The sequence below is a fragment of the Bacillus sp. JFL15 genome, from assembly GCF_001184225.1.
Classification (GTDB): domain Bacteria; phylum Bacillota; class Bacilli; order Bacillales; family Bacillaceae; genus Bacillus; species Bacillus siamensis.
Genome location: NZ_KQ236689.1, coordinates 2,392,988 through 2,450,195 on the forward strand (window position 1 = coordinate 2,392,988; position 57,208 = coordinate 2,450,195).

General features: G+C 47.3%; 57 protein-coding genes and 2 pseudogenes (1 of these 59 only partly in view). 47 read left to right on the forward strand and 12 right to left on the reverse strand.

What is annotated here, in order from left to right:
- Positions 1-165: 165 nt before the first annotated feature.
- The 21 genes and pseudogenes from AD710_RS19855 to cyoE all read left to right on the forward strand — a co-directional run bounded on the left by AD710_RS19855 (position 166) and on the right by cyoE (position 23,956).
- Positions 166-297 (forward strand): class III lanthipeptide, encoded by a 132-nt coding sequence (locus tag AD710_RS19855; protein ID WP_197083937.1) that lies wholly within the window; start codon positions 166-168, stop codon positions 295-297.
- 141 nt (positions 298-438) lie between these two features.
- Positions 439-570 (forward strand): class III lanthipeptide, encoded by a 132-nt coding sequence (locus AD710_RS19860; protein ID WP_197083937.1) that lies wholly within the window; start codon positions 439-441, stop codon positions 568-570.
- Positions 571-809: 239 nt separating this feature from the next.
- Complete coding sequence (locus tag AD710_RS20360; RefSeq protein WP_197083938.1) at positions 810-953, forward strand: class III lanthipeptide; 144 nt, start codon at positions 810-812, stop codon at positions 951-953.
- Between the two features lie 62 nt (positions 954-1,015).
- Positions 1,016-1,300: a YfzA family protein gene (locus AD710_RS11915; RefSeq protein ID WP_049628111.1), complete on the forward strand. Its 285-nt coding sequence runs from the start codon at positions 1,016-1,018 to the stop codon at positions 1,298-1,300.
- 962 nt (positions 1,301-2,262) lie between these two features.
- Positions 2,263-3,246, forward strand: coding sequence for a tRNA dihydrouridine synthase (locus tag AD710_RS11925; RefSeq protein WP_029575235.1), 984 nt, complete (start codon positions 2,263-2,265; stop codon positions 3,244-3,246).
- Between the two features lie 184 nt (positions 3,247-3,430).
- Positions 3,431-3,883: a DUF6884 domain-containing protein gene (locus tag AD710_RS11930; RefSeq protein WP_049628113.1), complete on the forward strand. Its 453-nt coding sequence runs from the start codon at positions 3,431-3,433 to the stop codon at positions 3,881-3,883.
- 272 nt (positions 3,884-4,155) lie between these two features.
- Positions 4,156-5,176: pseudogene (locus AD710_RS11935) on the forward strand (thiamine pyrophosphate-dependent dehydrogenase E1 component subunit alpha).
- Positions 5,161-6,189 carry an alpha-ketoacid dehydrogenase subunit beta gene (locus AD710_RS11940; protein WP_016936747.1) on the forward strand — a complete coding sequence of 343 codons (1,029 nt, stop codon included), beginning with the start codon at positions 5,161-5,163 and terminating at the stop codon, positions 6,187-6,189. The pseudogene AD710_RS11935 and the gene AD710_RS11940 overlap by 16 nt, the downstream one beginning before the upstream one ends.
- A gap of 14 nt (positions 6,190-6,203) precedes the next feature.
- Positions 6,204-7,397: a dihydrolipoamide acetyltransferase family protein gene (locus AD710_RS11945; protein WP_049628114.1), complete on the forward strand. Its 1,194-nt coding sequence runs from the start codon at positions 6,204-6,206 to the stop codon at positions 7,395-7,397.
- A 14-nt stretch (positions 7,398-7,411) separates the two neighbouring features.
- A complete protein-coding gene (gene lpdA / locus AD710_RS11950; protein WP_049628115.1) occupies positions 7,412-8,791 on the forward strand; it encodes a dihydrolipoyl dehydrogenase in 1,380 nt (459 codons plus the stop codon).
- A gap of 107 nt (positions 8,792-8,898) precedes the next feature.
- Complete coding sequence (locus tag AD710_RS11955; RefSeq protein ID WP_049628116.1) at positions 8,899-10,707, forward strand: sigma-54-dependent Fis family transcriptional regulator; 1,809 nt, start codon at positions 8,899-8,901, stop codon at positions 10,705-10,707.
- A 65-nt stretch (positions 10,708-10,772) separates the two neighbouring features.
- A complete protein-coding gene (locus AD710_RS11960) occupies positions 10,773-10,955 on the forward strand; it encodes a small acid-soluble spore protein H (RefSeq protein WP_016936743.1) in 183 nt (60 codons plus the stop codon).
- Positions 10,956-11,126: 171 nt separating this feature from the next.
- On the forward strand, positions 11,127-12,476 hold the full coding sequence (gene glvA / locus AD710_RS11965) for a maltose-6'-phosphate glucosidase (RefSeq protein ID WP_049628117.1): 1,350 nt from the start codon (positions 11,127-11,129) through the stop codon (positions 12,474-12,476).
- A gap of 67 nt (positions 12,477-12,543) precedes the next feature.
- Positions 12,544-13,305, forward strand: coding sequence for a MurR/RpiR family transcriptional regulator (locus AD710_RS11970; protein WP_049628118.1), 762 nt, complete (start codon positions 12,544-12,546; stop codon positions 13,303-13,305).
- Between the two features lie 16 nt (positions 13,306-13,321).
- The gene (locus AD710_RS11975; protein ID WP_049628119.1) at positions 13,322-14,908 is read left to right on the forward strand and encodes an alpha-glucoside-specific PTS transporter subunit IIBC; all 1,587 of its coding nucleotides are present in this window, start codon (positions 13,322-13,324) and stop codon (positions 14,906-14,908) included.
- 195 nt (positions 14,909-15,103) lie between these two features.
- Positions 15,104-17,431, forward strand: coding sequence for a peptidase G2 autoproteolytic cleavage domain-containing protein (locus tag AD710_RS11980; protein WP_049628120.1), 2,328 nt, complete (start codon positions 15,104-15,106; stop codon positions 17,429-17,431).
- Positions 17,432-17,727: 296 nt separating this feature from the next.
- The gene (locus AD710_RS11985; RefSeq protein ID WP_049628121.1) at positions 17,728-19,461 is read left to right on the forward strand and encodes an ABC transporter ATP-binding protein; all 1,734 of its coding nucleotides are present in this window, start codon (positions 17,728-17,730) and stop codon (positions 19,459-19,461) included.
- Positions 19,442-21,259: an ABC transporter ATP-binding protein gene (locus tag AD710_RS11990; RefSeq protein ID WP_049628122.1), complete on the forward strand. Its 1,818-nt coding sequence runs from the start codon at positions 19,442-19,444 to the stop codon at positions 21,257-21,259. Before AD710_RS11985 ends, AD710_RS11990 begins: the two co-directional genes overlap by 20 nt.
- A gap of 167 nt (positions 21,260-21,426) precedes the next feature.
- The gene (locus tag AD710_RS11995; RefSeq protein ID WP_003155526.1) at positions 21,427-21,831 is read left to right on the forward strand and encodes a DoxX family oxidoreductase CatD; all 405 of its coding nucleotides are present in this window, start codon (positions 21,427-21,429) and stop codon (positions 21,829-21,831) included.
- 16 nt (positions 21,832-21,847) lie between these two features.
- The gene (locus AD710_RS12000) at positions 21,848-22,705 is read left to right on the forward strand and encodes a catechol 2,3-dioxygenase (protein WP_049628123.1); all 858 of its coding nucleotides are present in this window, start codon (positions 21,848-21,850) and stop codon (positions 22,703-22,705) included.
- A gap of 303 nt (positions 22,706-23,008) precedes the next feature.
- Positions 23,009-23,956, forward strand: a complete 948-nt coding sequence (gene cyoE / locus AD710_RS12005; protein ID WP_049628124.1) for a heme o synthase — start codon at positions 23,009-23,011, stop codon at positions 23,954-23,956.
- 39 nt (positions 23,957-23,995) lie between these two features.
- On the opposite strand, the gene AD710_RS12010 is transcribed toward cyoE, so the two are convergent.
- Positions 23,996-24,547, reverse strand: a complete 552-nt coding sequence (locus AD710_RS12010; protein WP_049628125.1) for a PadR family transcriptional regulator — start codon at positions 24,545-24,547, stop codon at positions 23,996-23,998.
- A gap of 221 nt (positions 24,548-24,768) precedes the next feature.
- Here AD710_RS12010 and AD710_RS12015 point away from each other — a divergent pair, with 221 nt between their 5' ends.
- Both AD710_RS12015 and AD710_RS12020 read left to right on the forward strand, forming a co-directional pair.
- On the forward strand, positions 24,769-25,371 hold the full coding sequence (locus AD710_RS12015) for an NAD(P)H-dependent oxidoreductase (protein WP_049628126.1): 603 nt from the start codon (positions 24,769-24,771) through the stop codon (positions 25,369-25,371).
- Positions 25,362-26,450 (forward strand): acyltransferase family protein, encoded by a 1,089-nt coding sequence (locus AD710_RS12020; protein WP_049628127.1) that lies wholly within the window; start codon positions 25,362-25,364, stop codon positions 26,448-26,450. Before AD710_RS12015 ends, AD710_RS12020 begins: the two co-directional genes overlap by 10 nt.
- Here AD710_RS12020 and AD710_RS20225 read toward each other — a convergent pair.
- Positions 26,410-26,532: a hypothetical protein gene (locus tag AD710_RS20225; protein WP_269430491.1), complete on the reverse strand. Its 123-nt coding sequence runs from the start codon at positions 26,530-26,532 to the stop codon at positions 26,410-26,412. The two genes, AD710_RS12020 and AD710_RS20225, sit on opposite strands and share 41 nt — an antisense overlap.
- A 263-nt stretch (positions 26,533-26,795) precedes the next feature.
- Here AD710_RS20225 and AD710_RS12025 point away from each other — a divergent pair, with 263 nt between their 5' ends.
- Genes AD710_RS12025 through AD710_RS12035 form a run of 3 tightly spaced genes read left to right on the forward strand, consistent with a single transcriptional unit; the run spans position 26,796 to position 30,070 of the window.
- Positions 26,796-29,207 (forward strand): PEP/pyruvate-binding domain-containing protein, encoded by a 2,412-nt coding sequence (locus tag AD710_RS12025; RefSeq protein ID WP_049628128.1) that lies wholly within the window; start codon positions 26,796-26,798, stop codon positions 29,205-29,207.
- A 22-nt stretch (positions 29,208-29,229) separates the two neighbouring features.
- On the forward strand, positions 29,230-29,502 hold the full coding sequence (locus AD710_RS12030; RefSeq protein WP_049628807.1) for a ribonuclease inhibitor Barstar: 273 nt from the start codon (positions 29,230-29,232) through the stop codon (positions 29,500-29,502).
- 25 nt (positions 29,503-29,527) lie between these two features.
- Positions 29,528-30,070 (forward strand): YfiT family bacillithiol transferase, encoded by a 543-nt coding sequence (locus tag AD710_RS12035; protein ID WP_049628129.1) that lies wholly within the window; start codon positions 29,528-29,530, stop codon positions 30,068-30,070.
- On the opposite strand, the gene AD710_RS12040 is transcribed toward AD710_RS12035, so the two are convergent.
- Both AD710_RS12040 and AD710_RS12045 read right to left on the reverse strand, forming a co-directional pair.
- On the reverse strand, positions 30,030-31,622 hold the full coding sequence (locus AD710_RS12040; RefSeq protein WP_049628130.1) for an MFS transporter: 1,593 nt from the start codon (positions 31,620-31,622) through the stop codon (positions 30,030-30,032). The genes AD710_RS12035 and AD710_RS12040 overlap by 41 nt on opposite strands.
- A gap of 106 nt (positions 31,623-31,728) precedes the next feature.
- Positions 31,729-32,211, reverse strand: coding sequence for a MarR family transcriptional regulator (locus AD710_RS12045; protein ID WP_047476548.1), 483 nt, complete (start codon positions 32,209-32,211; stop codon positions 31,729-31,731).
- A gap of 168 nt (positions 32,212-32,379) precedes the next feature.
- Here AD710_RS12045 and mprF point away from each other — a divergent pair, with 168 nt between their 5' ends.
- The 3 genes from mprF (at position 32,380) to AD710_RS12060 (ending at position 36,594) form a co-directional block, all read left to right on the forward strand.
- On the forward strand, positions 32,380-34,950 hold the full coding sequence (gene mprF / locus AD710_RS12050) for a bifunctional lysylphosphatidylglycerol flippase/synthetase MprF (protein WP_016936725.1): 2,571 nt from the start codon (positions 32,380-32,382) through the stop codon (positions 34,948-34,950).
- A 98-nt stretch (positions 34,951-35,048) separates the two neighbouring features.
- Positions 35,049-35,933: a PhzF family phenazine biosynthesis isomerase gene (locus AD710_RS12055; protein ID WP_049628131.1), complete on the forward strand. Its 885-nt coding sequence runs from the start codon at positions 35,049-35,051 to the stop codon at positions 35,931-35,933.
- 76 nt (positions 35,934-36,009) lie between these two features.
- Positions 36,010-36,594, forward strand: coding sequence for a nitroreductase family protein (locus AD710_RS12060; RefSeq protein ID WP_049628132.1), 585 nt, complete (start codon positions 36,010-36,012; stop codon positions 36,592-36,594).
- 38 nt (positions 36,595-36,632) lie between these two features.
- Here AD710_RS12060 and AD710_RS12065 read toward each other — a convergent pair whose 3' ends face one another.
- The 3 genes from AD710_RS12065 to AD710_RS12070 form a co-directional block, all read right to left on the reverse strand.
- Complete coding sequence (locus AD710_RS12065; RefSeq protein WP_016936722.1) at positions 36,633-36,824, reverse strand: YfhD family protein; 192 nt, start codon at positions 36,822-36,824, stop codon at positions 36,633-36,635.
- 69 nt (positions 36,825-36,893) lie between these two features.
- Positions 36,894-37,004: a YfhE family protein gene (locus AD710_RS19200; protein ID WP_003155504.1), complete on the reverse strand. Its 111-nt coding sequence runs from the start codon at positions 37,002-37,004 to the stop codon at positions 36,894-36,896.
- A gap of 57 nt (positions 37,005-37,061) precedes the next feature.
- Positions 37,062-37,961 carry a TIGR01777 family oxidoreductase gene (locus AD710_RS12070; RefSeq protein WP_047476553.1) on the reverse strand — a complete coding sequence of 300 codons (900 nt, stop codon included), beginning with the start codon at positions 37,959-37,961 and terminating at the stop codon, positions 37,062-37,064.
- A gap of 90 nt (positions 37,962-38,051) precedes the next feature.
- Here AD710_RS12070 and recX point away from each other — a divergent pair, with 90 nt between their 5' ends.
- The 4 genes from recX to AD710_RS19590 all read left to right on the forward strand — a co-directional run bounded on the left by recX (position 38,052) and on the right by AD710_RS19590 (position 40,719).
- Entirely contained in the window at positions 38,052-38,843 is a 792-nt protein-coding gene (gene recX, locus AD710_RS12075) for a recombination regulator RecX (protein WP_049628133.1), read from the forward strand.
- 6 nt (positions 38,844-38,849) lie between these two features.
- Complete coding sequence (locus AD710_RS12080; RefSeq protein ID WP_049628134.1) at positions 38,850-39,164, forward strand: YfhH family protein; 315 nt, start codon at positions 38,850-38,852, stop codon at positions 39,162-39,164.
- Positions 39,165-39,305: 141 nt separating this feature from the next.
- The gene (locus tag AD710_RS12085; RefSeq protein WP_076983019.1) at positions 39,306-40,499 is read left to right on the forward strand and encodes an MFS transporter; all 1,194 of its coding nucleotides are present in this window, start codon (positions 39,306-39,308) and stop codon (positions 40,497-40,499) included.
- Positions 40,474-40,719, forward strand: a complete 246-nt coding sequence (locus tag AD710_RS19590; RefSeq protein ID WP_049628135.1) for a hypothetical protein — start codon at positions 40,474-40,476, stop codon at positions 40,717-40,719. The genes AD710_RS12085 and AD710_RS19590 overlap by 26 nt, the downstream gene beginning before the upstream one ends.
- On the opposite strand, the gene AD710_RS19205 is transcribed toward AD710_RS19590, so the two are convergent.
- A complete protein-coding gene (locus AD710_RS19205; RefSeq protein WP_003155495.1) occupies positions 40,673-40,825 on the reverse strand; it encodes a small, acid-soluble spore protein K in 153 nt (50 codons plus the stop codon). The genes AD710_RS19590 and AD710_RS19205 overlap by 47 nt on opposite strands.
- 123 nt (positions 40,826-40,948) lie before the next feature.
- Here AD710_RS19205 and AD710_RS12095 point away from each other — a divergent pair, with 123 nt between their 5' ends.
- The 6 genes from AD710_RS12095 (at position 40,949) to AD710_RS12120 (ending at position 46,976) form a co-directional block, all read left to right on the forward strand.
- On the forward strand, positions 40,949-41,218 hold the full coding sequence (locus tag AD710_RS12095; RefSeq protein ID WP_016936717.1) for a YfhJ family protein: 270 nt from the start codon (positions 40,949-40,951) through the stop codon (positions 41,216-41,218).
- 133 nt (positions 41,219-41,351) lie between these two features.
- Positions 41,352-41,879 (forward strand): SH3 domain-containing protein, encoded by a 528-nt coding sequence (locus AD710_RS12100; protein WP_016936716.1) that lies wholly within the window; start codon positions 41,352-41,354, stop codon positions 41,877-41,879.
- 85 nt (positions 41,880-41,964) lie between these two features.
- Positions 41,965-42,297: an SdpI family protein gene (locus AD710_RS12105; RefSeq protein ID WP_049628136.1), complete on the forward strand. Its 333-nt coding sequence runs from the start codon at positions 41,965-41,967 to the stop codon at positions 42,295-42,297.
- Positions 42,294-43,154, forward strand: a complete 861-nt coding sequence (locus AD710_RS12110) for an alpha/beta fold hydrolase (protein WP_049628137.1) — start codon at positions 42,294-42,296, stop codon at positions 43,152-43,154. Before AD710_RS12105 ends, AD710_RS12110 begins: the two co-directional genes overlap by 4 nt.
- Before the next feature lie 219 nt (positions 43,155-43,373).
- Positions 43,374-44,354, forward strand: coding sequence for a glycosyltransferase family 2 protein (locus tag AD710_RS12115; RefSeq protein WP_049628138.1), 981 nt, complete (start codon positions 43,374-43,376; stop codon positions 44,352-44,354).
- A gap of 36 nt (positions 44,355-44,390) precedes the next feature.
- Complete coding sequence (locus tag AD710_RS12120; protein WP_049628139.1) at positions 44,391-46,976, forward strand: YfhO family protein; 2,586 nt, start codon at positions 44,391-44,393, stop codon at positions 46,974-46,976.
- Here the strand turns inward: AD710_RS12120 and AD710_RS12125 are convergent.
- On the reverse strand, positions 46,973-47,956 hold the full coding sequence (locus AD710_RS12125) for a metal-dependent hydrolase (RefSeq protein ID WP_049628140.1): 984 nt from the start codon (positions 47,954-47,956) through the stop codon (positions 46,973-46,975). The genes AD710_RS12120 and AD710_RS12125 overlap by 4 nt on opposite strands.
- A 225-nt stretch (positions 47,957-48,181) precedes the next feature.
- Here AD710_RS12125 and mutY point away from each other — a divergent pair, with 225 nt between their 5' ends.
- Positions 48,182-49,279, forward strand: coding sequence for an A/G-specific adenine glycosylase (gene mutY / locus AD710_RS12130; protein ID WP_049628141.1), 1,098 nt, complete (start codon positions 48,182-48,184; stop codon positions 49,277-49,279).
- Between the two features lie 6 nt (positions 49,280-49,285).
- Here mutY and AD710_RS12135 read toward each other — a convergent pair whose 3' ends face one another.
- Positions 49,286-49,510 carry a hypothetical protein gene (locus AD710_RS12135; protein ID WP_016936709.1) on the reverse strand — a complete coding sequence of 75 codons (225 nt, stop codon included), beginning with the start codon at positions 49,508-49,510 and terminating at the stop codon, positions 49,286-49,288.
- Between the two features lie 82 nt (positions 49,511-49,592).
- Here AD710_RS12135 and fabL point away from each other — a divergent pair, with 82 nt between their 5' ends.
- From fabL to AD710_RS12160, 5 genes and pseudogenes are all read left to right on the forward strand, one after another.
- Positions 49,593-50,345, forward strand: coding sequence for an enoyl-[acyl-carrier-protein] reductase FabL (gene fabL, locus AD710_RS12140; RefSeq protein ID WP_045925463.1), 753 nt, complete (start codon positions 49,593-49,595; stop codon positions 50,343-50,345).
- An 84-nt stretch (positions 50,346-50,429) separates the two neighbouring features.
- A pseudogene (locus AD710_RS12145) lies at positions 50,430-50,582 on the forward strand (gamma-type small acid-soluble spore protein); the annotation flags it as partial.
- Between the two features lie 160 nt (positions 50,583-50,742).
- Positions 50,743-51,009 (forward strand): YgaB family protein, encoded by a 267-nt coding sequence (locus AD710_RS12150; RefSeq protein ID WP_003155476.1) that lies wholly within the window; start codon positions 50,743-50,745, stop codon positions 51,007-51,009.
- A gap of 135 nt (positions 51,010-51,144) precedes the next feature.
- The gene (gene ntdP / locus AD710_RS12155; RefSeq protein WP_003155475.1) at positions 51,145-51,675 is read left to right on the forward strand and encodes a nucleoside tri-diphosphate phosphatase; all 531 of its coding nucleotides are present in this window, start codon (positions 51,145-51,147) and stop codon (positions 51,673-51,675) included.
- 81 nt (positions 51,676-51,756) lie between these two features.
- The gene (locus tag AD710_RS12160) at positions 51,757-53,499 is read left to right on the forward strand and encodes an ABC transporter ATP-binding protein (protein ID WP_049628142.1); all 1,743 of its coding nucleotides are present in this window, start codon (positions 51,757-51,759) and stop codon (positions 53,497-53,499) included.
- A gap of 76 nt (positions 53,500-53,575) precedes the next feature.
- Here the strand turns inward: AD710_RS12160 and AD710_RS12165 are convergent, their stop codons facing one another.
- The gene (locus AD710_RS12165) at positions 53,576-54,643 is read right to left on the reverse strand and encodes an aromatic acid exporter family protein (protein ID WP_016936706.1); all 1,068 of its coding nucleotides are present in this window, start codon (positions 54,641-54,643) and stop codon (positions 53,576-53,578) included.
- Between the two features lie 209 nt (positions 54,644-54,852).
- On the reverse strand, positions 54,853-56,142 hold the full coding sequence (locus AD710_RS12170; protein WP_049628143.1) for a glutamate-1-semialdehyde 2,1-aminomutase: 1,290 nt from the start codon (positions 56,140-56,142) through the stop codon (positions 54,853-54,855).
- A gap of 156 nt (positions 56,143-56,298) precedes the next feature.
- Between AD710_RS12170 and bcp the strand changes: the two genes are divergently transcribed.
- Entirely contained in the window at positions 56,299-56,772 is a 474-nt protein-coding gene (bcp, locus tag AD710_RS12175; protein WP_016936704.1) for a thioredoxin-dependent thiol peroxidase, read from the forward strand.
- 124 nt (positions 56,773-56,896) lie between these two features.
- Positions 56,897-57,208, forward strand: partial view of a peroxide-responsive transcriptional repressor PerR gene (gene perR, locus AD710_RS12180; protein ID WP_013351502.1) — the 5' portion only. Its footprint extends 126 nt past the window's final position; the window shows 312 of its 438 coding nt (coding positions 1-312); its start codon is at positions 56,897-56,899; its stop codon lies off the right edge, out of view.

A 57,208-nucleotide genomic window follows, 5' to 3' on the forward strand; every position in this document is an offset into this window, starting at 1 on the left:
ATCTACTATTCAACTGCGGATAAAAGACCAAATATAACAAAAAAATTTTCTGCGTACTTCTAGTGCTGAAGTAGAAACAGCTGGGTGGACACTTCTGACAACCCTCATCGGTACATCTACTATTAGCAATAGTTGTAATAAATAATAAAAAGGAGGTGAAATTGAATGAGAGATGTATTGGAACTTCAACAAATGAATGAAGGATCTGACGTAGAAGCTTCAAAAGGCAAAGGCGGCTTACTTACACTGATCACAACGGTAGTTGGCACATCTACTATTAGCAACAACTGCGGATAAAAGACCAAATATAACAAAAAATTTTCTGCGTACTTCTAGTGCTGAAGTAGAAACAGCTGGGTGGACACTTCTTGACAACCCTCATCGATACATCTACTATTAGCAATAGTTGTAATAAATGATAAAAAGGAGTGAAATCGAATGAGAGATGTATTGGAACTTCAACAAATGAATGAAGGATCTGACGTAGAAGCTTCAAAAGGCAAAGGCGGCTTACTTACACTGATCACAACGGTAGTTGGCACATCTACTATTAGCAACAACTGTGGATAAAAGACCAAACACACTAAAAAAGTATGCTTGGTCGTTACACATTATATGAAAGCCTAAACAGGAAAAGGACCCCAATCCTTTTCCTGTTTCTAAAAAAGTTTTCATATAAATTCTTTTCACTATCCCATACTTCTTATTTATTGTCAATGGAAAATGAATGAAGTGGCTTAGTTCTTAATTTATATGTAGGACTAAATTCAAAAATTTAATTTTATTAAATGAAGAATGGAGGAATAATAATGAATAACGTATTAGCATTACAACAATTAAATAATAGTTCCGAGGTGGAACCGCAAATAGGACCAACGATAACAACTATTACAGTAATACCTACAATGGTTATATCCTTAATAAGTAATTATTGCGACAATCATGCTTCATAATATAATGATTTAAGATGGACACTTGGCTAAAAAGTATTGCAGAAAAGGAAACTGATAATTAAATGGATAAAGTAAACAAAAAACGACCGTTTTATAAAAGAAGTTGGTTTCACACGGTTTTGGCATTTTTAGTTTCACAGCTTTATTTTAATTTTGTAGAATTAACGGGATGGGGTCCTAAGTATAGAGAAATGAATGGATTCCCAGCAAATATAGTTGAACTGGATTTCTTTCAAAAATATCTTTCATTCTATGATAATCCATGGTTTAATATTGTCACTGCTTTCTTGGGGGTTTTCACTGTTATACAAATCATCACAGGTATAACAAAGGATATTCGAAATTAAAGCAATAACTTCTGATGCGTTATTTAATTATGAAAGAAACTTTCTTATTAATCTTATGAATGAAGACTGCGGCACTTAGTCAGCAGTCTATTTTATTGGTTTTGGATCAGGATTACCAAATCGAAACCTTATCCAAACATATATGGGTGATTTCTGGAAGCGTCTTATAAAAGTAATTATTAATTTTTTATGCAGATATTTTGTTTATAAGTCATAACTAATCTTTGTCAGGTTGCCATTTGTTGCGTTGGTTATTTCTAAACGATGAGCAAATCCCAAATGAGATTGAAGTTCTTGCAATTTGTTAAGTTCGAGTTTATTTTCCCATCCCATCCTATCCTCATTACTCCATGTGTTTCACAAGCGGTAAGTTAAGGCTTTTTCTTTTTACATTCTCTTCAGTACTCAGATATACCCCCCTCCCCAGCCCCATTTGCTTAATCAAATAATTTCTTGAAATTATGATATTGATATACGGATATGGTGCAGCGTAAAATATTTTATCTTCGATAACAGGACAATTATTTTGCATTGGTAATAGGGAGAACTCATATGATATTCTATTTAGGCTGGAATCCTTTTTATCCAAAAAGTTCATAAGTAAGGCCGCTACGAAAGATGAAGGTCAGCGCTAATATTAATAAACCACAATATAAATAAGGTGCAGTTAATCATCACACTTTTTCTCTTAGAACCTATTAAAGGTTAAGGAGTTTGACTAAGTTGATCCGAAATGAACGGTATGGGGATGACTATAGCGATAGTCTATTACGTTAACTCAATTAATGTGTTCTGCTTCAGTTTGCTTTTTCACTTTTTTACGTGTAAAAAGTGAAATGTTCAAAATTTACTATCGTTTGATAAGAAATGCTTTCGCGTGCTATAAGTGTAAAAGGAAAGCATGGTCAGTTTTTTAATAAATGATGCAGCCGTATTCCCTAATGAAAGGATATGAATTTGTTATGATAGATAATTTCTGGCGTGAATTGCCGCGGCCATTTTTTGTACTGGCGCCAATGGAAGATGTGACGGATGTCGTTTTTCGCCATGTTGTGAGTGAAGCTGGCAGGCCTGATGTGTTTTTCACAGAGTTTACAAACTCAGAAAGCTATTGTCACCCGGATGGGAAGGATAGTGTGCGCGGCCGTTTGACCTTCACAGAGGATGAACAGCCGATGGTAGCCCACATATGGGGAGATAAGCCTGAAAACTTTCGCCAAATGAGTATTGGGATGGCGGAATTAGGGTTTAAAGGGCTGGATATCAATATGGGCTGTCCTGTGCCTAATGTGGCGGGGAACGGAAAAGGAAGCGGCCTGATCTGCCGTCCTGAAGTTGCAGCCGAATTAATACAGGCAGCAAAAGCGGGAGGACTGCCGGTAAGTGTGAAGACCAGACTTGGCTACACGGATGTAGACGAATGGCGCGGCTGGCTGACACACGTATTGAAACAGGATATTGCTAACCTTTCCATTCATCTGCGTACCAGAGCGGAAATGAGCAAAGTAGATGCGCATTGGGAGCTCATCCCGGAAATCAAGAAACTTCGTGACGAGATAGCGCCAGATACCCTTTTGACGATCAACGGGGATATTCCTGACCGGGAAACCGGGTTAAAGCTTGCCGAACAATACGGTGTTGACGGGATTATGATTGGACGAGGCATTTTTACAAATCCATTCGCCTTTGAAAAGGAGCCGAAAGAGCATAGCAGTAAGGAATTGCTTGATCTTTTGAGACTGCACCTGGATCTTCATGATGAATATTCAAAAGAAGAAGCTAGAGCATACAAACCGCTCCCTCGCTTTTTCAAGATTTATCTCCGCGGATTCCGGGGAGCAAGTGAATTAAGAAATCAATGCATGAATACAAAGTCAACAGATGAAGTGCGTGCATTGCTCGATAACTTTGAGAGAAAGTATCTTGATGGGATGGAGCAAGAGTGACATAAACAATTCCTCATCTGGCCCGGATTATGAATTCCGGGTCTTTTTGTGTGCAGCCTTTCCACCGCCTGCACCCTGATTACAGAAAGCAGATCTATGTCCCGTTCCCCTGACGTTTTATCATGCGTAAATCAGCAGATAATGGTACATTGATATGAGAAACTGCATAAAGGGGGAGAGAAAAATGAAACGACTGTGCATTATCCCCTGCGGCAAGAAAAAAATCTGGGACATCAATCCGGATACAGTGCCGGTAAAGGCGGAGGACGCCTATCTCAGCCCGTTTCATCAGGCATGCGAGCGATACGCGAAAGCTTTTTTCGATGAGTGGGTGATTTTGTCGGCAAAACACGGATTCCTTCGTCCGGATGATATGGTTCCCGGAAATTACGATGTCACTTTTGGAACCGGTCATCCGGAGATCATGGCAGCGGAGGAGCTGCAGCGCCAATTTTGTGAAAAAGGCTTTTCTGACACCGTTGAAATTGTCATGCTTGGCGGGAAAAAATACCGAAGCGTCCTAAACGCCGTCATCGGAGAGCATCAGCATGTCAGCTGGCCACTGTCATCGTACAAAGGCATTGGCTACATGCTTCAAGCGCTGAATAAGGCTCTAGAAGAAAAGCATGAACTGTAACAGCCATTCAGACAAGCAGTGCAGAAGTATGAAGCTGTTAAAAGATTTCCGAGGAAATAAATACGTCGATCATTGTCAAAGACCGGGTGATGTCCGGTCTTTTTTGTATGCCTGAAAACGAGACAAATGGATATAGATCGAGACAAAATGAGACACCTGTACCAAACTGTCTCACAGTATAAAATAAAAACATTGATTTTACGGGCTTTAAAAGCTGGCACACTTCTTGCATTTATAAATATGAACCCTAAATAGAAGGAGGCGCACAAAAAATGGAATTGTTAAAACGAGAAGGCTTGTCATTAACTGAGGAGAAAGCGCTGTGGATGTACCAAAAGATGCTGGAAATCAGGGGCTTTGAAGACAAAGTCCATGAACTGTTCGCGCAGGGAGTGCTTCCAGGATTCGTCCATTTGTATGCCGGTGAGGAAGCGGTAGCTGCAGGGGTGTGCGCTCATTTGAATGACGGAGACAGCATTACGAGCACACACAGGGGACATGGCCATTGTATCGCCAAAGGCTGTGATCTGGATGGTATGATGGCGGAAATATTCGGGAAAGCGACCGGACTGTGTAAAGGCAAGGGCGGTTCTATGCACATTGCAGATCTGGATAAAGGCATGCTCGGCGCAAACGGAATTGTAGGCGGAGGATTTACGCTTGCCTGCGGATCAGCGCTGACAGCTAAATATAAAGGGACTAATAATGTAAGCGTTTGCTTCTTTGGAGACGGCGCAAACAACCAAGGTACGTTTCATGAGGGGCTCAATCTAGCGGCTGTATGGAATCTTCCTGTCGTGTTTATCGCAGAAAACAATGGCTACGGAGAAGCGACGCCGTTTTCGTACGCGTCGGCCTGTGATTCTATTGCCGACAGAGCGGCGGCTTACCGGATGCCCGGCGTAACTGTGGACGGAAAAGACGTGCTGGCCGTTTATGAAGCCGCAGAAGAAGCGGTCACGCGGGCGAGAAACGGCGGAGGGCCGTCATTAATTGAATGCATGACTTACAGAAATTACGGCCACTTCGAAGGAGACGCCCAGACGTATAAGCCGAAAGAGGAAAAGACGGATCACTTAGACCGTGATGCAATCAGCGCTTTTAAAGCATATCTGCTTCAGGAAAAGACAGCGGAACAAAAGCTTGCCGATATTGAAAACAATGTGAAACAAGCGGTTGAAAAAGCGGTTTCTTTCAGTGAGAAAAGCCCGTATCCGAGCGAATCTGAGCTTCTGACTGATGTGTATGTGAGCTATTAAAAAAGGGGGAATGTTGAAATGGCAAGAATCGTGAGCATGTCCGATGCAATCAATGAAGCGATGAGACTTGCGATGCAAAGAGATGAAAATGTGCTGTTAATCGGTGAAGATGTGGCCGGAGGCGCGGATGTCGACCATTTGCAGAATGATGAAGCGTGGGGCGGCGTGCTTGGTGTGACGAAGGGGCTTGTTCAGGAATTCGGGAGAAGCAGGGTGCTTGATACGCCGATTTCTGAAGCGGGCTACATGGGAGCGGCCATGGCTGCGGCCTCCACCGGACTCAGACCGATTGCCGAGCTGATGTTCAATGACTTTATCGGAACCTGCTTTGATCAGGTGCTTAATCAGGGGGCAAAATTCCGCTATATGTTCGGCGGGAAAGCCCAGGTGCCGATTACAGTGCGTACGACTTACGGAGCGGGTTTCAGAGCGGCCGCCCAGCATTCTCAAGCCATGTATGCTCTGTTTACAAGCATTCCCGGCCTGAAAACCGTCGTCCCTTCAAATCCGTATGATGCAAAAGGACTTCTTCTGGCTGCGATTGAGGACAATGATCCGGTGTTCTTTTTTGAAGACAAAACGTCCTACAGCATGACAGGCGAGGTGCCTGAAGGATATTATACGATCCCGCTCGGCAAAGCCGATATTAAACGCCAAGGCGGCGATGTGACACTTTTTGCAGTCGGCAAGCAGGTGAATACGGCGCTGGAAGCCGCGGAAGAGCTGTCGAAAAAAGGGATCGAAGCAGAGGTGCTTGACCCCCGCAGTCTGTCCCCGCTTGATGAAGAGGCTATCCTTGCGTCACTTGAAAAAACAAACAGGCTGATCATTATTGATGAAGCCAATCCGCGCTGCAGCATTGCGACAGACATCGCGGCGCTTGCTGCGGATAAAGGCTTTGACCTGCTGGACGCACCGATAAAACGAATCACGGCCCCGCATACGCCTGTTCCGTTTTCACCGGTCTTAGAAGATATTTATCTTCCGGCGCCGGCCCGTATCGTAAATGAGACGCTTGAGCTTTTAGGAGAACCTTTGGCGTATTAAAGGAGGGATAAAGAATGGCTGTAAAAGTAGTGATGCCGAAGCTTGGAATGGCGATGAAGAAAGGTGAAGTATCCGTCTGGAATAAAAAAGTCGGCGACCCGGTTGAAAAGGGAGAAAGCATCGCCAGCATCAACTCTGAAAAAATAGAAATGGACATTGAAGCGCCTGAAAGCGGCACGCTTCTTCATATTAAAGTCAAAGAGGGAGAGGGAGTTCCGCCGGGAACGGCCATCTGTTATATCGGGGAAAACGGCGAAGAAGTGCGGGAAAAAGAGACACCGGCGCCTGAAAATGAAGGGAAACCGCAAGCTGAACCTGAAAATATTCCCGCTCCCAAAGCCGGGCAAAAGCGGAAACACCGCGTGAAAATATCTCCCGTTGCCCGAAAAATGGCCGAGAAAGCCGGATTGAAAGTTGATACGCTGAACGGGACGGGTCCCGGAGGCCGAATTGTAAAAGCTGACGTCATCAAAGCCATGAAGACGGAAGCTGAACCGCAGTCTTCGGTTCAGACGACACAGCCGGAGGGAAAACCGGCTTCAGCGATGAGAAAAGTGATTGCAGACCGAATGCACAAAAGCCTGCAAAACAGCGCCCAGCTGACGCTGACCATGAAAGCCGACATTACAGAGCTGTTGAAATGGCAGCGGCAGCTCGCCGACAGTGCGAAAAAGCGGAGCGGAGTTAAGCTGACGGTCACACATTTCGTATCCCGGGCGGCGGTGCTTGCGCTGAAACAGCATCCTGAACTGAACAGCTCTTATCAAGAGGAGCGGATCATCACCTATCCATATGTCCATCTCGGGATGGCGGTTTCGCTTGAAAACGGCCTTGTCGTGCCGGTGATCCGGGATGCGGAAAAGCTCTCATTCCTTGAGCTTGCGGATCACATCAGCACATCTGCACGGCGGGCGCGGGAAGGCAATGCTTCCGGCGATGACCTTCGCGGATCGACATTTTCTATTACGAATCTCGGGGGTTACGGAGTGGAGCATTTCACCCCGATCCTAAACCCGCCTGAAGCCGGTATTCTTGGGGTGGGCGCAAGCTATGAAACGCCGGTGTTCAAAGGAGATGAGCTTGTCAAAAGCACCATTCTGCCGCTGAGCCTTACTTTTGATCACAGAGTATGTGACGGCGCCCCGGCTGCGGACTTCCTGAAAACGGTCAAAACATTGCTTGAAGAGCCTGCCGGATTGATTTTATAGAGAGAGGTGAAGAAATGAAACTAGCCATTATCGGCGGCGGGCCGGCCGGATATGCAGCAGCCGTGACTGCCGCGCGGAGGGGAGCAGAAGTCGTCCTGATAGACAAAGGACCGCTCGGGGGTACGTGTCTCAATGAAGGGTGCATCCCGACAAAGTCGCTTTTGGAAAGCGCAAATGTGCTTGATAAAATCAGGCACGCAGATACATTCGGCATCGAACTCCCGCAAAACATTACACTCAATTGGGCCCGCATGCAGGGGCGCAAACGGCAAATCGTCAGCCAGCTCGTGCAGGGAATTCAATACTTAATGAAAGCAAATCAGATTAAAGTCATCCGCGGGACTGCTTCATTTCTCACAGATCAGACGCTGCTGATTGAAGAAGAAGAAGGAGCAAAAGACATTCTGGAAGCGGACCGGATATTGATTGCATCCGGATCTGAACCGGCGGAGCTGCCGTTTGCCCCTTTTGACGGCAATTGGGTGATCGACAGCAAAGATGCGCTTTCTTTGCAGCACATTCCTTCTTCTCTTCTCATTGTCGGAGGAGGTGTAATCGGCTGCGAGTTTGCATCTTTATTCAGCCGGTTTAAAACGAAAGTAACGGTGATTGAATCGGCTGACAGGCTGCTCCCGGCAGAAGACGGAGAAATCGCGGCCGCTTTTGAAGACTCTTTAAGAGAGAGCGGGGTTGATATTCAGACGAAAGCCGCCCTACAGCGGATTGACAGAGAAAGGAAAACTGCTGTGTGGACACAAGACGGCAAAGAAATTGAGGCCCGGGCTGATCACATTCTGGTTGCAATCGGCAGAAAACCGCGTTTGCAAAAGCTGAACATGGAGCAGGCAGGCATCCTGTATTCTCCGCGCGGCATTGAAGTCAATGACCATATGCAGACAAATGTGCCGCATATATATGCATGCGGCGACGCGGCCGGAGGAATGCAGCTGGCGCATGCCGCTATTCATGAAGGCATCACCGCCGCTTCGCATGCCACGGGAAAGGACAGCAAAGTCGATATGCGGGCGGTGCCCCGCTGTATTTATACATCGCCGGAAATGGCAGCTGTCGGACTGACGGAAACGCAGGCGAGAGAGAAATACGGAGACGTAAAAATCGGAGAATGCTCATTTTCCGCTAACGGAAAAGCGTTAATTAAACATCAGCACGGCGGCAAAATGAAAATCATTGCCGAACCGGAATTCGGAGAAATCGTCGGCGTGTCAATGATCGGACCGGACGTAACAGAATTGATCGGCCAGGCGGTCATGCTGATGAACGGTGAAATGACGGCGGATATGTCAGAGCACTTGATCGCCGCGCATCCCACTCTTTCGGAAACACTTCAGGAGGCTCTGCTGAATGTCACCGGACTTGCGGTGCATTCCGTGTAGCCGGGATACCCTTTCTCAGACTGAGAAGGGGTATTTTTTATTGAAAGCGCTTTACTTTTCCCCTACAATATATGAAAAGATGGTCTGAACAGGGGGGAGCGGATACGATGAATGTCATTCGGAATGATTTTAAAACCTGGAAGCGCTTTGTGAAAGAAGGCGTGCTTGATGAATCCCGTATTCAGAAGCGGATTGCAGCCTCATGGCACCGCTGCAAAAAAGCCGACGTCAACCCTTATCTGGAAAAGGGGCCGAAGGTAATGCCGGCAGATCATTTAGAAAGGCAGGCCGAGAAGCATGCGTTATTTTTGGCGGCCTCGTCGCCGCATGCAGAAAAAATGAAGACGGCGATGCGGGAAATGGAAATGATGGTTCTCCTGATTGATGCCGACGGCGTTGTCCATTCAGTTAACGGCCACCCGCGCACCATTCATGAAGCGAACCGCATCAATTTCTTAAAAGGCGCCTGCTGGACGGAAACGGCGGTCGGCACGAATGCGATCGGGACGGCCCTTTATACGAATGAACCGGTCATGATACACGGCTCTGAACATTATTCGCTCGCTTCCCATCAGTGGAGCTGTTCCGCCGCTCCGATCCGTTATGAAGACGGGCGGCTGGCCGGTGTCATTGATATTTCCTGCCCTGCCGCCCGCGCTCAGCCATTTATGCTCGGAATTGCTTCCTCCATCGCTTATACGGCGGAACGGGAGCTCGCCTTAAAGATGAAGATGACAGAACTTGATATGATCGGAAAATTTGAGGAACTCACCAAGTCTCATGAACCGATCGTGCTTTGCAATGAGATCAATCGGATTATCGCCGCAAGCCGTCCCGTTCAGCATTTAACCGGGCATATGCTGCGCGAGCTTGAGGAACAGGGCTTTCAGACCAAGCAGGCGAAACGGGAGGAGAACGGCTTCACATGCTTCTATGTAACCAAACGAGAAGAAAAGCCGTCTTTTATATTTCATGGCGCGGCAGGAGAAAGCCCGTCATCCCGACATATGCTGCAGCAGCTGGAGCTTGTCGCCCGAACGGACGCAACCGTCTGTCTGACCGGAGAAACCGGTACGGGAAAGGAGGTTGCCGCCCGGGCGATTCATAACAACAGCTCCCGAAAAAACAGCCCGTTTATCGCAGTGAACTGCGGAGCGGTCCCCGAGAAGCTGATTGAAAGCGAACTGTTCGGCTACACGGAAGGCGCCTTCACCGGAGCCAAACGGAAAGGACAGATCGGCGCATTGCAAAAAGCTGATAAAGGCACACTTTTCCTCGATGAAATCGGAGAAATATCACACTCCATGCAGGTCGCTCTGTTACGCGTGCTGCAGGAACGGAAGGTCACTCCGATCGGCGGGACGAAAGAAATTCCCGTTGACATCAGAATCATCACCGCCGCCCACACTGATCTGAGACAGCTTGTTGAAAGCAAAAAGCTGAGAGAGGATTTATTTTACCGGCTTCACGTCTGTCCGATCCATCTCCCGCCATTAAGAGAACGCACTGAAGACATTCCCGGCCTCTTCTTTGAATTTCAGCGGAACCGCGGCTGGCCGGGAGAGCTTCCTGATGATTTTTTAGACATCTTAAAGAACCGCAAATGGCCGGGGAATATCAGAGAATTGTTTAATGTGTTTGAACGTCTGTCCGTCATGTTCCCGGACGGAAGGCTGTCAGGGCGCCCTCTCCCATCTCTGCTTGAAGCGTCAGGCCTCACAGAAGAGTCTCAGTCTTTTAGCCAAGAAGAAGCGCCCCCTGTTTCCATCCGGGAGCACATTCAGAAAAACATCATCGTAAACGCGCTTGAATCGGCAAAGGGAAATGTCACGCTGGCCGCCAAAATGGCGGGAATTCCGCGGAGCACGTTTTACAAACGCCTCAAAAAATTCAAACTCACCGCCGGACAATTGTAAGAAACAAGCATACTTCTCTTGGCTGCCGGACACGTTATGTGTGAGGCCCAAAGGAGGTTTGAGACGTGAACACACAGCGTGCGAAAGACATTGCTGAATCCGCTGCCATGGCGTATGTGACATATGAAGGCGTCCCCATTTATATTCAGCATGTCAACGAGGACAAGGAAACGGCCAGGATTTTTCCGATCGGAAATCCTCAATTTGAGCAGGAAGTGCAGCTTTCTGATTTACAAGAGCATTTTTGAGACACAGGTCTGCTGATCACAGCAGGCCTTTTTTGTTCCTGTGAGAACTTTCCCGCTTTTTGAGAAAAATAACTAAAAATGATTAAATGATCTAACTCCCATAAACCCGGTACAGAGAAGCCGTTCTCATGATATAAATAAAATGTAAACGTTATCAGAGGAGGGCTTCACATGACAGACAAATCATTCTCAATCGTTATTGCAGGCGGCGGCAGCACATTTACCCCCGGAATTGTATTAATGCTTTTGAATCACCTGGAAGAGTTTCCGATCAGAAAGCTGAAACTTTATGACAATGATAAAGAAAGGCAGGAGCGGATTGCGGGTGCGTGTGAGGTATTCATAAAAGAAAAAGCGCCGGACATTGAATTTTTGGCGACTGATGACCCGGAGACGGCTTTTACGGATGTTGATTTCGTCATGGCGCATATCCGCGTTGGGAAATATGCGATGCGCGCGCTGGATGAACAAATCCCGCTGAAGTACGGTGTCGTCGGGCAGGAAACATGCGGGCCGGGCGGAATTGCATACGGTATGCGGTCTATCGGCGGCGTTCTGGAAATCCTTGATTATATGGAAACGTACTCGCCTGACGCATGGATGCTGAATTACTCCAATCCTGCGGCGATTGTGGCCGAAGCGACACGGCGCCTCAGACCGAATTCAAAAATATTGAACATTTGCGACATGCCGGTCGGAATTGAGGATCGCATGGCGAACATTCTCGGATTATCCTCAAGAAAAGAAATGAAGGTCCGTTATTACGGCTTGAACCACTTTGGCTGGTGGACGTCCATCACGGATCGAGAGGGCAATGATTTAATGCCGAAGCTGAAGGAGCATGTCCGTGAATACGGCTACGTTCCGAAGACGGAGGCTGAACAGACCGAAGCAAGCTGGAATGACACCTTCAAAAAGGCGCGCGACGTTCAGGCGGCCGATCCGGATACGCTTCCGAACACATATCTGCAATATTACTTATTCCCGGATGATATGGTGAAAAAATCAAATCCGAATCATACGAGAGCCAACGAAGTCATGGAAGGGCGCGAAGCTTTCATTTTCAGCCAATGCGATATGATTACGAGCGAGCAGTCATCGGAAAACAGTGAAATTACAATTGACGACCATGCTTCCTATATCGTCGATCTTGCCCGGGCCATCGCTTACAATACCGGCGAGAGAATGCTGTTAATCGTTGAAAATAACGGCGCGATCGCAAACTTTGATCCGTCAGCCATGGTTGAGATTCCTTGTCTCGTAGGTTCAAACGGACCGGAACCGCTCTCCGTCGGGAATATTCCGCAATTTCAAAAAGGCCTGATGGAACAGCAGGTATCTGTCGAAAAACTGACGGCTGAAGCATGGGAAGAGCGGTCCTTTCAAAAGCTGTGGCAGGCGCTGATCCTGTCAAAAACAGTGCCGAATGCCCGTGTGGCAAGACTGATTCTTGAAGATCTGATGGAGGCTAATAAGGATTACTGGCCTGAGCTTGATGTAAGTCCGTCTCATATTTCCTGATGACAATCTTCCCCGTTTTCTTTATCTGTTATTCTATATAATAGAAAGAAAACGGGGGGATTTTGGGATGAGTCTTGAAGAACTGGTTAATCAGCATTACGCGAAATTAAATGACAACGATTTTTATATTTTAAAATATATATTGAACAATAAGCATACGTGCTACCATCTCGGTATCAATGACATGGCGAAAGCCTGCAATGTCTCTCGGTCTTCGATCCTGCGGCTCGCCCAAAAGCTCGGCTTCAGCGGCTACAGTGAATTCCGGGTTTTTCTGAAATGGGAGGATCAGCCTGAAGAAGGCGAGAATATGACGTTTGAAAAGCTGCTGGATGATATTGAAGCCAACGTAAAATACGTAAAGTCAAAAGATATGACGGAGATGTGCCGGCTGATAGATGAAGCAAAACGGATTTTCGTTTACGGATCGGGCACGGCTCAAAGGGTGTGCGCCCGCGAGCTGCAGCGGATGTTTGTATCCCGGCGGAAGTATTTGATTTTAATACAGGACATCACAGAGTTTGATATCATGTGTGATGATTTTACGGTTGATGACGTATTCATCATTATTTCTTTATCCGGGGAAACACCCGAATTAATTCCGCAGGCAAGGACCTTGTCCGCAAAGGGAGTTCCGTTCATTTCAATCACCAATCTGAAAAACAACGTACTGGCGCAGACGACGCCGTATAATCTTTATGCGACCAGCAAGCCGGTAACGTTAAGCGATAAAACGGAAATTGTCGCATTTGCCCCGTTTTTTCTGGTGGGCGAAGCGTTATTCCGTGCATATGTTGATTATAAAGAGCTTGAAAATTTTGATAACTAGCGGGAGGTCACGTGAAATGATGCAAAAAGTCCAGCGCTTCGGCAGCGCGATGTTTGTGCCTGTTTTGTTATTTGCATTTTCCGGTATTATTGTCGGTCTGAGTACGCTCTTTAAAAATAAAACGCTGATGGGGCCGCTGGCTGATCCTGACGGGCTTTGGTATCAATGCTGGTATGTCATTGAACAGGGCGGCTGGACCGTCTTTAATCAAATGCCGCTCCTGTTTGCGATCGGCATTCCTGTCGCTTTAGCAAAAAAAGCGCAGGCGCGGGCTTGTTTGGAAGCGCTTACAGTTTATCTTACATTCAATTACTTTATCAATGCGATTCTGACGGTTTGGGGCGGGGCTTTTCATGTCGATATGAATCAGGAAGCCGGCGGAACGAGCGGGCTGACGATGATCGCCGGGATCAAAACGCTTGATACGAATATTATCGGCGCCATCTTTATTTCATCTATTGTCGTTTACTTGCACAATCGCTATTTTGATAAAAAACTGCCGGATTTCCTGGGGATTTTCCAAGGATCTTCGTACATCGTCATTATTTCTTTTTTCATTATGATACCGATTTCACTTGCGGTGGCCTATGTATGGCCGATGGTTCAGTCCGGAATCGGATCGCTGCAAAGCTTTCTCGTTTCCTCCGGGGCGGTCGGCGTGTGGATTTACACGTTCTTGGAGCGGATTTTAATTCCGACGGGCCTGCATCATTTTATTTACTCACCGTTTGTTTACGGGCCGGCTGTAGCTGAAGGCGGTATCGTCACCTATTGGGCCCAGCATCTCGGAGAATACTCCCAAAGCGTCAAACCGCTGAAAGAATTGTTCCCGCAGGGGGGCTTCGCGCTTCACGGCAACTCGAAAATCTTCGGCATTCCGGGAATCGCGCTCGCCTTTTACGCCACGGCTTCAAAGGAAAAGAAAAAAATAGTCGCCGGCCTTTTGATTCCTGTCACTTTGACGTCCATTGTCGCCGGTATTACGGAGCCGATTGAATTTACATTCCTTTTTATCTCGCCGTTTTTATTTGCGGTTCATGCTTTGCTTGCGGCTTCCATGGCGACCGTCATGTATATGGCCGGCGTCGTCGGAAATATGGGCGGCGGTTTGATTGAAGCGGCGACTTTGAACTGGATCCCGCTGGCGCCAAGCCACGGTTTGACGTATGTATACCAGATCATCATCGGCTTGTGCTTTACCGCCATTTACTTTTTCGTCTTCCGCTTCCTCATTCTCAAATTCAACATCGCCACCCCGGGCAGAGAGAAAGAGGAAGGAAAGGAAACAAAGCTTTATTCGAAAAAGGAGTACAGAGAACGGAAGCAGGCTTCAAAAGAAACAGCGGCGGCAGACGAAACACAACGGGATACAGCCGCTTTGTATATTGAAGCGCTGGGCGGAAAGGACAATATTACGGAGGTCACCAATTGCGCCACCCGTCTCCGCGTCACTGTCGCTGATGAATCAAAGGTCAAAAGTGATGCCGATTTCAGAGAGCTGGGAGCCCACGGCGTCGTCAGAAAAGGCAAGGCGCTTCAGGTCATTGTCGGATTAAGCGTTCCGCAAATGCGGGAGCGTGTCGAGAAAATATTGAACGGTTAAAATACTGCAGCAGACTATGTGCAGAATGGGAAGAGCGCTTGTTAATCCGGCGCTCTTTTTATGTTTTGAAAAAATGTATGAATGAATTTGTCATACCTTTGCCACCTGTACATGCAGGAGTGAAAGCGGGAGATGCAAAAACGGAATGACTTCTGCGATGTTTCAAATAGCAATTAAAAAATGGGAGGCAAGATCATGACAAACTATACGACGTTCTTAGGACTTTACAAACCCGATAAAACGGAGGGGATTGAAGTTGAAAGCATTGCTCAAAACTTTGAAGCGATTGACAGCAAAATCGGTGCTGCCCTTAGTGATGGCACGTCAACTTATGAAAATTTAAATGAAAGACTTAAAATGTATGAAAACAGATTTGAACATGTGACAGAGCGAAACGTTATGGATTTTGGGGCTAAAGGTGACGGAGTAACAGATGACACGCAGGCATTTCATGATGCTATGGCCGACGGAGGTTATGTCGTAACGGTTCCCCCGGGTGTATTCAGAACATCCGGATTGTTTGTTCCGTCAAATACAATGCTTGTCGGAGCAGGCAAGAAAAGAACGGTCATTAAATTATTAGACGAAACACCGGTCGGCCATTCTGTTCTGACCAACAGCGATTATACAAACGGTAATGAAAATATTTACGTCGGCCATCTTACGCTGGACTGGAACAAGGATACGCGTCCTGCCGGCTGGAAGATTCCGAAGGGTCCTACTTCAAGCTGTTTGCTTTTTGCGAATGTTGACTATTCTTTTGTCGAGCATGTGTTTGCGAAGAACGGCGGCCTGCACGGCTTTGATTCTACAAGCCCGAACTATAACAGACATGGAGAAATGGACGACCCCACTTATTATCAGCCCAACGGCTGTAACTTTGTAACGTTTTCTCATTGTGAAGCAACAGGGTCCGGCGATGATAACTTTACTTGTCATTTTGGGAAACACACGACTTTCAGTCATTGCCTCTCTTACCATCCAATGGGGCTGAATGACGGAACTTCTAATACGAATTGTTTTGAAATTGATGACGGCTCTCAAGACGTCATGATTGATAGTTGTATCTCAATTGGAGGAGTCCGAGGCTTTGAAATTAAAGCACACGGTTATGCACCGGCTGCGAAGAGAGTACAGCTTGTTAATTGTCGCGCATATGAAAATGCCATTGGATATAGCATTCGCCATATCGGTCACCACACAGCAAGCGAACCTCAGTCAGCGACAGCACATGATGTGCAGCTTGCGAATTGTATCTCATATAACCCTAAACCAAATGATCTATACAAAGGGGCGGGTCCAAACGCGTTGCAAATCTCCGGATATGATGGTGTTAGCGTTGTGAATTTCCATGCTATTTGTGATGACAGTTCAATTGATTATAAGGGGAATTCGGTAGTCAGCGTATTTTATAAAGGACGCTTAATCAGTCTAAAGAATATAACCATCCGCGGATTTAAAACTGCAGACAACGACTTATATATTGTCGGCGGGGATAACTCAGTAGGGAAAGTGATGGTGGATGGTGTCACATTGATTGACTCCGGAAAAAAAGGAGTTGCATTCGGCAGCGGAATGTACGAGTCTGTTGTTAGCAATGTTTGGGGACAGAGATCTCCAAAAAATAATAGCGGGACAGTTGGAATTTATTCCTCAGATCCAGACCTTAATGTATCCAATTGTGATTTTTCAGGTTATGAAACTGACTTTAACATTGGAGGAGCAGTCACTCCTTATTTCTTATTCAAACATAAAGGAAGCGGAGTCATTGGCTCCCGTGAATCTCATGCTACAGGGAACAATAATTTTGTGGCTGGTTCTGTTCGGGGAAGAGCGGCCGGAGCGGCACAATCTTCAGTGCTGTCTTCGTACAATACAATTAACCCGAATTCAGATTCTGTAGCACTTGGCTGGGGTGCCGGCAGCACTCCGTCATCAGCCAACAGAAAAATTGAGCTTCACGCAAAAGAAGGAACAATTAAGGCTTCCGGAGGCGTAACAGGTTCCTCGACATTCTCTGACTACGCTGAGTATTTTGAGAGCCTGACCGGGGAGAAAATTCCGACGGGAACACTTGTCACACTTGAAGGTGATAAGATCAGACCGGCCGAAAAGGGTGATCTCATGCTTGGTGTTATTTCCGAGACTGCCGGAGTGATTCTCGGTGAGTCGAGTTTTCACTGGTCGGGACGATACGTAAAGAATGAGTTTGGCGGCTATGTTTATGAAGAACAGAAAGATGCGAACGGCCATACGGTCATGGCGCCAAAAGAAAATCCGGACTTTCGCCCTGAAGAAGACTACACTTCAAGACAAGAACGAGACGAGTGGAACATTGTCGGGCTTATCGGTCAGGTATATGTCAAATGCGATGAGACTGTGAAAGCGGGAGATTTTATTCATGCCCATAACGGGATTGCAGCAAAATCCGACGCTCCAAACCAGCGCTGGCAGGTCATGAAAGTGATCAAAGAGTTTGATGCCGATAAAGGATTCGGGGTCGCTCTCGTTTTTATTCGTTAGATGAAATGACAAAGCATAAATGACCATCCTGAATAGCGGACGCCTTTTTAAAGGCTCCGCTAATTTATTTTAAAATCAAGGCTTCGGTTCAGGAGCTGGTAAAAAGAAAAGATAAGACAGCCTCCATATATCTGCATCCCTCATTCCTTCAATTTTGATCTTCAATGATTTCCGTTTTTTCTTCACAAAGTACATAATAAAAGGTGCGGGTTCAAGGGTTAATCCTTTATTCATTTAAGACAAACAAATAAAATAAATATACATACATACTGAACAAAGAATTTGGAGGCTTACACATGTCAAAGGCTTTATCATATGTAAAACCGTATTCTCTGTTGGCGGGAATCGCTCTGTTTTTCATGCTCATCGAGCTTGCGGTAGAGCTGATACAGCCCCTGCTGATCGGGAAAATCATCGATGAAGGAATTTTAAAGCAGGAGCTCGGAACGGTCTGGCTGTGGGGCGGCGTGATGATCGGACTGACCGTTGTTTCATTTGCATCGGGCATTTTAAATTCGTTCTACTCCGCCCACATCAGCCAAAGCTATGCGTATGATACGCGAAAAGGGCTATTTCAAAAAATCCAGTCCTTCTCCTATTCGACGTTTGCGCAATTCTCATCCACATCGTTTATCACCCGGCTGACAAACGATGTGACGCAGGTCCAAAATATGCTTTTCATGAGTCTTCGGTTTATGCTTCGGGCGCCGTTAATGATTGCGGGCGGCATTATTCTCTCGCTGACCGTTAATGCGAAACTCGGTTTTTTTCTGCTGATCACGGTGCCGATTTTGCTTTTGTTTTTGCTGTGGGTGCTGAAAAGAGGCGGCGCGCTGTTTCGGTCTGTGCAAAAGCGGCTTGACCAGGTCAATACGATCATGCAGGAAAACCTGACGGCGATCAAACTGATTAAAGCGCTTCTCCGTGCAAACCACGAAGTGAAACGTTTTTTGAAATCGAATACGAAGCTGATGGAAAAAACAGTATCCGCCTTTCGTCTCGTGGAAGCGGCGATGCCGATCTTAATGCTGCTGATGAACAGCTGCATTTTGTTTATCTTATGGTTCGGCGCCAAAAGCATTGATCAGGGCGGGGCGCAGGTCGGAGATATCGTTTCCGTGATTAACTATGCGACGCGGATTACAGGCGCGCTGTCCGTCCTGCCATTTCTCATTATGGTATTTTCCCGGGCGAAAGCTTCCGGCGAAAGAATCGGAGAGGTGCTGGAAACTGAAGGCGGCGAGGGAACGGGACATGACCCGGCACAAGCGCTTGCCGGCGAAATTGAGTTTCACGAAGTGTCCTTCCGCTATCCGGACATGGAAAAAGACGCGCTGCATCACGTTTCCTTTTCTGCCAGCCCGAAAGAAACGGTTGCCATTATGGGCGCGACAGGCTCAGGAAAATCAACGCTCTTTCAGCTGATTCCGCGCCTGTACACGGCTGATTCAGGCAGTATTTTCATAGACGGAAAACCGATCGGTGAATTCTCCGCTCACGGGCTGCGCAAGGAAATCGGCTATGTTCCGCAGGAAGTGCTCCTGTTTTCGGGCACAATCCGTGAAAATATCGCCTGGGGGCGGGAGGATGCTTCACTAGATGAAGTAATGGAAGCAGCCAAAGACGCGCAAATCCATGAAACGATTATGAAGCTGTCAAACGGATACGACACGGTGCTGGGACAGCGGGGCGTCAATTTGTCAGGCGGGCAGAAGCAGCGCATTTCCATCGCGCGCGCTTTTATCAGAAAGCCGTCCCTCCTGCTGTTAGACGACAGTACGAGCGCGCTGGATCTTCAGACGGAAGCAAAGCTTTTAAAAGCGATCAGATCCTATGAATGCACGACACTGATTATCACGCAAAAAATAACGACCGCAATGAAGGCTGACACCATCTTATTGCTTGAAGACGGCGAACTGCTGGCAAAAGGCACGCACCAAGAGCTGATGGCAGAGTCTCATCTGTACCGGCAGATTTATGAATCCCAATTCGGAAGGGAGGGAGCTGACAGTGGAGAAAGACATTCGTAAACCTTTCCGTTATCCGAAAATACCGCTCAAATCGAGTGAAGGCGGCAGAAAACGTGCGAAAGCAAAAGATGCAAAAGGGACCCTGCGCAGAATCTGGTCGTATGTAGCAGAGAAAAAAGGGCTATTGACTCTTGTGATCATCATGGTAGTCATAAGCGCCATATTCGGCCTCCTCGGACCGTTCGTCATCGGGAAAGCGATTGATCATTTCATCGTCGGACAGACGACGGACGGATTGGCGGGGGTGCTGTTCATACTGTTTGGGATTTACCTCGTGCAATCGTTGTCCTTATGGTTTCAAAACTATTGGATGATCAATATCTCGCAAAGCACCGTGTTTAAAATGCGGAGCGAGCTGTTTACCCATCTGCATGAGCTGCCGATTCCGTTTTTTGATAAACAGCGGCTCGGCGACTTGATGAGCCGGGTCACCAATGATATTGAAAATGTCAGCTCCACTTTAAATACATCCGTCATTCAGGTGCTGTCGAGCGTCATTACATTCGTCGGCACAATCGCCGTGATGCTGTACATGAGCCCGCTTTTAACATTGATTACGCTTTTGATCATTCCGATCATGTTTTTAAGCATCAAATGGATCACCAACCGGACGGGACTCTTGTTTAAGCAGCAGCAGAAAAACCTCGGCGAGCTGAACGGTTTTATTGAAGAGTCGGTATCAGGAGCGAAGGTCATTAAAGCCTACTCAAGAGAAGACCGAGTCATGGAGCAATTTTTAGAAAAAAACGCGGCGTTAAAATCATCGGGGTTTTGGGCGCAGACAATTTCGGGATTCATTCCGAAAGTCATGAACTCTTTAAATAATTTAAGCTTTACGATTATAGCGGCGGTCGGCGGGCTGTTTGCGCTGAAAGGGTGGATCTCAATCGGTTCCATTGTCGTATTCGCCGAATACTCGCGGCAGTTCACCCGCCCTTTGAATGATTTAGCCAATCAGTTCAATACGATGTTATCGGCAATCGCCGGGGCTGAACGGGTGTTTGACGTGCTTGATGAAAAAGAGGAGCGGGAAGATGAAGAGCATGCGGCGCACCAGCCGATCAAAACGGGTGACATTGAATTCCGCGATGTCTCCTTCGGCTATCAGGAAGACAGCCTGATCTTAAAACATCTGTCCTTCAGCGTTCCGAAAGGACAGTCAATCGCCTTCGTCGGTCCGACCGGAGCGGGTAAAACAACCGTTACGAGCTTGATCGCCCGTTTTTACGAGCCGAATGAAGGAAAAATTCTCATTGACGGAACGGACATCAAAAAACTGACAAGATCCAGTCTGAGAAAAAACATGGGGTTTGTTCTGCAGGATTCATTTCTCTTCCAGGGCACTATCAGGGAGAATATCCGCTACGGCCGGCTGGATGCTTCTGACAAAGAGGTGGAGGAAGCCGCAAAAGCCGCCAATGCCCACGGATTCATCGAACGGCTCCCGAAAGGCTACGATACCGTTCTTACCCAAAACGGCGCGGGCATCAGCCAAGGACAGAAGCAGCTCATTTCCATCGCGAGAGCTGTGCTCGCGGACCCGGTTCTGCTCATTTTGGATGAAGCGACGAGCAACATTGATACAGTGACCGAAGTGAAAATACAAGAAGCGCTCGGCCGTTTAATGGCAGGCAGAACGAGCGTCATTATTGCTCACAGGCTGAACACGATTCAAAAAGCCGACCAGATTCTTGTGCTGAAAGACGGCGAAATGGCTGAAAAAGGAACCCATGCCGAACTTCTCAGCCAGAATGGTTTTTACCAAGAATTATATGAAAGCCAGTTCCGGGAATCGTAAATAGGGAAAAAGACCTCCGACAGAGTGCGGAGGTCTTTTTTTTATGAGGATAAATAGTACTTTTCAGTTATTTTCGTTAAATGTAACGAAATTACTTGACGTAAATAAGTTATGTATATATACTAGCTTACATAAAGTAAGTGATAATAATTTTCAAGGAGGATTTTATGAATAAATCATTCGAAACAGGAACACTGCTTTTAAGGGTTGTAACAGGTATTATCTTTTTTGTACACGGTTTATCCAAGTTCCAAGGATTAGAAGGCACCACACAATTTTTCCAAAGCATCGGGCTTCCGGCGTTTATGGTCTATGTCATCGCAACGATTGAGCTTGTCGGCGGGGTTCTGATCTTTTTCGGTTTGGCGACGCGCATAATCGGCGTTCTATTTGCTGTCACATTAGTCGGCGCCATCTTTACGGCGAAGCTTTCCTCCCCATTTATGGGCGGCTCGGAATTTGATTTCATCTTACTGGTGGCATCTATTCACTTAGCGCTTTCAGGAAGCCGTCTGCTTTCATTGGACCAGCTCCTTTTCAAATCAAAAAAGGGAGAAACTTTTTCAGCATAAGAAAGAAGGCGTTCAAATGACCGGCATTCATCAAGATACAGCAATCGGTTATGTCAAATTGACTATCAAAAATTTGGAACGGTCGCTCGACTTTTACCAAAATGTGATCGGCTTTCAAGTCATCTCGCAAACCGATCGTTCCGCAGAACTGTCAGCAGACGGAAAACGCGTCCTGCTGATGCTTGAAGAAAATCCAAGCGCCGTCATTCTCCCGGAGCGGTCTGTCACCGGCCTGTACCATTTCGCAATACTTCTGCCTGGCCGGAAAGAACTCGGCATCGCATTGGCCCGGCTGATTGAAAACGGCATCGCGCTCGGTCAGGGGGATCACGCGGTCAGTGAAGCTCTTTACCTGTCTGATCCGGACGGAAACGGCATTGAAATATACGCCGATCGTCCCCGCAGCACGTGGCAGCGCGATGCAGAGGGCAATTACGTCATGCAAACGGCGCCCGTCGATGTGAACGGGCTTTTGAAAGAAGCCGGAGCTGAACGGAAAAGCCGCCTTCCGGAAGGAACCGTAATCGGTCACATCCATCTTCATGTGACGGATTTACAGGAAGCTAAAGCTTTTTATACAGATATCCTCGGTTTTGATATTGTCGGCAATTACGCCGCCATGTCCGCCCTGTTTGTTTCAGCAGGAGGGTATCACCATCACATCGGCCTGAATATATGGGCCGGAACACATGCGCCGCCGAAACCGGGAAACGCAAGCGGACTGGATTATTACACCATCGTGCTTCCGCATCAAAAAGAGCTGTCACGAGTGACAAAAGCGCTGACCGATGCCGGCTTTGAGATTGAAGAAAAAGAAGCGGGCATATTCGTTAAAGACCCTGTGTCAGGGGCGGATATCGCATTTACATTGTAAGAAAGAAACCTTGCCGTTCACCGGCAAGGTTTTTTATTTTTCTGAAGTGTTCTCGAAAGGAGAGCTAAAATCACAGTGACGCGCAAAAATGGCGTCTGGAGCCCGCCATCGCCGGCCCGCGCTCAGGGCCTCCGCTGAATTGAAAACTGTGTACGGTCGGCAGATGAGGGAGCATTAAGCCGCATCCAGTCAGAAGATGAGGCTTTTCGTATGCTATTTACAATTTTGTGAAAAATAACCGATATGAATTGAAATTCCTTATTCTTCCTGATATGATAAGCCGAAAAAGGAGAACCTGAACTGATGAATTCTAATGCAGCACAGACGGAACAGCCGATGAAGCATAACGGAAACCGGGTTACGGTTAAGGACTTTATCATCCTTGCCAAACCGGGGATTATCATCTCGAATTCACTCGCCGCATTGGGCGGGTTTTGGATCGCGTGGCTTCAGTCAGAAAGGACGGGCGGAGAACCCGGTATATTTGCCGCTATGACGATCGCCATGATCGGAACGGCACTTGTCATGGCGTCAAGCACTGTTTTTAATAACTTCTTTGACCGCGGCATGGACGCAAAGATGGCGCGAACCCGCACCCGCGCCAGCGTCACGGGGAAAATACCGCCGCCAGTCATGATCCTGTATGGCATCTGTCTCGGCGCATGCGGATTCATCATGCTTGCTGCGCTTAATGTACTGACTGCCGTTCTTGGCCTGCTTGCATTTTTACTGTATGCCGTCGTTTATACGCTTTGGTTTAAAAGACAATCCGTCTGGAGCACATTTGTCGGCAGCTTTCCGGGAGCCGCTCCGCCCTTAATCGGTTATTGCGCGCTGGCCGGGTGTATTGATATGCCCGCGATTTTGTTATATGCGATTATGTTTTTGTGGCAGCCGCCACATTTTTGGGCGATCGGGATCAGGCGAAAGGAAGAGTATCGTGCCGCCGGTATTCCGCTTTTGCCGATTGTAAAAGGCAACCGCGTCACAAAAATGAAAATGCTGCGTTACATCGCCGTTCTGACTGCGGTTTCGCTGCTCGTTCCTTTCTATATAGATGTCAGCCCGCTTTATACCGCGTCCGCTCTTCTGCTCGGAGCCGTCTGGCTGTACCGGAGCGTCAAAGGTTTTCAGGCGGCGGATGACACGCAATGGTCGAAGGGGATGTTTTTGTATTCGATTGTATATTTCAGCCTGCTTTTTCTTATTTTAATGGCTGATTCGTTGATCACGGCGGTTCTCAGAACGTAAACAGGCGGCTTATAGATACAGAGCCGCCCGTTTTTTTGTTTATGCTTTTTTGATGAGAGCCAAAATATCTTCAAGCCAGGAAATGTAATTGCGTTCCCGCTCAAGCGCTTTTGTCAGCACGAGATAATGGCCGAAATCCGGAGACGAAAATGAATCCGCATCCTCGGACGATGTCATCAGTTCGTGATAACTGTTTTCCAAGTCGGACAATTTTTCCTTCCGCTTTACGAGCTGATCGGTGAATAGCTCATCCGCTTCCTCCCGGGTCAAAGCTGAGATGAAATAAGCCTTCAGCATAAATTCATCCTTCACTGTTTCCGGAATCGGATCTTTTTTCGTCAGCCAGGCGGCAAGCTCCCGTTCTCCATTGCCTGTCAGCGTGTACAATTTTTTCTCAAGCTTCGTTCCTTGAATCGCAGTGCGGAACGTAATAAACCCCTCAGCCGTCAGTTTTTTCAATTCCGGGTAAATCTGGCTGTGCTTTGCGCTCCAGAACTGGCCGAGCTCTTCTTTAAAATAGCTCGATATATCATATCCGCTCAATTCGCCTTTTCTTAAAAGCCCTAAAATCGCGTACTTTAAAATTCTCATGTTGTCCTCCAAGCCCATTCATTTGACAGCTAGTATACCACACGGCTGCGAAAAAACGCAGAAATGCCGGATGCGGAAATCCTGATCATAGAAAGACTTCGGGATTGGATTTTGGTTTCAGCCGCATACAGATTTGAAACCCCTTTCATCATGTCTTTGCCTTATTCATAAGACATCATGATATAATCATTGTAAAAATTAAGAAATACTGGGAGGTACATATGAAGACGGTGATTGTGTATGCAGACCCGGATGAGAACAGCTTCAATGCGGCTATCGTAAAATATGTCGCCATGGCTTTGAAGGACAGCGGCAAAAGCTATACTGTCATTGACTTATACGCCGATCAATTTGATCCCGTGCTGAAGGCCGGAGATGAAAAAAAGCGGACGGATATGAAACGGGACGCTGAAACGAAGAGATACCGGAAACTGATGAAAGAAGCGGATCATCTCATTTTCATCTACCCGCTGTGGTGGGGAGGCGTTCCGGCGATTATGAAAGGCTTTTTTGACAAAGTGCTTGTCGCCGGAGAAGCCTATACATTTGAAAACGGCCGCGTAAAAGGCCTGCTGCGGGCAGAGACGGCACAGGTGTTTTATACGGCGGACTCCCCGAACCGGCACTTAAAGTGGTTCCGGAAAAACGCGGACTGGATTACGCTGAAAAAAGGAATTCTGCAATTTTGCGGCATTCAAAAAGCCGAACGGAACTTTATGTCCTCAGTTAAAACGAGCACACCCGAGCTGCGGGAAAAGCGGCTGCGCCAGGCATACGCCAAAGTCCGCCGCGCTTGTGAAAAAGGAGCGGCCGCATGCAAATAAAAGAAATTTTCGTGATCCGCTGCCTGTCCTGCTTAAGTGTCGTTCTGCTGCACGTGGTGTCAATGGTGCTGATGATTCAGGAAGAGTCCTTAGCAAGCGCCGCCCGTACGGTTGATGCATTCCGGACTTTGCTGATGTTCAGCACGCCGGCGTTTATCTTTATCTCGGAATTTCTGCTTGCCAGGTCCTATCCGGAAGGCGTCCCCGCAGGTTTCTTAAAGAAAAGGGGAAAAGTCATTTTCGTGCCGTTTCTGTTTATCGCCGCGGTGGATGCCATCTTAATGAAAAGTGTCGCAGAAAAGGGAGCCGGTTTCGTTTCGGTTTTCGGTAAATTTTTAGAAAATGTCTTTTTAGGAAACTTCATCGGCTACTTCATTCTTGTGATCTTTCAATTTTATATTCTCCATATGCTGCTGCACCGCTGGCTGAACAACACATCTCCCGTGTGGGTGCTGTCTGTTTCGTTTATCATCAATGCCGTCTATCTGGCCTATTTTTCGATCTTTCATCCGCCTGCTTCATCGGGGCTTGATTCTATTTTTCCGTTCTTTTGGGTTCCGTTTCCGGGCTGGCTGTTTTATTTCTGTCTGGCATTTTATTGCGGAAAGGAATACCGGCGTTTTTTAGCGCTCATCAATCAGTACCGTTATGCGGTTTACTTCAGTGCGGCCGTATCGGCCATATTGATTGTGGCCGTTTCATATACCAGCGGCGGGTCCATTTCTTCTAAACGTCCAGATATTATGATTTACGCGGTCAGTATGATCTTTCTGTGTTTTCATCTGTTTTCAAAGCTCAAAAAAGTGCCCGCGATTGTGATGATGATCAGCAACTATTCGTTTTCAATCTATCTGCTGCACTCCTACTTTTTAATCAGCGGATACCTCCTGGAAGGCTATTTGCGGTCAATGCCTTTGCCGGCTGCCATCCTTCTGTTATTTTTGATCTGCACGCTCGGTCCCATTTTCATATCTTGGGGGTGCAACCATTTCAGATACGGATACTTGTTTGTCGGGAAAGTGTATCAGCCGAAGCAGATTAAAAGAAATACGGCGGCGCATCAAGGCCGCACAGTCTGAAAAAAAAGGCGGCGTTTCGGCCGCCTTTTTGATGCGGGTCCGCTTTATCCGGCACGAGGACGGATAGTTGTACATTCTGCATACAAAGCCCCCCGGGCAAGCCGACAGCGAATGCCAGGTAAGCAGTATCGGGCAGCCTATCTCTAATTTTAATAGCGCGTTCACTGGCTGAAGCCCCCCGCCTGCGTCCTTTTTGACCGGATGCATTTATGACAAAATAACGCCATCGATTTTCTCCCTTGTGAAGACCGATATATTGTATACTTATAGGAAATACTTTCAAAAAAAGTGAAAAAGAGAAAAACGGTGAGCTTGGATGAACGACTAAAAAGGAGCGGGGACATTATGAATGACTGTGTCAAAACATTCGGAGAACTTCCGGCCAAACTTTATTTCTCTGCGGGAGGAAAAGGAAGCATTCTCTCTAAAATGTATCAAAGCGGATATCCTGTGCCTGAAGGATTTGTGATTTTGCCGTCAGCCTTTCAGGACGGACAGCTCCGCCATCAGGCGAGAGAGGCTGTTGATCAATATGTGAATTCCATCCGCAGCCGCCATGCATCTGCGTTGTTTGCCGTACGCTCATCTGCGCTGAGCGAGGATTCCGCTCAGGCTTCCTTTGCCGGAGAATTCGATACGGTGTTGAATGTCAAAACAGATCAAGAAATATCCGGGGCGATTGATGAAGTCCGCCGATCGGCACAGTCAGAAAGGGTAAAAGCGTACAGCGCCGTTCAGGGAATGGAAGATGAGCATGAAATCGCAATCGTCATCCAGCTGATGATACCGTCTGAGATATCCGGAGTGCTGTTTACCGCAGATCCGATTACGGGGAGCAGGCGGGAGATGACAGGCAATTACGTCTACGGTCTCGGGGAGCAGCTCGTTTCCGGGGAAGCCGATGCCTTTTCTTTTAAACTGGCACGGCCCAAGAAAAAATATGACGGCCCCGGGGAATTTCGTAAATATGCGTCAAAGCTCTATAAACTGGCGAAAAAGCTGGAAAAAGATCTTGGTGGGCCGCAGGATATTGAATGGGCCGCCGCGGGCGGGACATTGTATATTCTTCAATCCCGCCCGATTACGACCTTACAAGCCGGAAATCTGGAAACCTATGAATGGAATGATTCTTTCAGCGGTGATTTTTTATGGACAAACACAAATATAGGAGAAGCGATTCCCGATGTGATGACGCCGCTGACATGGTCGCTCCTCCGGAATCTGGATGAAGAGTCGGGCATTATTCCGGGCTATTATGTCTGGTCCGGCAATATTTGCGGAAGAGCCTATAACAATATGAGCCAGCCTCTTTCCGTTCTCGCCGCTTTCGGTCTGAATCCGAAAGGCGGTAAAATAGGAAAAATGATGAGCGATACATTGGGAGAAATCCCGGCGGAAATGAAGATTCCTTTATATCCGTTCTCAAAGTATGAACTTTTGAAGATCATCTCGAAAAAACTGAAACCGTATCTGTCGAAAATGAAGCACGCAAAAAAAAACATGTCCTCCTACTTGGACGAATCGCCGGAGTGGTGCCGGAATATTGAGGAAAAGCTGAAACGCGCCGAAACGGAGCGGGCATTATTAGCGATATGGAACAATGAGATCTATCCGTATTTATGCAACGCGTGGTTTGCCTTAATATCCGGCGGGCGTGATTCTGCGCAATCTTCTTCGTCGTTAACCTCTCAATTAACAAAACTCGCAGGCATAGAAGATGCGAATCTCCTGCTTTCCAATCTGAGGGGAAAAGGCGGACTGGCCAGCCTGGAGCCGATTATCGGCATTGATCAAGTCATGAAAGGCCGTATGAGCGAGGAAGAATATCTCAGGAACCAAGGCCATCGAGGCCCGCATGAATACGAACTTTCCATACCGCATCCGGGAGAAAACCGGGATTGGCTGACGAAGCAGATCAAAGAACACAAGGAGTCGGGTATTGATGCCGAACAATTGCTTTTGAAACAGCAGCGGGCGCATGAACAGGCCTTCCGAAGATTTGAAGAAAAGTTTCCTCATAAGGTCAAATGGCTCAAAGCCAAAATGGAAAAAGCGTCAGATTACGCGAATATTAGAGAAACAACCAGATCCGAATTTGTCAGGGTGTACCGGACAGCCAGAGCATTCGCGCTCAGAGCGGCGGAAATGACCGGCATGAAGGACGATATTTTCTTCTTGTATCTGCATGAAATAACCGATCTGCTCGCGGGGAAAGAGCCGGCGGTTGCGTCGATTCAAGCGAGAAAGCAAAACTATGAAACTTATAAAAAACTGCCGCCGTTCCCATCCGTTATTAACGGAAGATTCAATCCGTTTAAATGGGCTGAGGATCCTGACAGAAGAGCGGATTATTACGATGCTTTTATGCCTGCGGAAACTGATGATGCGTATACTTTAAAAGGTTTCGCGGGAGCGGCCGGGAGAGTGGAGGGAATTGTCCGTGTCCTTGATGTCCCGGAAGACGGGGATTCTTTTGCGACGGGGGAAATTTTAGTGACCTCGACAACTAATGTAGGCTGGACCCCGCTTTTTCCAAGAGCGGCTGCTATCATAACGGACGTCGGCGCCCCTTTGTCCCATGCGGCGATCGTCGCCCGGGAACTGGGGATTCCTGCTGTTGTCGGGTGCGGAAATGCAACGTCAAAACTGAAAACGGGGGACAGGGTGGCCGTTGACGGCGGGCAAGGCATCGTCCAGCTGGAACCGCGGCAGACTCCGGTCACTTCTGAAGAGGAAAATGGTAAACTGATAGAATAAAATCATGAGAAAGGAGCCGCACATGAAAAAAGCAATCATTAACGGGGAACAAATCAGAAGTATGAGCGACCTGCACCAGACATTGAAAAAGGAGCTTGCCCTTCCTGAATACTACGGTGAAAACCTTGACGCTTTATGGGATTGTCTGACCGGCTGGGTCGAGTATCCCCTCGTTTTAGAATGGAGACAGTTTGAACGAAGCAAGCAGCTTACAGAAAATGGCGCAGAGAGTGTGCTTCAAGTCTTTCGTGAAGCGAAAGCGGAAGGCTGCGACATCACCATCATACTTTCATAATACGATCAACGGGAGAGAGACAAAAATGGAAAAACAAACCCTCAGCTATCCGATTGGAGAATATCAGCCGGCTGAATCGATTTCGGCCGGACAGAAACAAGAATGGATCAATGCGCTGGAACACGCTCCGGCCAAACTGAAACAAGCTGTCAGAGCGATGTCGGACAATCAGCTCGATACGCCGTACCGCGAAGGGGGATGGACTGTCCGTCAAGTGGTTCACCATCTGGCGGACAGCCACATGAACGGCTATACCCGGTTTAAATTGGCTTTAACAGAAGATGAACCGGAAATCCGTCCCTATGATGAAAAAGGCTGGGCCGATCTTCATGATTCAAAAACCGCCGCTTGCGGGGATGCGCTTGAGCTGTTAACAATCCTGCACAGAAGATGGGCCGCTCTTTTGCGCTCCATGACGGAAGCCCAATTCAAACGGAGATACTTCCATCCTGTATCCAAAGAGACGGTTACGCTGGAACAAGCGCTCGGATTATATGTCTGGCATTCTGAACATCATATCGCCCATATTACTGAGCTTTGCCGGCGGATGGACTGGCATTTGTCTTAGAGGATGCCGGCTTCCGGAAAAACGCCAAAACAGCCGCAGACACAATCGTGCATAACGAAATGACGGTGGCTGCCGTATAAAGATGATGATAGCCGCTGGCAATGCCCGCTTCAATCGCATCAGAAACCGCTTTTTTGACGGCGGGAACGGGGATTCGGCTTACCTGTTCCTGCAACGAAGAAAGCCCGCCGCTGATATCGGGCAATTGCACCTGGTCAGCGGGAACACCGCTTTTGGCTAAACGGTTTTTGATGTCATCTTCGATCCGGTCAAAGCCGGCTGTAATGAAGCCGGCATATAAGGCCGGGGCGAGCGTCAGCCCGACCTGCCTCACGAGGGAAAGCGTGCCGAGCGCCGTCCCTTTGTTTTGGCCCGCCGTTTCTGATACAAGCACATTCAGCGGAGCTCCGAGCAGGAATCCGAAACCGATCCCCGCAATGACACTCGCCGTGACAAATTCCCATTTATCCGTCACCCATAACGGAAACAGGCTGAAGCCGGCAAATGCGATAGCGCCTGATACAACAGCAGAGAAGACCGGCCCTTTTTTATCCGTGACCGCCCCGCCGAGCCATGCTCCGATGCCGGACGCCAACGCGAGCGGCGTCATCCAATAACCCGCTTTCTCCGCCGATACGTGCAAATACTGCTCCGCGTAAGAAGGAATAAAAATGACCGCAGCGAGCAGCCCGCCCGATAAAAACCCGATGACAAGCGTCCATTGAAACACTTTATTTTGCAGCAGCGAGTAGGCGAGAATCGGATCGCCCCCGTGTTTTTCAACCCGCTTTTCAACCTTAAGCAGCGCCCAAAAGAGAAGTGCCGCCCCCAGAAGATATCCGTACACCTTCACGTCCATGATGCTTTCTGAAAGCTTTGCCCCGTCGAGGTTCGTGATACCGATCATGCAAGATAAAATTGCCAGAGACAGCATCATCGTGCCGGCAAGATCAAGCTTTTTCGCCTCAGGCTCTTTCGTTTCAGCGATAAACAAACCGCCGCACACAACCAAAGCGGCGGCTATCGGCAGATTAATCAAAAACAGCCAATGCCACGACCCGGTTATATCAAGCAAAAAACTCCCGATATTCGGTCCGAGGACGGCCGCTATACCGTTCATCGCCCCTAAAAGCCCGAGAGCTTTTCCCTGTTTTTCTTTCGGAAGAACAGCCAGCACATGTGAGCTGCCGATAATAAAAATTCCTCCGCCGCCAAAGGCCTGAATGAGCCGCGCCGCCAAAAACATCGGGAAGCTCTGACTGAGTGCGACAAGCAAAGAGCCAAGACCGAACAGTCCGACTTCAATCATAAACAGTTTTTTCCGTCCATAGCGGTCCGACAGCTTGCCGACAATCGGCACACTGACACTGAGTCCCAATGTGTAAAGGGTCACGCCCCACGATCCCCATGAAGGAGAAATATCAAAAGACCTGTTAATCGTCGTCAGAGCAGCGGAAATAATTCCGTTGTCCAGCGCCGCCATGAACACACCGATCGTAAAAAGGGTGATGGCCCAGCTCTGGTTTTTTCCTGTTTGCACTGGTCCCGGCATACTGATCAATCCTTTCATTTTAATTCACTTAAAATATATTATTCACTTTGAATGAATTAAATGTCAAATAAAAAAAGGCCGCCGATACGGCAGGCCTTTTTCATCTCTATGCCTGTTTGGAGGATTCCAGCGCTTTTGCCAAAATGGCGAGCCCTTGATTAACCGTTTGTTTTTCTTCAGCAGTCAGCGTTTCCAATGATCGCTTCAATTTTAGATGTCCTTTTTGATAAAGGCTGCGGAAAATGTTTTTCGCGTTTTCCGTTAATTGAACGACGACTGAACGGCGGTCTTCTTCTGACGGGGCGCGTGTAACGAAACTCGATTTTTCCAGCCGGTCAAGCAGCCCCGTCGTATTTGAAAGGGAAGCACCCATTTTTTCTGCAATTTCGCTCACCTTCAGCGTCCCATGGTTGTTCAGAAGCATCAGCACCTTCATTTGCGGCATGCTCATATCAAGCTTCATCCATTCTGACACATCGCCGAGTCCAGCCGACGTCATCACTTTCATGTACAGCACCCAAATATCCCGTTCCTCAGGAGAAAAAATATCGCCGCCCAAGACCGTTGTATCATGCAGGTTATAATCCATCGTCTCACTTCCTCATTCATACTCCTTCATACCATATTACTGATTTTCATCTGAGAAAGAAAGTTGCAGACGAGTTTTGTTTGAATAGGAGGTGGTAGTGTATAATATGTTGGAGATTATTGGGGGAATTATAATAAATAAGCTATTTTATGATGATTGGAGAGAACATTGCTGACTAAAAAGAATGCCTTATCGATATTAAAAGTATTATTTCCTATTGCAGTTTTGCTTTTAGTCATTTATCAGTCGAAGAAGGAATTGACAGATCTTTCTTTTAAACGCACGCTGTACATTATTAACGGGATTGAGCGGTACGATTTATTTATCCTCGTTCTGCTCGGCCTCCTTGCCGTCAGTGTGATGTCCTTTTATGACTTTGTGCTGAAACGGGCGTTGCGGCTCAACATTCCGAATTGGAAAGTGTTCAGGGTCTCCTTTATCGCCAATTCCTTTAACAATGTCCTTGGATTTGGCGGTCTGGCGGGCGTCGGGCTGCGGACGATGCTGTACAAAGAGCATACGAACGACGTAAAACGACTTGTCGCAGGCATTGCCTGGCTTACTTCTTCAGCGCTGCTCGGGCTGTCGGTCTTCAGTATTCTGACTGTCGCCCGGGTGCTGCCGGTGGGCGAAATCACAGGTGAGAAGCCGTGGCTGTGGGCTGTCATCGCCGGCGTGGCGCTTATTGTGCCGGTGGCCTTAATCGCCGCTTGGATCAACAATAAAAAAGCTCGAACGGAAGATGGTGAAGCAAAACTGAGGCATCCGATTTTTTCTTATATCGGAGCTTCGTTTGCCGAATGGTTTGCGGCGGCCGTCGTTATGTATTATTCACTGCATGTCATGGGGATTCACGCAGATGTCCGCCATGTATTCGGTGTATTCGCGATAGCCGCTATCGGGGGAATCATCAGCCTTGTGCCGGGCGGATTAGGCTCGTTTGACCTCCTGTTTCTGCTCGGCATGCAGAATATGGGCTTTCCGCAGGAAGCGGTTGTGACATCCATCGTCATCTACCGGATTGTGTATTCATTTATTCCGTTTGTGTTCGGGCTGTTCTTTGCGGCCGGCGACTTAACGGAAAACACGCTGAAACGGCTGGAATCAAATCCGAAGATGGCGCCTGCCGTAGAAACGACGAACGTGCTTCTCGTATTGCAGCGCGGGATCTTAATCAGAGTGCTTTACGGTTCGCTGTCGCTTTTGGTTTTCGTGTCGGGAGTGGTCGTGCTGGCGTCCGTCGCATTGCCGATCGACAGAGAGACGGTCATTCCGCATATTCCGCGGCCGGCGCTCCTTGCGTTTAACGCGTTATCGCTAAGCGCGGCTTTGATTCTATTAATTCTGCCGATTGAATTATATAAACGGACGAAACGCTCTTATTCAATGGCGGTCGCCGCGCTGGTCGGCGGTTTTGTGTTCAGTTTTTTAAAAGGAATGAACATCAGTGCGATCTTTATTCTGCCTGTCGTCATCGTCGTGCTTGTGCTGCTGAAGCGGCAGTTTATCAGGGAACAGGCATCGTATACACTCGGCCAGATGATTTTTGCGGCCGCTCTGTTTATTATCGCCTTGTTTAACTATAATCTCATTGCCGGTTTTATTTGGGATAAAATGAATCGGCTGCTGCGCCACGATTACTTCGTCCATAATAATTCGCACATTACATATGCGACGATGACGGCCATTATTGTCGTGCCTCTGTTTTTCCTTTTGTTTACGGTCTTTTATCATAAAAGATTGAAGCCGATCGGGGAAGAGGCCGATCCTGAACGGCTGAAGACCTTTTTGGCGGAAGAAGGCGGAAATGCGCTCAGCCATCTCGGCTTTCTCGGGGATAAGCGGTTTTATTTCTCAAGCGACGGCAAAGCGCTTTTATTGTTCGGCCAGATTTCGAGAAGACTTGTCGTGCTCGGTGATCCGTCAGGACAGAAAGACTCTTTTCCGCTGGTGATCGAGGAATTTCTGAACGAAGCGCATAAGCAGGGACTGAGTGTCATGTTTTATCAGATTGAACGTGAAGACATGGCGCTGTACCACGACTTCGGCTATAACTTCTTCAAGCTTGGAGAAGAAGCTCTCGTGGATATGGAGGCATTTACGCTGTCAGGAAAGAAAAAAGCGGGGCTGCGGGCAATTAACAACAAATTTGACCGCGAAGGCTACACATTTCATGTCGGGGAGCCGCCGTTTTCTTCCGAGTTTATGGCCAAGCTGAAAGACATTTCGGACGAATGGCTCGGACCGAAAAAAGAGAAAGGCTTTTCTCTCGGTTTCTTCGATCGGGACTATTTGGAACAAGCCCCGATTGCTTACGTGAAAGACACAGAAGGGGAGATCATCGCTTTTGCCAACCTGATGCCGATGTACCAGGAAGGCGAAATATCAGTCGACTTGATGCGTTATCGGAAAAACGCGCCGAACGGTATTATGGACGCGCTTTTCATCCGTCTGTTTCTCTGGGCGCAGGAAAAAGGCTATACCACTTTTAATATGGGGATGGCGCCGTTGTCAAACGTAGGAACGGCCTTTACATCTTTCTGGTCGGAAAGAATCGCAGCCGTCATCTTCAACAACGTCCGGTATATGTACAGCTTCAGCGGGCTGCGGGCCTTTAAAGAAAAATACAAACCGGAATGGCGCGGGAAATACTTGGCATACCGCAAAAACAGATCACTGTCTGTCACGATGTTTCTCGTCACCCGCCTGATCGGAAAAACAAAAAAAAGACGCCGTTAAAAGGCGTCTTTTTTTTCCTTTAATGTAATTAACTAAAAATTCTAATTTTCTTTTGTTATACTGAATAACATACCATGAGACGAAAGGAAGACTGATGAATGAAACAGGCAGTTGTATTTAAATATGAAGCGTTTACCGATATTCCTGATCTGGGAAATCCCGCTGGAATCGTCTTTAACGGTGATGATTATTCAGATGAAGAGATGCAGATGATCGCCGAAATGGCAGGGTACAATGAAACCTCATTTCTCTGTAAAAGCGGAGAAGCCGATCTGCGCATCCGCTATTTTACACCCGGCCATGAAATGAATTTATGCGGACATGCTACAGTTGCCTCTCTTTACGCATTAATTGAAAAAGGAAGGCTTCAGGCTGATCAGACGTATCGGATTGAGACAAAAGCCGGCATTCTTCCCGTAAAAGCCGCTGAACGAAACGGGCGGGTATACATCACGCTTGAACAGGCTCCCCCGCAATTTCTGCCGTTTACGGGAGACAAAGAACAGCTTGCGGCTTCGCTCGGGATAACGGCTGAGGATTTCCACGGCGAGCTTCCGATTGTTTACGGATCAACGGGGATCTGGACATTGGTTGTTCCGCTGAAATCACTGGAAGCATCACGGAATATGGTGCCGGACAACACGCAATTTCCCGCTGTATTGCAAGATCTTCCGAAAGCGAGCGTCCATCCTTTTTCTCTGGAAACCGTTCATCAGGAAAGCGATCTGCACGGACGCCATTTTTCTTCTCCTTTTTCCGGAACGACCGAAGACCCCGTCACGGGAACCGCTTCAGGCGTCATGGCGGCCTATATGCGGCAATACGGGGGCTCTGAAGCCGAATGCCTCACGATTGAACAAGGTCAGGAAATAGGGAAAGACGGAAAAGTGGAAATCAGGATCACGGAGGAAGGCGGCAAGGTGAAAATCGAGATGACAGGAACGGCCGTGTATGCCGAATCAATTCATCTTCAGCTTCCGTAACGGTTTACAAAAGCCGGTTCTATCCGTTATATTATAAATGATAATCATTTTCAATTGAATAGGAAGGTGAATCGGCATGCCGAAAACCGAACAATTACAGCAAAACGAGGGTCTTAAACATACGATCAGAAACAGAAGATCCATCCGGTCATTTAAACCGGAAACCGTTCCTTCTGAAGTCATATTAGATATGCTCGAAACGGCCGTTTACGCACCGAACCACAGACTGACGGAGCCATGGCGTTTTATCTACGCGGCAAGCGAAGCGGGAAAAGAAAAGCTTGCGGACAGCTACGTTTCATTTTTCAAAAAAATAAAAGATGATTTCAACGAGGAAAAAGAGCGGAACATGAGAAAAAATCTCAGTGCCGTTCCGGGATTTTTGTTGGTCGTCTTAAAAGAAGATGAAAATGAATTTACGCGAAATGATGATTTCGCGGCGCTGAGCGGCATGATTCAAAACCTTCAGCTTCTCGCACATGAAAACGGCATCGGCATGGTTTGGAAAAGCGGCCGCATTATGTATGACAAACAGGTGCATCAAGACTTCGGCCTTGCAGACAATGAGCGCTTCGCCGCCATCATCCAAACGGGCTATCCGGATGAACAGCCTAAGGCGAAAGAACGGACGCCGGCAAAAAGCCTGTTTACCGAACTGTAAAAAAATCCCCGTCCTCAAGAAGAGGCGGGGATTTTGTATTAGCGGGTTTTGCTTTTTGCTCTGTTGTCCGCGGCTTTCATCCGCGCTTGCGCTTCGCGGTCAGCGGAATCAGCAAGCTCGCTTGAATATTCCTCATATGTGCCGTCTGTTTCACGTTTCAAAGCAGCCGGAACTTGAGGAAGTTTTTGTTTGTTTTTATCACGGTTTTTGTGAGTATGATTTCTGCCCATAACAATCGCCCCCTGAAAAAAGTGATATCAAACAAACATAGTATCTGCCCGGTCCCGATCTTTATTCGTTTATTTCCGTTTGGCTGCTCTTTCCGCTTTTTTGAATTCACCGGAATAAAGGACTTCCTGCATTTTTTTGAGATTGGCTCCCTGCTGATGTTTTTCGCGCTTCTTTTCCATAAAAGAAGACCCTCCTTCAAAACAGAATACCAATAGGATTGGCTTTTATTTCCGTTTTTATGCAGATAAGAGATCCTTTAAAGCCAAATCAAGTTCTTCATACGTAAATTGAAAACCGGACGTCAGCGCCTGTTTAGGCAGGGCGCGCTGGCCTTTTACGATCAGCAGGCTCATCTCTCCCAATGCTTTCTCCAGAAAAACTTCCGGTACGGGAATCCAGTGGGGGCGGTGCAGGACGCTTGCGATCGTCTTTCCGAATTGCTTCATTTCAACGGGGTTCGGCGATGTCACATTCATCGGGCCGGATAAGTCATCATGCTCCGCCGCATACGCGATGAGTTCCGCGGCGTCATCGACATGAACCCATGACAGCCATTGCCGTCCCGAGCCGACGGTGCCGCCCGCTAACAGCTTATAAGGGAGAACCATGAGCGGCAGGGCGCCTTTTTCACCGAGCATCACGCCGAATCTGGCATATACCGTCCGAATGCCGAGCGCTTCAATTTTCTGGCCTTCACGCTCCCACATATGAGCCGTATGACTGAGAAAGTCTTCATTTGACGTATCGGACTGCTCAGTGAACGTTTTCTCTGTGCTAGTGCCGTAAATGCCGACGGCGCTTGCCTGAATCAAAGCCCGCGGTTTTTGAGGCTGCTGCTTCATAATCCGTCTGACTTCTCTCGTCGCTTTTATTCTGCTTGAGATGATTTGTTCCTTCGTTGTGTCCGTCCAGCGGTCAAAGATGGATTTGCCGGCGAGGTTCACCCATACATCAATAGGGGGAAGCTCGCGCTCAGGCGCCGCGTTTTCGGCCAGCCATTGAACATATGTCACATTTTTTTGTTCGGTTTCTCTCTGTTTTCTTGATAAAATATAGACATGATGTCCCCGGCGGGTAAACACATCTGTCAGATGCCGGCCGAGAAAACCCGTGCCGCCTGTCATCGCGATATTCATATCCATCTCTCCTTACACGTTGATACATATACTGTACCTCATTTGTCAAAAAGAAAAACGCCTGAACATCGGGCGGGAAAGGAGACCGGGATGCCGTTTATTACAAAAATATCGACCCAAAAGAAAAACACCGAGCGCTTCAACATCTTTCTTGATGAGAAATATGCATTCAGTGTCGACGCCGACATACTTGTGCGTTTTGACCTGAAAAAAGGGAAAGAACTGGACGAGCTTGACATTCTTGAAATCCAGCACGGCGATGAAGTGAAAAAAGCCTTTAACCGCGCCGTAGATTTTTTATCATACCGGATGCGCTCTGAAAAAGAAGTCCGGGACCATCTAAAGAAAAAAGAAACACCTGAGATGGTCATTCCTGAAGTCATCCATAAACTGTACGATTACCGCTACTTAAATGACAAAGAATTTGCCGAAGCCTATGCAAGCACCCACAAAAAAACAAACGGAAAAGGCCCTGACGTCCTGTTCCGCGAGCTGAAAGCGAAAGGAATAGACGACGATACCATCAAGGAGACGCTCAGTGCGTTTACATTTGATGAGCAGATACAAGAAGCGCTGAAACATATCGGGAAAATCCTGAAAAAAGACAAAAAGCTGTCCACAAAAGAGATCAGACAGCGGGCGCAGATGCAGCTTCAGCGAAAAGGTTTTCCATTCGACGTCATCAACGCCGCCCTGGAGCAGACGGAGTATGAGAATGATGACGAAGCTGAGATGGAAGCCCTGAAGATTCATGGGGAAAAGGCGATCAGGAAATACCGCTATGACGGCAGCTATGAAAGCGGAATGAAGGTCAAACAGTACTTATTCAGAAAAGGATTCTCGATTGACGATATTGAACAATTTTTGCAGGAAGAGGAGTAAACCGAAATGGACAAACGATACAGTCAAATGACGCCTCATGAACTACAGACAGAAATTGCGGGATTGACGGAAAAAGCGAGAAAAGCGGAACAGATGGGCATTGTAAATGAACTGGCCGTGCTTGAACGGAAAATCACGATGGCCAAAGCCTACATGCTGGAGCCGGAAGACTTTCAGCCCGGCGCAGTGTATCAGCTAGAAGGTTCTGATGACACATTCAGCATTGATTACATCAACGGCGTATTCGCCTGGGGGCACAGATCTTCGTCGCCTGACCGGGAAGAGGCGCTGCCGATTTCTGTTTTGAAAGAAAAAAGTTAACAAAAGAGGCCGGCTCCGGCCTCTTTTTTTTCGGGCACATTCGTTTCAAACTTTCAGTAAAAAATGATTGAATTCAATTTCGATATCTTTTAAGATGAAATTCGTTGTTTTTTATTAAAAAGGAGGCGATTCGCGTTGAATATCAAAATGAAACAGCCATCAGTGAAATTAATGATTTTTGTTTTAATGATTTGCACGTTTTCCATCGGGTATACGGAATATGCTGTCATGGGTATTTTGACGTCGATTGCCGATGACTTTCATATACATGTATCTTCAGCGGGTATGCTTGTTACGGCGTACGCGGCAAGCGTCTGCCTGACAGGCCCGATCGTAACCATTATCGCGGTTAAGCTCCCGAGAAAGCCGGTGCTGCTCGGGTTGATGGGAATTTTCGTCCTTGCCAACCTGATGAGCGTCTTTGCGCCAAATTTCGCCGTACTGGCGATTTCCAGAATTTTATCCGCATCCATTCACGGAGCCTTTTTTGCGATTGCTATGGTGTTTGCGAGTGAAATGGTGCCGCCTGAAAAACGTTCCGCCGCCGCTGCATCGATGAACGGAGGATTAACCGTGGCGCTGATGCTCGGCGTTCCGTTCGGCTCTTATTTAGGGGATGCCCTTAATTGGCGTGCCGTCTTTTTCATTATTTCTGTTTTAGGCCTGATCGGACTGATCGGTCTGATGCTGGTTGTACCGAATCAAAAACCGAAAGTGATTCCGATGCTGATGAATGAATGGAGTGTCTTTAAGCATAAGCAAGTGATTTTTTCCTTTGCGATCACCATTCTCGGCTACTCAGGCGTTTTTATCGCTTACACGTTTATCGAGCCGATTTTAAGAGATTCAGCTGGATTCGGCACGGTCGGCATCACCGGCGCGTTATTTGCCTACGGTCTCGGCGGAGTGGCGGGGAATTTCTTCGCAGGGAAAGTGCCGCTCAAACTGCTGACACGCACAATGATCGGCGTGATGATCGGCTTGATCGGCGTCATGGCGATTTTCCCTTATATCGCTGTTTTTCCCGCCGCAGCCGTTTCGGCGACATTTTTATTCGGTGCATGTGCGTTCGGTACGCCGCCGCTTTTACAGACAAAGGTTATTTCTTCCTCTGAAAACGGCACGACGATCGCCGCCGCGGTGAGCGTTTCCGCCTTTAACCTGGCAAACGCGCTCGGCGCCTGGATCGGCGGTTTGATTCTCGGCGGAACGGGATCTTACTCATGGCTGTTTGCCGGCGGTGCGCTGATGACCGCTCTCGGCCTTGTGCTGTCCACGTTCGCTCATCTGTCTGAGAAGAAGGACGTCTATGAATACCAAATGCATAAAGGATAACAAAAAGCTTGCAGCGGATATTCCGTCTGCAAGCTTTTTCAGTTTTCATCACGGTGAGCCGTCAGCGAGAGTAACGGGCAGCGGTTTTTTATTGACATATTACGGTATTTGTTTGACGTTAATGTCCTTTGCAAAAAAGAGACCGGATCATTTCCGGTCTCTTTACGGTGTGTTTATCGTCTGCCTGAAGCTCTCATGCGCTCTTGCGGGTGCGAATTAATTGAACCGTCCGCCCGTTTAGAAGCGTAGTCATCCTTTGCCCGCGGTTCGCCTTCAAACTTATTATTGTTCTGATTAGGAAATCCTTTTGCTTTGTTCCGGACCATTTGTTTTCCCCCTCGGCCAATATCAAAAGGTTGCGCCTTCTGGACTGAAGACGTAAAGTTAGTATATGCCTGTGACAAGCTGCGTAAAAGCAGCAGGTTTTCCCAAGGAAAGGAGACAGAGACATGAATACATATATCGACAAACTGACGAATTTGCTGCTTGAGAAAAATGATATGCTCAGCTATTTGCAAGCACGTACTTGGGTGGAGCTTTTATGGGGAGATTTCGAAGCGACTTACGCAAAAGCCGGCCGCCCGTATCAAGGAGAGCAAATGACAGAACGCGTCGTCAAGGAATGGATTGAATCGTACGGCAGCAAGCTTCATATGTTCCAAAGCATGCGGGAAGACGTTTCTCATTATTTGGATCAAAGCAGGGGACTCCTGCATTAACATAATAGTGCGTTCCGCCGGATCTCTTCCGGCGGTTTTTTCTTTTTATAAAAGAAATAGGAAAATCATGTTTGATGACCCGCAAAGTGTGGAATTGTGTAATAACTTAATAAAATAGCGGGGAGGAACCACAATGAACATGAAAAAAGGGTTAACCGCAATTATTCCGGCCGCAGGACTTTGCTTATTTTTAGCCGCAGGCACCGTTTTTTTTGATCCGGCAGCGAATGCCGCAGCAGTTCAGCAGACAAAAATAGACACCGCAGCAGATACATATATCGTGAAAGCAGGAGAACTTAACGTCCGTAAAGAACCAAATAAACAAGGGCGGATTGTCGGCACGCTCCGTTCAGAAGATGCCGTAAAGGTTAAACAGCTTGAAGGGGCAGATTGGGCCGAGATTAACTACAAAGGTCAGAAAGCCTATATCTCCACTCATTTTCTGATGAAGCAGCCGATGAAGGCAGTGACCGCGAAACAAACCGCTTTTTATACGCCGACTTTGGAAACCGGCAAAAAAAGCTCCGTGAAAGCGGGGGAAACCGTCAATGTGCTCGGCTGGGGATTCAGCCATGACGGAGGATTTGACCGTAAATGGGCGTACGTCACATACGGCGGGAAAGCAGGTTATGTGAAGACGGCCGACTTAGTTCAAAAATAAAGATTCAGGCAGGCGGATGTGCCTGCTTTTTTTCTGAAACTTTCCGCCTTTCCTTTCGTATGAAATGAAAAGGAGAGTGACGGATATGATAATGGTTATCGGCGGCCTTCTGATGGCTGCAGCCGGCATTTTAGTCACACTTTTCCCGCCGAAGTCAATTAACAGCCCGTACGGATATCGGACAAAACGCTCTATGGCGGATGAATCCCAGTGGAGAGAAGGCAACCGTTTCAGTGCGATCCTCATGATTCTGTTCGGCCTTCTGACGGCTGCGGCCGGATTTGCGGGCAGCCTGCTCATTCCGCTCACTCAGCCGTACAGCCTGATCGTCCAAGCCGTATGTTTGATTGCGATCAGCGCGCTGATCATAGCCTTAACAGAAAGAAGATTAAAACAAAAGGGGAGGAGAACCGATTGAATGACATCACTTTTCACATGATCGAAACAAACGGAGTGACGCTGAACACGGCTTCAGCCGGCCCGAAAGACGGCCCTTTGGCGGTGCTGCTGCACGGGTTTCCGGAATTTTGGTACGGCTGGAAGAGTCAGATCAAACCGCTTGCGGATGCCGGATACCATGTTGTCGTGCCCGATCAGCGCGGCTATAATCTCAGTGATAAACCGGAGGGCATTGAAAACTATACCATTGATAAACTCAGGGATGACATTATCGGGCTGATCACTCACTTTACAGATGACAAGGCCGTCGTCATCGGTCACGATTGGGGAGGAGCCGTAGCCTGGCACTTGGCATCCACGCGGCCGCAATACGTTGAAAAATTGATCACGGTCAATATCCCGCATCCGGCGGTTATGCGGAAGGTTACACCGTTCTACCCGCCGCAATGGAAGAAAAGCTCTTATATCGCGTTCTTTCAGCTCCCGGAAAAACCTGAACGGAGATTATCAGAAGACGATTACCGCGTATTGGATCACGCGATCGGCTTATCCGAACGCCCGGCGCTTTTTTCACGGGAAGATGTCGACAGCTACAAAGAAGCGTGGGGCAGAAAAGGAGCCCTCACGGCTATGCTGAACTGGTACCGGGCGATCAGATGCGGCGGTTTAGGCCCTTCAGTTCCGCTTAAAATGTCTGTTCCGTACCGATTAATATGGGGCGTCAATGACCGCGCGCTGAGCAAAAAGCTCGCTTCGGAAACAAAACGGATGATTCCAAACGGCGACTTAATCTTCATAGACGATGCCTCGCATTGGGTCATTCACGAAAAACCGCGCATCGTCAGCCATTTGATTCATGAATACCTTCAGCAATAAAGTCTGTCCCGAGTACAGACTTTTTCTTTTTTTTTCTCATATCTGCCGAAAAACATGACAAAATAAAAATATATAACCATATGCAGAAAAATTTTTCTTTCCCTGTAACGAAAAAAGGGTTTAAACGACTTTAAAAAAAGGAAAAGCCTTACTGAAGTTTTGCGGACTATTCCACTAAGACCGCACTAAAAAAAGAATAATACAAAAGAAGGTGCCTTCATGAAACAAAGGTTAATCTCAATTATTATTCCGTCTTACAATGAAGGAAACAACGTCAAGCTCATCCATGAATCTTTAAAAAAAGAGTTTCAAACGATTCATTATGACTATGAAATTTTCTACATCAATGACGGAAGCGCGGATGACACCCTTCAGCAGATTAAGGAACTGGCCGCCAGAAACCATCGCGTCAAATACATATCTTTTTCCCGCAACTTCGGGAAAGAAGCGGCCATTTTGGCGGGATTTGAACACGTGCAGGGAGAAGCGGTAATCGTGATGGACGCTGACCTGCAGCACCCGACGCATCTGCTGAAAGACTTCATTCAAGGCTATGAAGAAGGGTATGACCAAGTCATTGCGCAGCGCAACCGAAAAGGGGACAGCCCCGTGCGTTCCGTGCTTTCTTCCCTGTATTATAAATTTATTAACAAAGCCGTCGAAGTGGATCTGCGTGACGGAGTCGGGGATTTCCGCCTGCTGAGCCGGCAGGCCGTTGATGCTCTTTTGAAGCTGAGTGAAGGGAACCGCTTCTCAAAAGGGCTGTTCTGCTGGATCGGGTTTGACCAGAAAATCGTGTTTTATGAAAATGTCGAAAGGCAGAACGGCAAGTCCAAATGGTCATTCAGCAATCTGTTCAACTACGGAATGGACGGCGTCGTCTCCTTTAACAACAAACCGCTGAGGATTTGCTTTTTCACCGGTATTCTGATATTGCTTCTGTCGATGGTTTATATTGTAACGACCTTTATTCATATTCTGACACATGGCGTGTCCGTTCCCGGATACTTCACCATTATTTCCGCCGTGCTGTTTTTAGGAGGCATCCAGCTTTTGAGTCTCGGCATCATCGGCGAGTATATCGGCCGGATTTACTATGAAACGAAAAAACGCCCGCACTATTTAATTAAAGAAGCGAATATTACGTACGGAGAACAAAATGAAACGAATTATACAAAAAAGCGCAAGTGGAACCATTAAACAGCCGCCGCTGTGCGCAGGGTCTGGAGACGTTGTATGAAAAAAAATAAATGGATCTTGCCGGCAGCCTGTGTGCTGGCTGCGGCAGCCGCTCATATTTTTTTCTTAAAGGAGTGGTCGACAGGCCGCTATATGACGGGGTCTGGAGACGGGATCGCCCAAATGGCGGTCTTCAAAAAGCTGCTGTTTGACCAATATATGAACGGCCGGCTGTTTTACAGCTATTCGTTCGGAATGGGCGGGGGAGTGTACAGTCAGCTCGGCTATTATTTCTCTACTTCTTTTCTCTTTCTGTTTATCTCCGCCGCTGTCCGCATCCTGCAGCTTATGCAGCTGTCGGGTGACGCGGATGCGCTGTTTTGGGCCCAGGCCTCCGTTTTTATCAGCATCGCCAAGCAGAGTTTCGTCATATTCACGGCGGCCTGTGTGTTCCGTTATTTCGTCAAACGGACAGTGCCTGCTTTTGTCGGCGCCGTGTTGTACGGGGTCTCGATTATCTACTTCCGGCATGAGGTGTATTGGGACTTTTTCACTGACAGTATGGTGTGGCTGCCGCTGCTCGTGCTCGGCGCGGAAAAAATCATCAGAGAAAAAAAGCCGGCGTGGTTTATCTTCGCCTGTGCGCTGACATTGATCAACAACTTTTATTTTGCGTATATTAATCTGATTTTCATCGGCATTTACATCTTATTCAGGTGGATCATTCATCTTGAAGACAATGAAGCCAAAAAGCTCTCTCAATGCAGAATGTTTATTCTGTCAGGCCTGCTCGGCTTCGGCATAAGCGCAGTCTCCTTTATCCCTGTCGTATACGGATATCTTCATAATCTGCGGCCGCCGTATTCAGAGCAGATTGCTTGGCTTGATTTTTCCGACAACATTTTATTTTCAAGCCGGATAATCATTCTGCCGGCGGTTTTTTTGCTTTTTCTATTTACATTTTCTTTATATAAAAACCGGCTGTTCCGGCTGTTTGCGGGAATCAGTCTGCTGTACATTCTGTTTCACTTCAGTCCGTTTGCGGCAAGTGCCTTTAACGGTTTTTCAGCTCCGCAAAACAGGTTTGAATACGTCCTGTGTTTCACGATTGCCGGAACGGTCGCAGCAGGGCTTTCTAAGCTTTCAGACATCAGCATGAAGAGTATGCTGATATCCGCCGTACTCGCCGTGCTGCTCTATTGGAGCCAGGTGAGACGGTTCAGTCTGGATATTTCTGATCAGGCCAACTTTTCTATCCTGCTCCTTCTGGGGCTGACCATTGCCGCTTTCCTTGCAGCAAAGACAAGACTGAAAGGCGCGGTGCCCGCCGTCTATGCCGTCATTCTCTTGACGGCGGTGCTGACGGCTAATACATATGAAAAATATGCGTTATCAGAAGGCGGGAAGATTTATACGGTATCTCATACCTTTATGACGGGTCCTGATTATAAGGGCAAAGAACAAACAGAGCTTATTCAGCGTCTGAAAGAAAAAGATCCGGATCCCTTTGCCCGTTTAGATTGGATGAACGGAGTATTTAATAACACTCCGATCATTTACGGGTTCAACGGATTCAGCGTATACTCAAGCATCCTGAACCGCAATCTGCTGTCCTTTTACTGGAACGACCTCCAGATTGATATGGGAAGAGAAAGCGTCAGCCGCTATGCGACATTAGGAAACAGGGCTAATTTATACAGCCTGCTTTACGGAAAATATTATATGACGGAAAAAACAAACGAGGCCGGCGTCCCTTACGGATTCAAAAAAATCATGGAGTCATCCCGCTATGCGGTTTATCAAAATCAATATGTGCTCCCGTTCGTCCGGACAGCCGATCGCATATATAACGAGGGCGACCTGAAAAAAGCGCCCGCCCTTGCCAGGGAGCGGGCGATGCTTGATGGGATCATCACGGAATCGAGCACAGTAAAAACGAAAAAAGCCCTAAAAGCGAAAAATATGATCCGTCAGGCAAAGGTAACGGCCGACCATGCGGATTATCAAGACGGCGTCCTGACGGTAAACGAAGACGGCGGCGGCCTGATCATTACACCGCACGGCGCTGAGGCTGGCGGCGGAGATTATTATGTCAGCTTTTATTTATTGAACAAAGCGAAGGACCAGGGATTTACATTAAAAGTGAACGATTACACGACAACGAGAAAATCGAATCAATCCATTTATAAAACAGGTGTAAATGATCTCACCGTCAGAGTGCCGAAAACAAAAAACATTCAAATCCAGCTGCCGAAAGGAACGTATCAGCTCGACAGACTGGCGCTTTACGAAGAACGGTACGGAACACTGAAAAATGCATACCGAAAAGCGGAAAAAGAATCGCCGGCCGATCTCAGCTGGCGCGGAAATACCCTTCATATCTCGTATGAAAACAAAACAGGCGCGCCGTATATCATGCTTCCGATTCCATATGAAAAAGGATGGGAACTGAAGATAAACGGCAGACAAGAACAGATTGAAAAAGCGGATTATTCCTTTATCGGATTTAAAGCGCAAAAAGGAAAAAATGATATTCAATTAACGTATTACCCGCCGTTTTTTAAACCGGCTGCCGCTCTATCGGTCATCAGCCTCGTCTTTGCCGCCATATATGTGAAAAGACAAAAAAAGCCCGGCTCTTAAACAGAGCCGAGCTTTAATTTTTTCTGCAGTTTTTCTTCGCTGAAAATCCAGCCCGTGTAAGAAGAAAGAGGCTCTAAATCATGACTGAGGTGGACGATGGCGACAAAGGGGTAGTGCCCTTTGCTTCGATAGCGCAAATCAATAAAGCGCACCTCATAATGATCTTTAAAGGTATCGACCTCCCACCTGTAAACGGGCGAAAACGATAGAAAGGCTGCAATATTTTCATCCTGTTTCGCGGCCTTCATCACATCGGTTTCCGGTACGGGCACGCGGTTGAATGTATCCAATATCACCACATGGCCGTCAAGGCTTCTGCCGACATAAAAGGCATGCGCCGTCGTTACGGCGATTCGCCACTGCCTGAATTTCATCGTCGGCGAAATAATGATGGTTTCAATTTCTTCTTCAATCATCTCACGCAGCCGCCGCTTAATCCGCAGCTGCATCAAAAACCGGACGGCGTAATATCCCGCGAGGATGATATACAGCGTCAAAAATGTCACGCCCGGATGGCCTCCGATATACCACACGGCAATCGCGGCCAAATGGCTGATGAAAATAAACGGGTCAAAGGTATTGATGAGACCGAGAGCGACCCATTTTTTCGAAAACGGGCGGATGGCCTGCGTTCCGTACGCGTTAAAAATGTCGACAAACACATGCAGAACGACAGCCAGAAGCGTCCACAGCCACAAGTGCAGAAAGTTCGCTTCCGGGTAAAACATAAACAGAATGCCCGGAATCAGAATGGACCAAAATAAAACGGCGGGAATGGAGTGCGTGAACCCTCTATGATTTCGAATATAAACGGCATTATTTTTCAGCTTCAATATGGTATCAATATCAGGTGCCTGAGAGCCGGCAAGAGCGGCGATCATAACTGCCTGAGACATGGGGGTATGCATGCCGACGGCAGGATCGAGAGTTGCGATTCCGCCAAGCGCGATGCCCATGACAACGTGAGTGCCAGTATCCATTGGTGACCTCCTAGCAGGCGTTATACATCAGTCGCCCGCATATTTCGCATTATAAGATATTCCCCATTTTCTGTTTGCCCAATCATGGCGTTTATCCGCCGTTCTCATATGTTTCCGCTTTTTCTTTATCACTATTTAATGTAACATATTATCGTAACGTGCCCTTAGTTTACACCAAAATACAGTGTCAAGAAAAGCGGGACCCGAAACATCTGAGGAGAAGATATGAACGCACTTGAAGAAAAATTGAAACAAAAAGATATAGACGCATTTCGTAAGGATTTAATTACATGGTTCGAAAGAGAACAGAGAATTCTGCCGTGGAGAGAAAATCAGGACCCGTATCGGGTGTGGGTGTCAGAGGTCATGCTGCAGCAGACGCGCGTAGATACTGTCATCCCTTATTTCCAACGGTTTCTTGAGCAATTTCCGACCGTCTCGGCGCTCGCTGAAGCCGATGAGGAAAAAGTGCTCAAAGCCTGGGAAGGGTTAGGCTATTACTCCCGTGTGAGAAATCTGCAAAGCGCCGTAAAAGAAGTGCACGAGCGGTACGGGGGAGTCGTTCCTGACGGGGAAAAGGAATTCGGCGGACTGAAAGGTGTCGGCCCTTATACAAAAGGCGCCGTGCTCAGCATTGCATATAACAAGCCGGTTCCGGCCGTAGACGGCAATGTGATGCGTGTCATGTCGAGAATTCTTTCCATATGGGACGATATCGCAAAACCGAAAACGAGAACCATTTTCGAACAGGCGGTATCCGCATTCATTTCTCATGAAAAACCATCTGAATTCAACCAGGGTTTAATGGAGCTCGGCGCGATCATCTGCACCCCGAAATCGCCGTCCTGTCTGCTGTGCCCCGTGCAAAAGCACTGTTCGGCATTTGCGGAAGGGACAGAGCGGGAGCTGCCTGTCAAAAGCAAAAAGAAAAAACCCGGGGTGAAAACAATGGCAGCCGTTGTGCTGACAGACGACCAGGACAATGTCTATATTCATAAACGGCCGCCAAAAGGACTGCTCGCCAATCTGTGGGAGTTTCCGAACACCGAAACCCAAAAAGGAATCAAAACCGAAAGAGAGCAGCTTGAAGCCTTTTTAGAAAAAGAGATGGGAACAACCGCTGAAATCGGGGAGCTGGAAGGCATCGTTGAGCATGTTTTTACTCATCTCGTCTGGAATATTTCGGTCTTTTTCGGTAAAGTAAAACAAGTGTCGGATACATCAGAATTAATACGGGTCACAAAAGAGGAACTCGAGGAATATGCTTTTCCCGTTTCCCATCAAAAGATTTGGAAAATGGCGGACGAAAGCAGCCGCCGGTAAAAAGCGTCAGTCATAGCTGACGCGCGTGCCGTGGCTGTAATCCGCCTCATTCCGTTTCAGTCCGCCGCGGGCTTCGATTTCCTGAATCAGTTCCCGGTATTTGGACTGGCCTTCCTCGTTTAAATACGGCATAATTTGCTGGAAGGCATGGTGGAAATAGGCGAGCTCTGAATCTTTCCAATCTTGTTTGGGCATCATGGCCAATTCGCCCATATCACGTCCGACATACATATAAAAAGACCCCTTTCAACAATTATTGCTTTTATTGTTTGTTGAATGAAAAGAACTATACACAGCAAGGAGCTGAGGAAAAATGGAACAAAATAAATGCGCACTGATCACGGGAAGCAGCCGGGGCGTCGGAAAAGCGGCAGCCATCAGACTCGCGGAAAAAGGCTACAACATCGTCATCAATTACGCCCGCAGTAAAAAAGCGGCACTAGAAACTGCCGAAGAAATTGAGAAACTCGGCGTTAAAACGCTCGTCATTAAAGCCAATGTCGGCCAGCCGGCAAAAATTAAAGACATGTTCCGCCAGATCGACGAAACATTCGGCAGACTGGACGTATTCGTCAATAACGCGGCTTCAGGCGTGCTGAGACCGGTCATGGAACTCGAAGAAACACATTGGGACTGGACGATGAATATCAACGCGAAAGCATTGCTTTTCTGCGCTCAGGAAGCGGCAAAGCTGATGGAGAAAAACGGAGGCGGCCACATCGTCAGCATCAGCTCGCTCGGCAGCATCCGCTATCTTGAGAACTACACGACGGTCGGTGTCTCAAAAGCCGCTTTAGAAGCGTTAACCCGTTACCTGGCGGTTGAGCTTTCTCCGAAAAACATCATCGTAAACGCGGTTTCCGGCGGAGCGATTGATACGGACGCGCTGAAGCATTTCCCTAACAGAGACGAATTGCTCGACGATGCCCGCCAAAATACGCCGGCCGGCAGAATGGTCGAAATTAAAGATATGATCGATACGGTGGAGTTTTTAGTTTCTTCAAAAGCGGACATGATCCGCGGCCAGACCATCATTATCGACGGCGGACGCTCACTGCTCGTATAAGTTTTAAAAAAACATGAATAGCCTTAACACCTCCTGCACATTCTAAAGTGCGTGGAGGTGATAACAATGGCAAACTCAAAATACAGCAAAACAGACGTTCAGCAGGTGAAAAAACAAAATCAGCAATCAGCTTCCGGTCAAGGTCAATACGGCACTGAATTCGGCAGTGAAACTGATGCGCAGCAGGTAAGAAAGCAAAACCAATCTGCTGAACAAAACAAACAGCAAAACAGCTAATCACTGAAACAAAAAAGCACTTCATCCTCGGATGGAAGTGCTTTTTTCTTTTCTCAAAACGACAAAACTTGTGATTCCTCTACAGAATGAGTCAAAGGGTTTTCCGGCTGAAAATCGAAATGGTAAGGAGTATCAACCTAAAAGCCTAAGGAGGAACCCGATGTCAGAGTTTGAAAAGCTTGTAAGTGAACAGATGAAGATCATGGATCAGCTTCTCGAGCTGCAGTCAGAACTCGACCGCTGCCGGCAGGTGGAGGCGGAACTCATCAGTCTGGAAAGAGATGCGAAGCTGGACAATGTACAGGACGAAATTGCGACAAAGCGAAAAGATCTGGCCGGCATACAGGAGTTATTCCAAAGGCAGACAGAGCAAGTCATCCAGTCTTATCGCAGCACGGAAAAGCCGTCTTCCTATGTGCAGAAATGAATGTGCCATTCCGGAAGCGGAGTGGTTCTTTTATTTTCATTTTTTAATTCGTAACGGTATAATAGTGAAAAGACTTGTCGGAAAGCAATTGCGGCTGCATTGACTGCAGGGCTTTACAGAAAGTAGGGGAGAAATATGGGATATCCCAAGGAAGGAGAAACCATTCAAATTCACAGCTATAAGCATAACGGGCTGCTTCATCGAATTTGGAATGAAACGACGATTTTAAAAAGTACGGAATTGTGTATCATCGGAGCTAACGACCGGACAATGGTGACGGAATCCGACGGACGGACGTGGGTGACGAGAGAACCGGCGATCTGCTACTTTCATGCCCGTCAGTGGTTTAACGTCATCGGAATGCTGAGAGATGACGGGGTTCACTATTACTGCAACATCAGCTCGCCGTTCGCTTATGACGGGGAGGCCATCAAATATATTGATTACGATTTGGATGTCAAGGTGTTTCCGGATATGACGTATAACATTCTTGACGAAGATGAATACGATGATCACCGCAAATCAATGAATTACCCTAAAGAGATCGACAGCATTCTGAAGGAGTATCTGAATACGCTGCTGCACTGGATTCATCAGCGGAAAGGACCGTTTGCTCCGGAATTTGTTGATATGTGGTATGAACGGTATCTGCGCTATACAAAATAAAGAATATAATAAAAACCTGTTGGGGTGTCAACAGGTTTTTCACATGGGCTCACACGCCTTAAAGAGAGAGGGGGATAAAGTGTGGGCGTAATCAGACGCTATATGCAATTTGTAAAACCTTATAAAAAACAAATCTTTATCACAGTGTGTATCGGTATTATAAAGTTCTCCATCCCGCTGGCTCTCCCGCTTCTGTTAAAATACGTAGTCGATGACATTATTCAAGGGAGCGGCACGGCAAGCGCTAAAACGTCATCACTATTCACGATTATGGGCATCATGTTCGTGCTGTTTTTAGTTCTGCGTCCGCCGGTAGAATATTATCGGCAATATTTCGCGCAATGGACGGGCAGCCGGGTGCTCTACGATATCAGAGGAGTATTGTTTGACCATATTCAAAAATTGAGCCTGCGGTTTTATGCCAATACGAGGACAGGCGAAGTCATTTCCCGGGTGATAAATGATGTCGAACAGACAAAAGACTTTGTCATAACCGGACTGATGAATATCTGGCTTGATATGATGACGGTGCTGATCGTCATCTGTATTATGTTCACACTAGATATCAAGCTGACACTGATATCTGTCATTTTATTTCCGTTATACGGAATTTCAGTGAAATACTTTTACGGCCGTCTCCGAAAACTGACACGCGAGCGTTCTCAGGCTCTCGCTCAGGTGCAGGGCCATTTGCACGAAAGAGTTCAAGGGATGCCCGTTATCAGAAGCTTCGCCATTGAAAATTATGAACAAGCCAATTTTGATGAGAAAAACGGACATTTTCTGGACAAAGCGATCCGTCATACGAATTGGAACGCCAAAACATTTGCGGTCGTAAACACCATTACGGATTTAGCGCCGCTGCTCGTTATCGCGTTTGCGGGCTATTTTGTCATAAACGGTCCGCTGACAGTAGGAACAATGGTTGCGTTCGTCGGTTACATTGACAGAATGTACAATCCGGTCAGAAGATTGATCAACTCATCGACGACGCTGACCCAGTCGATTGCTTCAATGGACCGCATATTTGAATTTATCGACGAGCCGTATGAATTGACTGATAAACCGAATGCTGTCAAAGCTGACGGCATTAAAGGCGAGGTTGAATTCCGAAATGTCTCGTTCTCCTACGAAGAAGGAAAAGAAAAGATCTTGCGGGACGTTTCCTTAAAGGTGACAAAAGGGGAGACCGTTGCGCTTGTCGGGATGAGCGGCGGCGGAAAATCTACGCTTGTCAGCCTCATACCGCGTTTTTATGATGTGTCCGGCGGCAGCCTGCTGATTGACGGCACAGATATTCGCGATTATGAAGCGAGAAGCCTCCGCAATCAAGTCGGAATGGTGCTTCAAGATACATTTCTGTTCAGTGAGACGATTCGTGAAAATATCGCCATTGGTAAACCGGGAGCGTCTCTGGATGAGGTGGTTGCGGCTGCGAAAGCGGCAAATGCCCATGAATTTATTATGGGCTTCCCCGAAGGCTATGAGACCAAAGTAGGCGAGCGGGGCGTCAAATTGTCAGGCGGGCAGAAGCAGAGGATTTCGATCGCGCGTGTATTCTTAAAAAATCCGCCGCTGCTGATTTTGGATGAAGCGACATCGGCTCTTGATCTTGAAAGTGAACACTACATTCAGGAAGCGATGGACAAGCTTGCGAAAAACCGGACGACATTTATCGTCGCTCACAGGCTGTCCACGATTACGCATGCGGATAAAATTGTCGTCATGGAAAACGGTTCCGTCATTGAAACCGGCACGCACGAAGAATTAATGGCGCGTGACGGCCAGTACAGACATTTATTTACGATCCAGAATTTAAATTGACCGAAAAACTTATGCCGACCGAATGGGCGGCATAAGTTTTTTTATACAAAAAAACCCGGTTCTTCTTAGCACCGGGTTACTCATCATCGTCTGTTTCTAATTCGCTGTCTTTCGGGTGGTATGTCTGAAAACTCGTAATCAGTGTATCAAGGTGTTCCAGCTGCTCGCGGTATTCCGCAACCGCAGCCATAATGCTGAGCATATTGTAATCAAGCAGTTCATCCTCGCAGTTCTGCTGATTTTTCAAGAAAGACTTCGTCAAAAGCTGTTTATATCTTATGCTTTCTTCAGCATCGTCATCATGCGGCTTAATCTTGCCGACAGTCCGCATCAAAATTCTTTCGTGCCAATGAAGCAGATAATCAATTTCTTCTGTCAGCGTCTCCTGAAATTCCTCCGGCATATGATAAATCTCGTTTTCATAGCGATGCAGCTTTTTCAGCGTATCAAGCGCCCGGTTCGCCGTAATAATCGCTTGTCTGAATAAAACAAGCTTGCGCGACTTTACATACGTTGTCTTCTTAAAGTAGCTTCTCTCTTCTTTATAAAGAAGATACGTATGGTCAAGCTTCATCATCTTTTCCTTCAGCTTCTCAATATCTTCTTTCAATATCGAGTGCTCCGTCGACTGGCGCATGGTCAGTCTGATCCATTTCATGATCTCATCGGTATATTCAACCGTATGATGAGTCAGTTTCGTTTCGTATTTCGGCGGAAGAAACACAAGGTTCACAATAAAGGAAGACAGCACGCCTAAAATAACGGTGCTTGTTCGAATCAGAGCGAACGTCAGGAAGCTGTTTCCCGGTGTTTCCAAAATCGCGATAACCGTAACGAGCGCAATCGAAATGGTGTGTTCAATTTTCAGTTTTAACATAATCGTGATGACAATGACTGCGGTCAATCCGATCATAATCGGACTCGGTCCGAAAATCAGTCCGAATACCGTAGCGATGACAGCGCCGATGATATTTGCCTGCACCTGATCAATAATGATAAGAAAAGACCTGTAAATAGAGGGCTGTATGGCAAATATAGCTGCAATCCCGGCAAAGATCGGCGACGGAAGTCCGATCCATGATGCTAAGTAGAGGGCGAGCGTAATCGCAATCCCTGTTTTAAAAATGCGGGCACCAAGTTTCATTGGTTTGTGCGTGCATTCCTTTCTCTAATAAATTATGTGCCGAACGAACGGCTGACACTTACATTTCCCTGTCGGTTTATTTGCTAAACAATAAAGTAATATACAGGGATCATACCAATTATTCAAGGTCTTTTTTTGAAAAAACCATTATCTCACAAATCGGACAAAAAGAAAAAGCGGAAGCCCCGGGCTTCCGCTTGTTTCAACAGTTATTTTTTCATATGTCTGAACGCATCTTCGACCGCTTTTAAAGTGGCGTCGATATCTTCTTCAGTATGTGCGGTTGTGATAAACCAAGCTTCATACTTCGACGGGGCGAGATTGATCCCGCGTTCTAGCATCAGATTGAAGAACTTGGCAAATGCTTCTCCGTCCGTATTTTCCGCCTGCTCATAATTGACGATCTTTTCATCGCTGAAGTAAACCGTAAGCGCGCCTTTTAAACGGTTGACGGTAATGGTAATGCCGTGTGTCTCCGCATGGGCGAGAATGCCTTGCTCAAGTCTGGCGCCGAGCTGATCAAGCCGCTCATAAACGCCTTCTTCCTTCAGCACTTCCAGACAGGCGATACCTGATAAGATGGATGCGGGATTTCCGGCCATCGTGCCGGCTTGATATGCCGGACCGAGCGGAGCAACCTGCTCCATGATCTCTTTTTTGCCTCCGTAAGCGCCGATCGGCAACCCGCCTCCGATGATTTTTCCGAGCGCCGTTAAATCAGGCTTTACTTGGAGAAGATCCTGCGCGCCTCCATACATGAAACGGAACGCCGTGATCACTTCATCATAAATGACGAGCGCGCCCGCTTTATGGGTCAATTCATTGACCTGTTCCAAAAAGCCTTCTTTAGGTTCAACGATGCCGAAATTGCCGACAATCGGCTCGACAAGAACCGCTGCAATTTCTGAACCCCATTTGTCCAATGCGGCTTTGTAACTGTCAATGTCATTGAAAGGAACGGTAATCACTTCTTTGGCGATGCTTTTCGGCACACCGGCGGAATCGGGGGTGCCGAGCGTAGACGGACCTGAACCCGCAGCGACAAGCACGAGATCAGAATGGCCGTGATAGCAGCCGGCGAATTTAATGATTTTTGTCCGGCCGGTATAAGCGCGTGCAACCCGGATCGTTGTCATCACAGCTTCAGTACCCGAGTTTACGAACCGCACTTTATCAAGTGAAGGAATGGCCTCCTTCAGCATTTTGGCGAAAGTGACCTCATGCTTAGTCGGCGTTCCGTACAGTACGCCGTTTTCAGCGGCTTTTTTAATCGCTTCTGTAATATGCGGGTGGGCATGTCCGGTAATAATCGGACCGTAAGCCGCTAAATAATCAATATACTGATTCCCGTCTACATCCCAGAAATAAGCGCCATTTGCTTTTTCCATCGCAACTGGTGAACCGCCGCCCACCGCTTTATAGGATCTGGACGGGCTGTTCACGCCTCCCACGATATGCTCTAACGCTTCTTTATGAAGTTCAACTGATTTTGTATACAAAAAATGACCCTCCTAATATCTCCTTACATCATATTCTATTGTAGCATGCTTCAATGCGAGCACAACGGTTCTTGCTTCCAGAAAAGAGCGGGGGATAACGGTTGTAATCTTAACGCGAATTGGATACGCTTAATAAAAAACCCGGAGGTATAAGAAATGACGATTGAAATCGGACAAGCAGCACCGGATATGAAATTAGTGAACGACAGCGGAGAAAAAGTATCATTAACAGATTTTAAAGGGAAGTACGTCGTGCTCTATTTTTATCCGAAAGACATGACACCCGGATGCACGACGGAAGCATGCGATTTCCGTGATCAGCACGAAAGTTTCGCGGGACTTGATGCGGTTATCATCGGAGTAAGCCCTGACAGCCGTGACAAACATGAAAAATTCAAGCAGAAACACGATCTTCCTTTCCAGCTCCTCGTCGATGATGAGCACAAACTGGCGGAAGCTTTTGATGTGTGGAAGCTGAAGAAGAATTTTGGGAAAGAATATATGGGAATCGAACGCTCCACCTTTCTGTTAGACAAAGAAGGCCGTCTCGTGAAGGAATGGAGAAAGGTAAAAGTGAAAGATCATGTTGCGGAAGCGCTTCGCGAATTAGAACAAATTGCGTCTAATTAATGGACAAATGCTGAACTCACGGGGTTTTCGTCAGATTGCATTTGACAGGAGACCGGAAAAAGATGTACACTAATTATAAACATTATAAAGTAAGAATCTTTTTTAGAAGAGAGGTGCATGACGGATGGCTGCACATGAATTAAAAGAAGCCTTAGACACGTTGAAGGATACGGGAGTCCGGATTACTCCTCAACGTCATGCCATTCTGGAATATCTCGTGGACTCTATGGCTCATCCGACAGCGGACGATATATATAAAGCCTTGGAAGGGAAATTCCCTAATATGAGTGTTGCGACAGTTTATAACAATTTGCGTGTATTCCGGGAAGCGGGGCTTGTAAAGGAGCTTACGTACGGAGATGCGTCCAGCAGATTTGACTTTGTCACCTCTGACCATTATCACGCCATTTGTGAAAACTGCGGAAAAATCGTGGAC

Bases quoted from the DNA above. Each gene is read 5' to 3' on its own strand.
- AD710_RS11995 (WP_003155526.1), top strand. From the start codon at position 21,427: ATGAATAAATCATTCGAAACAGGAACACTGCTTTTAAGGGTTGTAACA.
- bcp (WP_016936704.1), top strand. From the start codon at position 56,299: ATGACGATTGAAATCGGACAAGCAGCACCGGATATGAAATTAGTGAAC.
- AD710_RS12000 (WP_049628123.1), top strand. From the start codon at position 21,848: ATGACCGGCATTCATCAAGATACAGCAATCGGTTATGTCAAATTGACT.
- AD710_RS12030 (WP_049628807.1), top strand. From the start codon at position 29,230: ATGAAAAAAGCAATCATTAACGGGGAACAAATCAGAAGTATGAGCGAC.
- AD710_RS20225 (WP_269430491.1), bottom strand. From the start codon at position 26,532: ATGCAGAATGTACAACTATCCGTCCTCGTGCCGGATAAAGCGGACCCG.
- AD710_RS12065 (WP_016936722.1), bottom strand. From the start codon at position 36,824: ATGGGCAGAAATCATACTCACAAAAACCGTGATAAAAACAAACAAAAA.
- AD710_RS19860 (WP_197083937.1), top strand. From the start codon at position 439: ATGAGAGATGTATTGGAACTTCAACAAATGAATGAAGGATCTGACGTA.
- AD710_RS12035 (WP_049628129.1), top strand. From the start codon at position 29,528: ATGGAAAAACAAACCCTCAGCTATCCGATTGGAGAATATCAGCCGGCT.
- AD710_RS12135 (WP_016936709.1), bottom strand. From the start codon at position 49,510: ATGTATGTCGGACGTGATATGGGCGAATTGGCCATGATGCCCAAACAA.
- AD710_RS12120 (WP_049628139.1), top strand. From the start codon at position 44,391: ATGAAAAAAAATAAATGGATCTTGCCGGCAGCCTGTGTGCTGGCTGCG.
- AD710_RS12080 (WP_049628134.1), top strand. From the start codon at position 38,850: ATGGACAAACGATACAGTCAAATGACGCCTCATGAACTACAGACAGAA.
- AD710_RS12015 (WP_049628126.1), top strand. From the start codon at position 24,769: ATGAAGACGGTGATTGTGTATGCAGACCCGGATGAGAACAGCTTCAAT.
- AD710_RS20360 (WP_197083938.1), top strand. From the start codon at position 810: ATGAATAACGTATTAGCATTACAACAATTAAATAATAGTTCCGAGGTG.
- AD710_RS11955 (WP_049628116.1), top strand. From the start codon at position 8,899: ATGAATGTCATTCGGAATGATTTTAAAACCTGGAAGCGCTTTGTGAAA.
- AD710_RS19855 (WP_197083937.1), top strand. From the start codon at position 166: ATGAGAGATGTATTGGAACTTCAACAAATGAATGAAGGATCTGACGTA.
- AD710_RS12025 (WP_049628128.1), top strand. From the start codon at position 26,796: ATGAATGACTGTGTCAAAACATTCGGAGAACTTCCGGCCAAACTTTAT.
- AD710_RS12070 (WP_047476553.1), bottom strand. From the start codon at position 37,961: ATGAATATCGCGATGACAGGCGGCACGGGTTTTCTCGGCCGGCATCTG.
- AD710_RS19590 (WP_049628135.1), top strand. From the start codon at position 40,474: ATGAATACCAAATGCATAAAGGATAACAAAAAGCTTGCAGCGGATATT.
- AD710_RS11975 (WP_049628119.1), top strand. From the start codon at position 13,322: ATGATGCAAAAAGTCCAGCGCTTCGGCAGCGCGATGTTTGTGCCTGTT.
- fabL (WP_045925463.1), top strand. From the start codon at position 49,593: ATGGAACAAAATAAATGCGCACTGATCACGGGAAGCAGCCGGGGCGTC.
- AD710_RS11970 (WP_049628118.1), top strand. From the start codon at position 12,544: ATGAGTCTTGAAGAACTGGTTAATCAGCATTACGCGAAATTAAATGAC.
- AD710_RS12095 (WP_016936717.1), top strand. From the start codon at position 40,949: ATGAATACATATATCGACAAACTGACGAATTTGCTGCTTGAGAAAAAT.
- AD710_RS12150 (WP_003155476.1), top strand. From the start codon at position 50,743: ATGTCAGAGTTTGAAAAGCTTGTAAGTGAACAGATGAAGATCATGGAT.
- glvA (WP_049628117.1), top strand. From the start codon at position 11,127: ATGACAGACAAATCATTCTCAATCGTTATTGCAGGCGGCGGCAGCACA.
- AD710_RS12165 (WP_016936706.1), bottom strand. From the start codon at position 54,643: ATGAAACTTGGTGCCCGCATTTTTAAAACAGGGATTGCGATTACGCTC.
- cyoE (WP_049628124.1), top strand. From the start codon at position 23,009: ATGAATTCTAATGCAGCACAGACGGAACAGCCGATGAAGCATAACGGA.
- AD710_RS11980 (WP_049628120.1), top strand. From the start codon at position 15,104: ATGACAAACTATACGACGTTCTTAGGACTTTACAAACCCGATAAAACG.
- AD710_RS12125 (WP_049628140.1), bottom strand. From the start codon at position 47,956: ATGGATACTGGCACTCACGTTGTCATGGGCATCGCGCTTGGCGGAATC.
- AD710_RS11985 (WP_049628121.1), top strand. From the start codon at position 17,728: ATGTCAAAGGCTTTATCATATGTAAAACCGTATTCTCTGTTGGCGGGA.
- AD710_RS12020 (WP_049628127.1), top strand. From the start codon at position 25,362: ATGCAAATAAAAGAAATTTTCGTGATCCGCTGCCTGTCCTGCTTAAGT.
- AD710_RS11940 (WP_016936747.1), top strand. From the start codon at position 5,161: ATGGCAAGAATCGTGAGCATGTCCGATGCAATCAATGAAGCGATGAGA.
- AD710_RS12010 (WP_049628125.1), bottom strand. From the start codon at position 24,547: ATGAGAATTTTAAAGTACGCGATTTTAGGGCTTTTAAGAAAAGGCGAA.
- AD710_RS19200 (WP_003155504.1), bottom strand. From the start codon at position 37,004: ATGGAAAAGAAGCGCGAAAAACATCAGCAGGGAGCCAATCTCAAAAAA.
- AD710_RS12045 (WP_047476548.1), bottom strand. From the start codon at position 32,211: ATGGATTATAACCTGCATGATACAACGGTCTTGGGCGGCGATATTTTT.
- mutY (WP_049628141.1), top strand. From the start codon at position 48,182: ATGAACGCACTTGAAGAAAAATTGAAACAAAAAGATATAGACGCATTT.
- AD710_RS11915 (WP_049628111.1), top strand. From the start codon at position 1,016: ATGGATAAAGTAAACAAAAAACGACCGTTTTATAAAAGAAGTTGGTTT.
- lpdA (WP_049628115.1), top strand. From the start codon at position 7,412: ATGAAACTAGCCATTATCGGCGGCGGGCCGGCCGGATATGCAGCAGCC.
- AD710_RS12100 (WP_016936716.1), top strand. From the start codon at position 41,352: ATGAACATGAAAAAAGGGTTAACCGCAATTATTCCGGCCGCAGGACTT.
- AD710_RS12055 (WP_049628131.1), top strand. From the start codon at position 35,049: ATGAAACAGGCAGTTGTATTTAAATATGAAGCGTTTACCGATATTCCT.
- AD710_RS11930 (WP_049628113.1), top strand. From the start codon at position 3,431: ATGAAACGACTGTGCATTATCCCCTGCGGCAAGAAAAAAATCTGGGAC.
- AD710_RS12040 (WP_049628130.1), bottom strand. From the start codon at position 31,622: ATGCCGGGACCAGTGCAAACAGGAAAAAACCAGAGCTGGGCCATCACC.
- recX (WP_049628133.1), top strand. From the start codon at position 38,052: ATGCCGTTTATTACAAAAATATCGACCCAAAAGAAAAACACCGAGCGC.
- AD710_RS12060 (WP_049628132.1), top strand. From the start codon at position 36,010: ATGCCGAAAACCGAACAATTACAGCAAAACGAGGGTCTTAAACATACG.
- AD710_RS11945 (WP_049628114.1), top strand. From the start codon at position 6,204: ATGGCTGTAAAAGTAGTGATGCCGAAGCTTGGAATGGCGATGAAGAAA.
- AD710_RS12105 (WP_049628136.1), top strand. From the start codon at position 41,965: ATGATAATGGTTATCGGCGGCCTTCTGATGGCTGCAGCCGGCATTTTA.
- AD710_RS19205 (WP_003155495.1), bottom strand. From the start codon at position 40,825: ATGGTCCGGAACAAAGCAAAAGGATTTCCTAATCAGAACAATAATAAG.
- AD710_RS12115 (WP_049628138.1), top strand. From the start codon at position 43,374: ATGAAACAAAGGTTAATCTCAATTATTATTCCGTCTTACAATGAAGGA.
- AD710_RS11925 (WP_029575235.1), top strand. From the start codon at position 2,263: ATGATAGATAATTTCTGGCGTGAATTGCCGCGGCCATTTTTTGTACTG.
- ntdP (WP_003155475.1), top strand. From the start codon at position 51,145: ATGGGATATCCCAAGGAAGGAGAAACCATTCAAATTCACAGCTATAAG.